This is a genomic window from Pseudomonas sp. 2024-210 (assembly GCF_045062345.1).
Lineage (GTDB): Bacteria > Pseudomonadota > Gammaproteobacteria > Pseudomonadales > Pseudomonadaceae > Aquipseudomonas.
Map to the genome: position 1 here is coordinate 57,672 of NZ_JBJGEJ010000017.1, position 48,651 is coordinate 106,322.

At 57.8% G+C, this 48,651-nt stretch carries 46 protein-coding genes and 1 pseudogene (1 of these 47 cut by a window edge); 19 read left to right on the forward strand and 28 right to left on the reverse strand.

Features of this window, described 5'->3' with window-relative positions; genetic code table 11:
* The 7 genes in view from ACI7MX_RS19500 to ACI7MX_RS19530 are tightly spaced (at most 17 nt apart) and all read left to right on the forward strand, a layout consistent with a single transcriptional unit that may run on beyond the window.
* Positions 1 to 357 carry the end of a type II and III secretion system protein family protein gene (locus ACI7MX_RS19500; RefSeq protein ID WP_314490119.1) on the forward strand. 870 nt of this gene lie to the left of the window's left edge, so the window shows 357 of its 1,227 coding nt (coding positions 871–1,227); the start codon falls outside the window, past its left edge; it ends in the stop codon at positions 355 to 357.
* Positions 354 to 1,553, forward strand: coding sequence for a pilus assembly protein (locus tag ACI7MX_RS19505; RefSeq protein WP_314490118.1), 1,200 nt, complete (start codon positions 354 to 356; stop codon positions 1,551 to 1,553). The genes ACI7MX_RS19500 and ACI7MX_RS19505 overlap by 4 nt, the downstream gene beginning before the upstream one ends.
* The gene (locus ACI7MX_RS19510) at positions 1,550 to 2,824 is read left to right on the forward strand and encodes a CpaF family protein (protein WP_405590780.1); all 1,275 of its coding nucleotides are present in this window, start codon (positions 1,550 to 1,552) and stop codon (positions 2,822 to 2,824) included. Before ACI7MX_RS19505 ends, ACI7MX_RS19510 begins: the two co-directional genes overlap by 4 nt.
* Before the next feature lie 11 nt (positions 2,825 to 2,835).
* The gene (locus tag ACI7MX_RS19515) at positions 2,836 to 3,720 is read left to right on the forward strand and encodes a type II secretion system F family protein (protein ID WP_405590783.1); all 885 of its coding nucleotides are present in this window, start codon (positions 2,836 to 2,838) and stop codon (positions 3,718 to 3,720) included.
* A gap of 1 nt (position 3,721) precedes the next feature.
* The gene (locus tag ACI7MX_RS19520; RefSeq protein ID WP_405590786.1) at positions 3,722 to 4,606 is read left to right on the forward strand and encodes a type II secretion system F family protein; all 885 of its coding nucleotides are present in this window, start codon (positions 3,722 to 3,724) and stop codon (positions 4,604 to 4,606) included.
* Positions 4,607 to 4,620: 14 nt separating this feature from the next.
* Entirely contained in the window at positions 4,621 to 5,313 is a 693-nt protein-coding gene (locus ACI7MX_RS19525) for a tetratricopeptide repeat protein (RefSeq protein WP_314490114.1), read from the forward strand.
* Positions 5,314 to 5,330: 17 nt separating this feature from the next.
* A complete protein-coding gene (locus tag ACI7MX_RS19530; protein ID WP_314490113.1) occupies positions 5,331 to 5,597 on the forward strand; it encodes a DUF3613 domain-containing protein in 267 nt (88 codons plus the stop codon).
* Between the two features lie 105 nt (positions 5,598 to 5,702).
* On the opposite strand, the gene ACI7MX_RS19535 is transcribed toward ACI7MX_RS19530, so the two are convergent.
* Together ACI7MX_RS19535 and ACI7MX_RS19540 are read right to left on the reverse strand one after the other, a co-directional pair.
* Positions 5,703 to 6,500, reverse strand: coding sequence for a response regulator transcription factor (locus tag ACI7MX_RS19535; protein ID WP_314490112.1), 798 nt, complete (start codon positions 6,498 to 6,500; stop codon positions 5,703 to 5,705).
* Positions 6,501 to 6,605: 105 nt separating this feature from the next.
* Positions 6,606 to 7,058 (reverse strand): prepilin peptidase, encoded by a 453-nt coding sequence (locus tag ACI7MX_RS19540; protein WP_405590862.1) that lies wholly within the window; start codon positions 7,056 to 7,058, stop codon positions 6,606 to 6,608.
* A gap of 92 nt (positions 7,059 to 7,150) precedes the next feature.
* Between ACI7MX_RS19540 and ACI7MX_RS19545 the strand changes: the two genes are divergently transcribed.
* A complete protein-coding gene (locus ACI7MX_RS19545) occupies positions 7,151 to 7,591 on the forward strand; it encodes a TadE/TadG family type IV pilus assembly protein (protein WP_314490110.1) in 441 nt (146 codons plus the stop codon).
* Complete coding sequence (locus tag ACI7MX_RS19550) at positions 7,588 to 10,359, forward strand: ATP-binding protein (RefSeq protein WP_405590791.1); 2,772 nt, start codon at positions 7,588 to 7,590, stop codon at positions 10,357 to 10,359. The genes ACI7MX_RS19545 and ACI7MX_RS19550 overlap by 4 nt, the downstream gene beginning before the upstream one ends.
* A 177-nt stretch (positions 10,360 to 10,536) precedes the next feature.
* Here the strand turns inward: ACI7MX_RS19550 and ACI7MX_RS19555 are convergent, their stop codons facing one another.
* From ACI7MX_RS19555 to ACI7MX_RS19585, 7 genes are all read right to left on the reverse strand, one after another.
* Positions 10,537 to 12,510: a pilus assembly protein TadG-related protein gene (locus ACI7MX_RS19555; protein WP_405590794.1), complete on the reverse strand. Its 1,974-nt coding sequence runs from the start codon at positions 12,508 to 12,510 to the stop codon at positions 10,537 to 10,539.
* 220 nt (positions 12,511 to 12,730) lie between these two features.
* Complete coding sequence (locus tag ACI7MX_RS19560; RefSeq protein WP_314490107.1) at positions 12,731 to 13,330, reverse strand: DUF4136 domain-containing protein; 600 nt, start codon at positions 13,328 to 13,330, stop codon at positions 12,731 to 12,733.
* Between the two features lie 27 nt (positions 13,331 to 13,357).
* Entirely contained in the window at positions 13,358 to 13,975 is a 618-nt protein-coding gene (locus ACI7MX_RS19565) for a DUF4136 domain-containing protein (protein ID WP_405590797.1), read from the reverse strand.
* A 24-nt stretch (positions 13,976 to 13,999) separates the two neighbouring features.
* Positions 14,000 to 14,749 (reverse strand): methyltransferase domain-containing protein, encoded by a 750-nt coding sequence (locus tag ACI7MX_RS19570; RefSeq protein ID WP_405590800.1) that lies wholly within the window; start codon positions 14,747 to 14,749, stop codon positions 14,000 to 14,002.
* A complete protein-coding gene (locus ACI7MX_RS19575; protein ID WP_122784964.1) occupies positions 14,746 to 15,051 on the reverse strand; it encodes a nucleotide pyrophosphohydrolase in 306 nt (101 codons plus the stop codon). The genes ACI7MX_RS19570 and ACI7MX_RS19575 overlap by 4 nt, the downstream gene beginning before the upstream one ends.
* A 183-nt stretch (positions 15,052 to 15,234) precedes the next feature.
* Positions 15,235 to 16,113, reverse strand: coding sequence for a MaoC/PaaZ C-terminal domain-containing protein (locus ACI7MX_RS19580; protein WP_314489566.1), 879 nt, complete (start codon positions 16,111 to 16,113; stop codon positions 15,235 to 15,237).
* 3 nt (positions 16,114 to 16,116) lie between these two features.
* Positions 16,117 to 17,469: a 3-oxoacyl-ACP reductase gene (locus tag ACI7MX_RS19585; RefSeq protein ID WP_314489562.1), complete on the reverse strand. Its 1,353-nt coding sequence runs from the start codon at positions 17,467 to 17,469 to the stop codon at positions 16,117 to 16,119.
* A gap of 122 nt (positions 17,470 to 17,591) precedes the next feature.
* Here ACI7MX_RS19585 and ACI7MX_RS19590 point away from each other — a divergent pair, with 122 nt between their 5' ends.
* Positions 17,592 to 18,866, forward strand: coding sequence for an acetyl-CoA C-acetyltransferase (locus ACI7MX_RS19590; protein ID WP_405590805.1), 1,275 nt, complete (start codon positions 17,592 to 17,594; stop codon positions 18,864 to 18,866).
* A gap of 4 nt (positions 18,867 to 18,870) precedes the next feature.
* Here ACI7MX_RS19590 and ACI7MX_RS19595 read toward each other — a convergent pair whose 3' ends face one another.
* Complete coding sequence (locus ACI7MX_RS19595) at positions 18,871 to 19,896, reverse strand: bile acid:sodium symporter family protein (RefSeq protein ID WP_405590808.1); 1,026 nt, start codon at positions 19,894 to 19,896, stop codon at positions 18,871 to 18,873.
* Between the two features lie 81 nt (positions 19,897 to 19,977).
* Here ACI7MX_RS19595 and ACI7MX_RS19600 point away from each other — a divergent pair, with 81 nt between their 5' ends.
* The gene (locus tag ACI7MX_RS19600) at positions 19,978 to 20,769 is read left to right on the forward strand and encodes an AraC family transcriptional regulator (RefSeq protein WP_405590811.1); all 792 of its coding nucleotides are present in this window, start codon (positions 19,978 to 19,980) and stop codon (positions 20,767 to 20,769) included.
* A gap of 173 nt (positions 20,770 to 20,942) precedes the next feature.
* A complete protein-coding gene (locus tag ACI7MX_RS19605) occupies positions 20,943 to 21,836 on the forward strand; it encodes a PA4780 family RIO1-like protein kinase (RefSeq protein ID WP_122784958.1) in 894 nt (297 codons plus the stop codon).
* Positions 21,837 to 22,182: 346 nt separating this feature from the next.
* On the opposite strand, the gene ACI7MX_RS19610 is transcribed toward ACI7MX_RS19605, so the two are convergent.
* Positions 22,183 to 23,046, reverse strand: a complete 864-nt coding sequence (locus ACI7MX_RS19610) for an MBL fold metallo-hydrolase (protein ID WP_405590815.1) — start codon at positions 23,044 to 23,046, stop codon at positions 22,183 to 22,185.
* Between the two features lie 92 nt (positions 23,047 to 23,138).
* Between ACI7MX_RS19610 and ACI7MX_RS19615 the strand changes: the two genes are divergently transcribed.
* From ACI7MX_RS19615 to ACI7MX_RS19625, 3 genes are read left to right on the forward strand one after another with little or no spacing between them, the layout of a single operon-like run.
* Positions 23,139 to 23,468 (forward strand): metalloregulator ArsR/SmtB family transcription factor, encoded by a 330-nt coding sequence (locus ACI7MX_RS19615; RefSeq protein WP_122784956.1) that lies wholly within the window; start codon positions 23,139 to 23,141, stop codon positions 23,466 to 23,468.
* A 57-nt stretch (positions 23,469 to 23,525) separates the two neighbouring features.
* The gene (locus tag ACI7MX_RS19620) at positions 23,526 to 25,091 is read left to right on the forward strand and encodes a TIGR01244 family sulfur transferase (RefSeq protein ID WP_405590819.1); all 1,566 of its coding nucleotides are present in this window, start codon (positions 23,526 to 23,528) and stop codon (positions 25,089 to 25,091) included.
* A 2-nt stretch (positions 25,092 to 25,093) separates the two neighbouring features.
* Positions 25,094 to 25,891 (forward strand): TSUP family transporter, encoded by a 798-nt coding sequence (locus tag ACI7MX_RS19625; protein ID WP_405590822.1) that lies wholly within the window; start codon positions 25,094 to 25,096, stop codon positions 25,889 to 25,891.
* A gap of 120 nt (positions 25,892 to 26,011) precedes the next feature.
* Here the strand turns inward: ACI7MX_RS19625 and cueR are convergent, their stop codons facing one another.
* The 3 genes from cueR to ACI7MX_RS19640 all read right to left on the reverse strand — a co-directional run bounded on the left by cueR (position 26,012) and on the right by ACI7MX_RS19640 (position 29,280).
* On the reverse strand, positions 26,012 to 26,401 hold the full coding sequence (gene cueR, locus ACI7MX_RS19630) for a Cu(I)-responsive transcriptional regulator (RefSeq protein WP_314489538.1): 390 nt from the start codon (positions 26,399 to 26,401) through the stop codon (positions 26,012 to 26,014).
* 13 nt (positions 26,402 to 26,414) lie between these two features.
* Positions 26,415 to 28,796, reverse strand: a complete 2,382-nt coding sequence (locus ACI7MX_RS19635) for a heavy metal translocating P-type ATPase (protein ID WP_405590827.1) — start codon at positions 28,794 to 28,796, stop codon at positions 26,415 to 26,417.
* Positions 28,797 to 28,899: 103 nt separating this feature from the next.
* Positions 28,900 to 29,280, reverse strand: a complete 381-nt coding sequence (locus ACI7MX_RS19640) for a hypothetical protein (RefSeq protein WP_314489533.1) — start codon at positions 29,278 to 29,280, stop codon at positions 28,900 to 28,902.
* Positions 29,281 to 29,425: 145 nt separating this feature from the next.
* Between ACI7MX_RS19640 and ACI7MX_RS19645 the strand changes: the two genes are divergently transcribed.
* Together ACI7MX_RS19645 and ACI7MX_RS19650 are read left to right on the forward strand one after the other, a co-directional pair.
* Positions 29,426 to 29,626 (forward strand): heavy-metal-associated domain-containing protein, encoded by a 201-nt coding sequence (locus ACI7MX_RS19645; RefSeq protein WP_314489532.1) that lies wholly within the window; start codon positions 29,426 to 29,428, stop codon positions 29,624 to 29,626.
* 328 nt (positions 29,627 to 29,954) lie between these two features.
* Positions 29,955 to 31,151 (forward strand): multidrug effflux MFS transporter, encoded by a 1,197-nt coding sequence (locus ACI7MX_RS19650; RefSeq protein WP_314489531.1) that lies wholly within the window; start codon positions 29,955 to 29,957, stop codon positions 31,149 to 31,151.
* A 1-nt stretch (position 31,152) separates the two neighbouring features.
* Here ACI7MX_RS19650 and ACI7MX_RS19655 read toward each other — a convergent pair whose 3' ends face one another.
* The 13 genes from ACI7MX_RS19655 to ACI7MX_RS19715 all read right to left on the reverse strand — a co-directional run bounded on the left by ACI7MX_RS19655 (position 31,153) and on the right by ACI7MX_RS19715 (position 45,107).
* A complete protein-coding gene (locus ACI7MX_RS19655; RefSeq protein WP_314489530.1) occupies positions 31,153 to 31,323 on the reverse strand; it encodes a hypothetical protein in 171 nt (56 codons plus the stop codon).
* A gap of 119 nt (positions 31,324 to 31,442) precedes the next feature.
* Positions 31,443 to 32,396: an adenosine deaminase gene (locus ACI7MX_RS19660; protein WP_405590832.1), complete on the reverse strand. Its 954-nt coding sequence runs from the start codon at positions 32,394 to 32,396 to the stop codon at positions 31,443 to 31,445.
* A 127-nt stretch (positions 32,397 to 32,523) separates the two neighbouring features.
* The gene (locus ACI7MX_RS19665) at positions 32,524 to 33,489 is read right to left on the reverse strand and encodes a 2-oxoglutarate and iron-dependent oxygenase domain-containing protein (protein WP_314489526.1); all 966 of its coding nucleotides are present in this window, start codon (positions 33,487 to 33,489) and stop codon (positions 32,524 to 32,526) included.
* A gap of 54 nt (positions 33,490 to 33,543) precedes the next feature.
* The gene (locus ACI7MX_RS19670; protein ID WP_314489524.1) at positions 33,544 to 34,626 is read right to left on the reverse strand and encodes a BMP family ABC transporter substrate-binding protein; all 1,083 of its coding nucleotides are present in this window, start codon (positions 34,624 to 34,626) and stop codon (positions 33,544 to 33,546) included.
* Positions 34,627 to 34,906: 280 nt separating this feature from the next.
* Positions 34,907 to 36,265, reverse strand: coding sequence for an 8-oxoguanine deaminase (locus ACI7MX_RS19675; RefSeq protein ID WP_405590836.1), 1,359 nt, complete (start codon positions 36,263 to 36,265; stop codon positions 34,907 to 34,909).
* Positions 36,266 to 36,365: 100 nt separating this feature from the next.
* Positions 36,366 to 37,052, reverse strand: a complete 687-nt coding sequence (locus tag ACI7MX_RS19680) for an SDR family oxidoreductase (RefSeq protein ID WP_314489518.1) — start codon at positions 37,050 to 37,052, stop codon at positions 36,366 to 36,368.
* Positions 37,053 to 37,145: 93 nt separating this feature from the next.
* Complete coding sequence (locus tag ACI7MX_RS19685; RefSeq protein ID WP_314489516.1) at positions 37,146 to 38,072, reverse strand: ABC transporter permease; 927 nt, start codon at positions 38,070 to 38,072, stop codon at positions 37,146 to 37,148.
* Positions 38,072 to 39,175, reverse strand: a complete 1,104-nt coding sequence (locus ACI7MX_RS19690) for an ABC transporter permease (RefSeq protein WP_405590841.1) — start codon at positions 39,173 to 39,175, stop codon at positions 38,072 to 38,074. The genes ACI7MX_RS19685 and ACI7MX_RS19690 overlap by 1 nt, the downstream gene beginning before the upstream one ends.
* The gene (locus tag ACI7MX_RS19695) at positions 39,159 to 40,724 is read right to left on the reverse strand and encodes an ABC transporter ATP-binding protein (protein WP_405590844.1); all 1,566 of its coding nucleotides are present in this window, start codon (positions 40,722 to 40,724) and stop codon (positions 39,159 to 39,161) included. Before ACI7MX_RS19695 ends, ACI7MX_RS19690 begins: the two co-directional genes overlap by 17 nt.
* A 549-nt stretch (positions 40,725 to 41,273) precedes the next feature.
* Positions 41,274 to 41,861, reverse strand: a complete 588-nt coding sequence (locus ACI7MX_RS19700) for an IMPACT family protein (protein ID WP_405590847.1) — start codon at positions 41,859 to 41,861, stop codon at positions 41,274 to 41,276.
* Positions 41,862 to 41,868: 7 nt separating this feature from the next.
* Positions 41,869 to 42,525, reverse strand: a complete 657-nt coding sequence (locus tag ACI7MX_RS19705; RefSeq protein WP_314489505.1) for a TetR/AcrR family transcriptional regulator — start codon at positions 42,523 to 42,525, stop codon at positions 41,869 to 41,871.
* 87 nt (positions 42,526 to 42,612) lie between these two features.
* The gene (locus tag ACI7MX_RS19710) at positions 42,613 to 44,010 is read right to left on the reverse strand and encodes a uracil-xanthine permease family protein (RefSeq protein WP_405590850.1); all 1,398 of its coding nucleotides are present in this window, start codon (positions 44,008 to 44,010) and stop codon (positions 42,613 to 42,615) included.
* A gap of 176 nt (positions 44,011 to 44,186) precedes the next feature.
* Complete coding sequence (locus tag ACI7MX_RS19715) at positions 44,187 to 45,107, reverse strand: LysR family transcriptional regulator (RefSeq protein ID WP_405590853.1); 921 nt, start codon at positions 45,105 to 45,107, stop codon at positions 44,187 to 44,189.
* A 123-nt stretch (positions 45,108 to 45,230) separates the two neighbouring features.
* On the opposite strand from ACI7MX_RS19715, the gene ACI7MX_RS19720 reads away from it, so the two are divergent.
* Both ACI7MX_RS19720 and ACI7MX_RS19725 read left to right on the forward strand, forming a co-directional pair.
* Entirely contained in the window at positions 45,231 to 46,580 is a 1,350-nt protein-coding gene (locus ACI7MX_RS19720; protein ID WP_314489497.1) for an aspartate aminotransferase family protein, read from the forward strand.
* 81 nt (positions 46,581 to 46,661) lie between these two features.
* Positions 46,662 to 48,155 (forward strand): CoA-acylating methylmalonate-semialdehyde dehydrogenase, encoded by a 1,494-nt coding sequence (locus ACI7MX_RS19725; RefSeq protein ID WP_405590856.1) that lies wholly within the window; start codon positions 46,662 to 46,664, stop codon positions 48,153 to 48,155.
* Between the two features lie 293 nt (positions 48,156 to 48,448).
* Here ACI7MX_RS19725 and ACI7MX_RS19730 read toward each other — a convergent pair.
* A pseudogene (locus tag ACI7MX_RS19730) lies at positions 48,449 to 48,651 on the reverse strand (hypothetical protein); the annotation flags it as partial.

The window sequence follows — 48,651 nt, forward strand, 5'->3', positions numbered from 1 at the left end:
GGTACTTTGGTGCCGGGACTCAATGTTCGTCGCACTGACACCAGCATTTCCCTGGCCGATGGCGAAAGTTTCGTGATCAGCGGCCTGATCAGCACCCGTAACAGTTCGCAGGTCAATAAATTCCCGGGCCTTGGGGATATTCCGGTGTTAGGTGCCTTTTTTCGCGACTCCAATATCAGCCGAGAAGAGAAAGAATTGCTGATGGTTGTGACCCCGCATTTGGTCCAGCCCCTGGCGGCCAATGCCCAGTTGCCGTCATTGCCCGGCGAAAAGCTGCGTAATTACGACCCCAACTGGTACCGCCTGTATTTTCTTGAAAACGGTAAGTTCAATAACCGTAGCGGGCTATCCCAATGAGCCAAAGCCTGAGCCAGACGTTTCTCGCGCTTACGCGCAACAACACCGATCTTGAATGGCTGCAAGGTGCTCTGGCGCCGCTGGGCCAAGTCGTGGGTGCAGGCACTACCAGCCTGGATGAGTTGCTGGCCTTGGTCGATGTGACCTTTGCCGGGCTGATTTTTGTGGGTCTGGATCGGGAAAAAGTCGTCGCGCAATGTGCGTTGATCGAGGGCGCGCTGGAAGCCAAACCGATGTTGGCCATTGTGGCCCTGGGCGACGGCATGGATAACCAGCTGGTGCTCAATGCCATGCGTGCCGGTGCACGGGATTTTGTCGCCTATGGCTCACGCTCCAGCGAAGTGGCAGGTTTGGTGCGCCGCTTGAGCAAGCGCTTGCCGGCGGTTACGCCGAGCACCACGCTGGGCGGTATGACCGTGCTGTTCAGTACTCAGTGCAATGCCGATGGCGCCTTGCTCGCCAGCCACTTGGGTCTGGTGGTGCATAAACAGAATCACAAAACCCTCTACCTGGACTTGGGTTTACCTCGCGGCGATGGGCTGGCGTTACTGGGCCTTGAAAGCACCTTCTTTTTTGGCGACGCCATGCGTCATTTACGGCGTCTGGACAGCACCTTGATTGACAGCGCATTCGCCAAGACCCCGAGCGGCATGTGCGTGCTGGCCCATGGCTACAACGATGAGCCGCTGTCGCAAACCAGTGCGGCCGAGCTGTATATGCTGCTCAGTGCCCTGCGTAATCATTTCCAGCACATCGTGGTCAACTTGACCGGCCAGCCCGATGGCGAAGCCATACGCACCTTCGTGACCCATTGCGACAAGCTGCTGTGGTACACCGATCAAAGCGTGCTCGATTGTCGACGCAATCTGGACGTGCTGAGCCTGTGGCGCGCCAAGGGCATGAAGCTTGAGCACGCCGCCTTGCTGGTGGACCGTTATCTGCGCGGCGTGGCGCCGGATGCCGATGCACTGGTCAAAACCTTTGGTATACCGCTGTCAGTGACGTTACCGCTGAGCGCCGAGTTGCGCCTTAATGCCAAAAATCAGGCCACCACCCTCTATGACCTGGCCTCGCGGGATGGCTTGAGCCTGGGCCTGAAAAAAGTCGGCGAACAACTGGCCCGGCATGCGCCCGCCACTCAAGCGTCCTCGGCCAACCCTGGCAAGTGGTTTAACCGTCTGTTGGGGGCTAAATGAAAGGGGAGAACCTGTTCGGCTCGGGCCTCTATAAAGATGGGCGTGCTGACCACGACGGCCTGAAGTTGGTGCTGCACCGGTACATCATTGATGCCATCGAGGAGAGCGGCAAAAACCTGCTCGAAGATTCGCGTCAGGCGCTGTCGCAATTTGTCACTGACCGCGTGGCTGAATACGTATCGCGCCTGCATCTGGCCATTTCGCGGTATGAGATGGAGCGGCTGGCCGAAGAGATTGTTGACGAGTTAACCGGTTTTGGCCCCCTTGAAGTCTTGCTGCGCGACCCCGCCGTGACCGAGATTCTGGTCAACGGCCCGTACCGGGTGTTTGTGGAGCGCGAGGGTGTGCTCAGCCAGACCGACCTGCGCTTTATTGACGATCACCATGTCGAGCGGGTGATGCAGCGCATTCTGGCGCCCTTGGGGCGACGTCTGGATGAGTCCTCGCCGATGGTCGATGCGCGCATGCCGGACGGCAGCCGGGTCAACGCGATCATTCCGCCGATTGCTCTGGACGGCCCGTGCCTGTCCATCCGCAAATTTCGCAAGGACATGCTCAACAGCACTGATCTGGTGGCCATGCACACCATTGATCAGGACATCCTGGAGTTCTTTCAAGAGGCGGTCGGCAAGCGCTGCAACATCCTGATCAGTGGCGGTACGGGCACGGGTAAAACCACACTGCTGAATATTCTCAGCCAACTGATCAACCCCCATGAACGTCTGGTCACCATCGAGGACGTGGCCGAATTGCAGCTCGGCCATCCCCACGTGGTGCGCCTTGAAACCCGCCCGCCCAATGCTGAGGGGCATGGCGAAGTGAAATCCAGTGACCTGATTCGCAACGCGCTGCGGATGCGCCCTGATCGCATCATTCTGGGTGAGATCCGGGGTGTGGAGGTGCTCGACGTGCTGACTGCGATGAACACCGGTCACGATGGTTCGATGAGTACCGTGCACGCCAACACGGCCCAAGACGCCTTGTTGCGTCTGGAAACGCTGGTGGGCCTGACTGGCCGCACGGTGGCTGAAAAAACGTTGCGACAAATGATCTGTGCCGCGCTGGACGTGATTATTCAACTGACGCGCATGCCCGATGGCCGCCGCTGTGTCAGCGAGGTGCTGGAAGTCGTTGGCGTGCGCGACGATGTGTATGTGACCAACACCCTCTTCCGGTTGGACAGGCGCACCGGCTTTGGGTTTATGCGCGAAGCGTTAAACCCTGCAAGCGACAAGTTGCGTCGTGATCCGATTTTGAATCCGAACGGCTGAGGGGGCTGCTGATGATCCCGGCATTGGTGCTTTTTGCGTGCAGCCTGATGATGTTCATGTTGTCGCTGCATCTGGTGTATCGCACGTTACGTGATCCGACGACCAGTAAGGTGCTGGAACGGCTGGGTGAAGGCCGGGTCGTGGTGGTCGATCAGGCCTTCACTGTCGCGTGGCTGGATCGGGCTTTTTTGCAGGCGGGTCTGGGACGACCTTCCGAACGGCTGGGGCTTTGGCTGTCATTGTGGGGCGTTGCTGTCGTTCTGGGCGCGGTGCTGGGCGGCCCCATGGTTGCCCTCGCGTGTGTGTTGCTGCCGCCCTTGTGCGTGTGGCTGTTTGTCAGCTGGCGCTACCACCGCCGGGTGCGCCGTATGGTTGAGCAACTTCCGGGGCTGCTCGACTCCAGTGTGCGCAGCCTCAAGGCCGGTCGCACCTTGGCTGACGCCGTGTTGCTGGCGATTGAGACGTCCACAGATCCCCTCAAGACCAGTATCAGCCGGGTGAGCCGAAACGTGCAGATGGGCGTGAGTTTGCCCGAGGCCGTGCAGGACTTTGCCGAGCTGTATGACCGTGAAGAATTTCGCATGTTCGCCCTCGGCTTGAAGGTTAATCATCGTTACGGGGGCAATGCCAGTGAGCTGCTGGATAACTTGATCGTACTGATTCGCGAACGGGAGCAAGGCGCCCGAAAGTTGAAAGCCATGACCGGTGAAACCCGCATGACGGCCATTGTGCTGGGGTTGTTGCCGATACTGGTGTGCTCCTTTTTTATGATCAGCAACCCCAATTACCTGATCAACATGTGGCATGACCCTAAAGGTCAGAACCTGATGCTCACCGCCCTTGCCATGCAGGTGTTCGGCAGCGTGGCGCTGTGGCGCATGGTGCGGAGCGTATGACATGGCCTTTGTAATTTGCATACTGCTAGTGGTGGCTGCGGTGGCGTTGCTGATCAATATTGCAGTGCGCGACCGCCTGCGCCAGCAGCGTGTGATGCAGCGTCTGGAAGGGGAAAAGACCGGCCCTGGCAAGTTTGATACGTGGATGCGGGCGGTGGGTAACACCAAATTTGGCCAGCGTTCAGTCTCGATGGACAGCGAGACCGAAGTGCTGCTTAACCGGGTAGGTTGGCGCACCGCGAACCAGCGTGCGCTGTTTGCGGCGTTTCAGGTGGCAACCCCCGTGGCTTTGGCCGGGCTGGTGTTTCTAGGCCATGAGCTGTTCTTTCCTCGCTCCGGCAACCTGCTGGTGGTGCTGCTCTGTGCCTTGGTCTTGGGCTATCTGATCCCCAAACGAATGCTGGCCTATGTCGCCAAAAAACGTCAGCAAGAAATCGCGGTGGAGATCTCAACGTTTATTCCGCTGCTGCGCATACTTTTTGAGTCAGGCATGGCGGTGGAGCAAGCCCTGCGGGTACTGAGCCTTGAGGCACGGCAGTTGTTGCCGGTGCTCACCGGCGAACTGCGCGTGGTGCTGGCGCGGGTGGACTCCGGCCTGGAGTTGGGTCAGGAGCTGAGTAAAACCGCGAGCTTGCTGGACGTGGATGAGTTCAATGACACCTGCGTGATTTTGCTGCAATTGATTCAACAGGGCGGCGGTGCCATGAAGTCGTTGCAAGCGCTTAAACAGATGCTCGATGACCGTCGTGCGTCGCGACTTGAAGAATACATCTCCAAAATGTCCGCGAAGATGTCAGTGGTGATGATGGTCTTTCTGTTTCCGGCGTTGATGCTGGTGCTGGCCGGGCCAAGTTTTATTGCGATTTCTCGGGCCTTTGGCTCTTGATCAGGAGTAGGCATATGAAAGCAATCCTTGGCGTGTGTGCACTGCTGATGGTGGGAGGCTGTGCGACGGAAGGTCAGAGCAACCCGCCGTGGCTGGCCTTGACCGACAGCAGTTGCGCCAAGTTGAGCGGCGACCAGGAGTTGTCGATGAACCTGGCGGACGACATGGCCAAGGAGGGCAAGCTGCACGCCAGCCTGGCCAACTTGCAGAGTCTGCCGGAGCGTTATGCTCAAGTGCAGCTGCGCAAAGCGCGGATCTACCGCCAGTTGGGCCGCCCTGAAGCCGGGCCTTTATACCGTGGGCTGTTAGGCACCTGCCTGAGCGCTGAAGGCAACCACGGCCTCGGCCAACTGGCCGCAGGCTATGGCGATAACGCACTGGCGGTCAGCTACCTTGAACGTGCAGCCAAAATGGCGCCGACCGATGACAAGATCAGAAACGACCTCGGCGTGGTTTACCTCAATCAACTGCAGATGGACAAAGCCCGTTTCGAGTTTTTGACCGCATTGGAACTCAAGCAATCGGACTCGCTGGCGGCCTTGAATCTGGTGACCTTGCTGATTTATCAGGACCAATGGAGTCAGGCTGCCGAGCTGGTCACGCGTGCCCAATTGTCGCCAGAGCAAGTGAGTGATGCTCAGGCCAGGGCGCAGGCCTTGAAAGGCAACGCGCGGCCAGCCAGCGACCAAGTGGCTGCGATCAAATAATGCTCAGGAGTAGTGCCATGAGAGAGTCTATTCGCGTGGGTGTACTGTTGGCGGTGCTGCCTTTGAGTGCGCTTGCCATTGAGCCGGGCCCGGCGTCCCAGTATCAGCAGGAAACGGAAAATTGGCTGCAACTGCAAGTGAGCGGCAAGGTGAAATCGCCGGTGCCTCAGACGGCCACAGCGGCTGAGAGAGAACGTAGCCTGCAACGCTGGCTGGACAGTTACACCCATCCAATCCCTGAGTACTACAAGCAAAAGGAAGGCGGGAGTGCCAAGCAGGAGTGAAGCGAGGAGGGCTTGTCGTCGCTAACGAGGAACGATGGCGGCTTCGCCGCCGATCGCTGCCTGTGTTCCTTGTCAGCGACTACGGCATTTTCATGCGCTCATGGGTTAATGCGTAGTCTGGCGCTGCTGTTGAACGGATGCATTAGGCGACAAGGCCAGCGCCAATTGAGTGCGGTTGTTCATGTGGGTCAAACGCAATACCTGTGAGACATAGAGTTTCACCGTGTTTTCGGTGATGCCCAGATCGCAGGCAATTTGATAGTTGGTTTGACCTTTGCTCACCAGTTTTGCGACGTCCAGTTGGCGTGGGGACAGTTGTTTGAAAATAGTAGGAATTTGAGGAGTGGGCGATGCGTCCTGATCCAACCCCTGAGTGGCCTGTGCCAAAGGGTGTGGCGGGCGACGAACCGATTCCATATCTTGATAAAGATCGTCGATGGATTCAGCCAGGTACTGCAATTTCTGGTTCAGATGCCCGAGCCGTTCTGTTTTTTGCCGCTCCTGCAGTACCGTGATCTGGCGCTGGATACCTTCCAGCAACTCGTTCAAATCGACCGGTTTTTGATAGTAGTCAGCAATGCCTACACGTAACGCTTTGATCACATCCTGTTTGTCGGCGCGGCCGGTCAGCAAAATGCTTTCAAAGATCCGTTGTTTGCCAGCGATGGCTTGCAACTGTTGGGTCAGCTCGATGCCGTTCATCTCCGGCATGTGGAGGTCGCACAGCACAAGGCTGATGTCCGTGTCAGCCTCAAAGGCTTTAATGGCTGCATGACTGGAATCGCACGGCACGCAACGGTAGCCGCTGCTTTCCAGAAACTCGCACAATTCCTCGACGATTAACGCTTGATCGTCGACAACCAATATTTTTATTTGGGGTAAGTTTTTCACACGGTTCTCCATCCTGGTAAACCAATCCGGGACATCTCGGTAGTATCAGTTAAGGGGGCTTAATTTAACTTAGACTAACTTTAGTACTAGGCACAAGGTATTAAACCCTTCATTGACTTAAATATAGAACATGAGCGTTAGTATAAAACCACCCAGCAGGAAGGGAGCAAAAGGCAATTTTTTTGACGTTGCACTTTTCAATGACGTATCAGAGAGCTTAAGTGATTGATTCAAACGCGGGAGGATTTTTGACGCGACCATCCACGCGATGGCCACCCATAGCCCGGCACCTATAAGCGTTCCCAACACCATCAGACGATCGGTTGCGAGTGCGAGTGCACTTAACAGTTTGACATCACCCGCACCGAATTTATTGAGTGCGTACCCCGGCAGTGTCAGCACCATAACAATCAACAGTGCCCAGCCACCTTCAGCGGCACTGGCCCCGAGCAACGTGTGGCCGGTCCAGATTAAATAGACGAGTGCCAAACTTACGGCGCCCAATGTTAGAAGGTTGGAAATTTGACGCTGATATAAATCCTGAACGGTACAGGCCATAAACCAGATCATGATAAGAACTATATTGAACACTTAATTAACATCCTTTTTTTACGAATGATTCTATGCTCAAACCACGTTGAATTGTCAGGGTAGACGCTGTCATGAAAATAGGACTCCCCCGAAAACAGCAAGGCGCAGCGGCCATTGAGTTTGCACTTGTCTTTGTCATTTTTTTTGCAGTGTTATATGGCGTCGTGAGCTACAGCCTGCCGCTATTGTTGTTGCAGTCATTCAATAACTCCACGGCCGAAGCGGTGCGTCGCAGTGTGGCAGTGGACCCGACGTTGGCAGCCGGGGCTTACAAGACGACCGTTGAGAACACGGCCAAAGCGGTGCTCAAAGATAAATTGTCGTGGGTGCCTGGTGGGCTAACAGTCACTCAGACAGCCATTTATGACCCGACGGCGGGCGTATTGACTGTCACGGCCAGCCTGCCAGCCACTGCGTTGCGCACGATTTTGCCGGTGATCGTTTTACCGGGAAATATCAGGGTGCCCAACCTGCCCGATAAACTGGAATCAGTCTCGAGCATGAAGTTTTGACCCAGGGGCAAAGGCTGTTCGCGCGTTGGTTGAGCCGTAACGGCGAGTCTGAGCCTTCAACGGTTAGTGATCAGTGCCATAGCGATACGGCCCTGCAACTGCTGCTCGATGATCGGGGGCGGGTGGTTGAAATCCACGGCGCACTGAATCATGGCCTGACGCCGGTGAAAGAGGGCGCCGAGCTAAAGCGGCTGCTGGATTATGTGATGCCGGGCAGCACGCAAGCGCTCGAAGGCACTCCGGCGCAGTGGGCCGGGCAGACGATTGATCTCGACTTTCGGGGTGTTGGCCAGCAGGTGTTGCATACCCGAGGTTGGGTACAACCCCGGGCCGAGGGTTGGTTATTGCAGCTGATAGACATCAGCGATTTACAACGTGATAACCAGCAAGCGCGCGTGCACGCCTACAATAGCCAAGTCATTCACGGCATTGGCCAACAACTGCGCCAATGCGACATGGCACAACTGCCGGCGGTGATGCTTGAGGCCTTGCAGCAAGTGGCTGAGCATTGGCGTGTGCCCGGCGTGGCCCTGGCCTTGCGCGCGGACCCGCCCCTGGGGTGGCGTCTGTACAGTGCTTATCATGCTTTTGACACCCCACAGTTATGGACCTCGGGACAAACATTGGGAGCGGTACTCGATGGTTTAAACGAGCGCGGCCCGATTCATGTGAGCCCAGACAGCGAATCCGCTGAGAACCACTGGCTCGTCAGCCTGTTTGGCAATGCTGAGGGTTTACTGGTGCCTTTTCGTGACCAGAGCGGGGCGTCGGCGTGGTTGCTGCTGGGGTTTTATTCGGCATCGGCATCGGCATCGGCTGACGGCTCGGTGACGAGCGACCGTGATTGGCTGCAGGTGTGCGCGACGATTGCCGGGCCGTTGCAGGACCGGTTGCGCGCGCAACATTACGAGCAACAGCGCGACCGCATGGAAGCATTGCAAGGGCTGCTCGGTACGGGCTGGTGGGAATGGCTGCACCCGACTCGGCAAATGCAGTTGGCGCCTCAACTGAGTGCCAGTCTCTTGCCCGCACTGGAGTCGGTGTCGCTGTCACGTGAGGCATGGCTGGGGCTGTTTCATCCGGCGGATCGCGATGAAATCAGTAGCGGCTTGACCGCGCTGCTGGAGCAGGACACGCCGCTGTTACTGTGCGCCCGCGTGCATCAACCGCGCCGCACTGAAGCGGCGCAGTGGTACCGCATTCAGGGGCAGGTGCTGGGCAAGGGTGCAGGGCGGCGAATTGTCGGTTTTATGCTGGATGTCAGCGACATCAAAAACCAGCAACTGCAAGCGGCCGCTGCTCAGGCCCGTTTGGGTAACGTCATCGCCCGCTCACCCGCCGTGATTTATGTACAACGGTATGTTGAAGGCGCCTTGGTGCCCGAATTCTTCAGTGAAAGCCTGCAACCCTTGCTGGGCTTGGGTCTTGAAGACTGCGCGGGGTCTGCATTGATCGAGCGTCTCCATCCCGACGACCGTGAACACTACCTGGAGCGCACTCGCCAGTTGTTGCGTGAAGGCAGCGCCCGTGGCCGTTATCGCGTGCGAGATCAGCAGGGCGATTACCACTGGTTGCTCGATGAGGCCAAATTACTGCGTGACGATCTGGGGCTGCCTGTTGAAGCGGTCGGGCTGTGGCTGGACGTTACCGAAGCGACCGAGGTGGCAGAACGAGTGCGGCACAGTGAGGAGCGTTACCGGATCCTGGTCGAAGATTCGCCCGCGATGATTTGCCGATACTTGCCGGACTTGACCCTGACGTTTGGCAATCGGCCGTTGGCCAACTACCTGGAGTGCGCGCCCGAACAACTGCCGGGGATCAACTTGGCTAGCTGGCTGTCGCAGGAACAGCATGAGGCGTTCTTGCAGCGCATGAACAGTTTGACCCCCGAATTCCCAGTCAGTACAGCTGAAATCAGCCTGCAATTGCCGGGGCGGGAACATGCGTGGTGGGTGTGGTCTGACCGAGGCGTTTTTGATGCGCAGGGCCAGTTGTTAGAGGTTCAGGCGGTCGCGCGCGACAACACTGAAGTCAGACGCTCGCAACAACAACTGACCCATGGCGCAAAAATGGCCACCCTTGGCGAAATGGCCACGGGGTTGGCCCACGAAATCAACCAGCCTTTGAATGTGATGCGCATGGCGATCGTTAACGTGCTCAAACGGCTGAGCAATGGCGATGTGCAAATTGACTACCTGCAAGAGAAGCTCACCCGAATTGATGCGCAAATCCAGCGGGCGGCAAGGGTTGTTGATCACATGCGGGTATTTGGGCGTCGCTCCGAGATAGAACAGCAGTTGTTCAACCCTGCACAGTCGCTGGAAGGCACGTTGGCCCTGTTGGGTGAAGGGTTGCGCGGTAAAGGGGTAGAAATCCGCAGTGATGGTCTGAACTGTAGCGTTCATGTGCGCGGTCATACCGATCAGTTGGAGCAAGTGCTGATCAACCTGCTGGTCAACGCCCGCGATGCCTTGTTAAGCAAGTGTGAGACCGACCGCGAGTTCAAGCCCTGGATTGCCTTGAGCTCGGAGCGGGCAGGCAACTGTGTGCGTCTTTGGGTGCAAGACAATGGCGGCGGGATTGACCCGCGTTTACTGGAGCGCATCTTCGAACCGTTCTTCACCACCAAGCCTGTGGGTGTGGGCACAGGCCTGGGCTTGTCGGTGAGCTACGGCATCATCGACAACATGGGTGGGCGCTTGAGCGTCAGCAACACCGAGCATGGCGCTCGGTTCTGCGTGGAATTACCGGTGGTGGATGAGGGATAGAGGCACAGATAAAGACGCGTAAAAATACCGTAGCAGCTGCCGAAGGCGGCGTTCGGCGGCAAAGCCGTCGTAAATTCAGAGATCGCGGTGCATTTGTTAGACCGCGCGCTCAGGTTTTACGATCGCTTCGCAATCGGACGCAGCCTTCGGCAGCTGCTACGCGAGTGGTGGTGCGGGTCAAAGCACCAGTTGGGCGCGGCCTCCGGCATTGCAGGAGAGATTGGCGCCGATTTCGGCGTTGCCCAGACTGATGCCGAGGGCTTTTAACAAAGTATTGACGAGCGGTTCGAGCAACGGGGAAAGCACACTGCTCAATGCCGTTGTTAATGCTCCGGTGAGTTGATTGACCAGATTCGAGACGGAATTGAGAAGATCGCCCGTGACAGTTTTGCCTGCGGGTGGTGTATACGAGGTTTCGATGTTCCCGGTGACGCCGCTCAAACTTTTGATAATGTCCACGTTGTTAAGTTTTTGCGGGTAGGGTGGCAAGTTTAGGTTGGGCAGCGTAGAGGGGTTAGCGGCGGTTGCTGAGTAATAAATATTCCCGGGTGGGTTGCTCACGCTAGACCGCACGCGAACGTTGAAACTGCCCGCTTTACCTTCTTCTGTTTTGCACGCAATCCCCAGGATGTAACAAGTTTTGACGTTCATATTGATCAGTTTTACAGGCGTAACGATAAATTTTTTGTCGGCATCCAGTTCAGGAAAAACGTCTTTAACGGGGGCGCTGCCAATGGTCAAGGTTGCCAAGGATGACGTCGCGCTGGCGGTGAGTTTTTTCGAGCCGTCAGAGGCGCAGCTATAGTCGGTTACGTAGGCGCTCGCACTGCCAGCCTCAACATAAATATCCAATGCCGAGGCAATGCTCAGTGTGGCGGTCTCGCAGGAAAGGACGCATTTAACGACCTCGATCAAGTTAAGCCCCAGCAGTTTTTTTACCACTTCAAGAACGGTGGATAACACGCTGGTCAAGGCATCTGTCAGCGGCTGCAAGGCTTTGACGACGGCTAGCTCAAGATGAATTCGGGCCTGGACCTGAGCTGTTTTTACAAAAATCTGATTGGCCCCGGTGGGGTTGGCTTTAGCCAGTGCCGGATTGCCCGTAGTCGACACTTGGGGCGGATCGATAATTTTCAGATAAATAGTCGCCGCACCAATCAAAGGAATCGTGGTGTTGATGGTCGCCGTGGCGGCACTTTTGCCGCCGGCTACTTGAACGATGCCATCCAGAAGATTGAACGCCTTGATATCGGTATTCAACCCGGCACTGGGCGTCCCGTTTTTAATATTAAGTACATCCCCCAGCTTGATGACTTGAGTATTGGAGGTAATCAGTTTTATATCGGTCAGTGCTTTTGACGCAACGGTGACACCGCCGCCATTCTTTTCAAGTACTTTGATCGCCGCATCCAAAAGTTGAGTGACTTGAATATTGCTGTTTAAAAGTTGATTGTAATCCCCTGCCGTTGCACCGACGTTAATGGCCAGTTGATCAAGATAACTGAGCAGGTTGATATTGGCCGCTGCCAAGCCTTGCCAGGAAACTGCGCTCAACGACACGTTACCGCCCAATAACCCGCCCATCAGACTATTAAGCAGCGGTGAATTGGCCGTATTGATGTCCACCAATGAACTGTTGATTGTCAGCCTGGCTAAGGGCGCTCCGCCAATCGCCCCCACCGCACTCGCCGTCAGCGGGGTATTGATCAAGAACTTGCCATTTGAATAAAACGACCATAACCCGCCGGCCACGCTGGTGGGCACGGTGGTGGTGGCGATCACGCGTATGGCGTCGGATTTGGTGCTGTCCAGTTTAAAGGCGCGCAAGTTGTCGCTGCCCGTCACCAGTGTGCCGCACGTGGTGTTGATTTTCTGCGTGGTGCCCGGGGTGAAGCCATTGCGGGTGGCGCTTTGGTTGGCATAGGTGGGGGCCGTGCCCGCCGTGCAACTGCCGCCACGGCTCACGGCTTCAAGCACCGCCAAATCCGCGACCCGCTGCAATTTGCGCTGCTCCAGATACAACCGTCCGCTGTCGACCACCAACAGCATGAATAAAAGAACCAGACCCAGCGTGATGGCGGCCATTAAGCCAATGGCCCCGCGCTGTTGTTCTGGACCTTTGAATTGAATAGGACGAAAAGGGGGAGACATCGAGCACTCCTGTTGCTGGCACACACCCAGCGCTAACGCTCCAAAGTTTCAGCGAGTGTAGCCAAGAAGTGTGTGCTGCGCTGGCAAGTTGCCAGTTTTAGAGGCGTGTTGTGCGGGGGTTAGCAAAACAATTCGTTATAGGAAGCTGAACAACTAACGTACTCGCGAAAGTATTAATACATTGGTAGATCTTAGTTTCGCGAGTACGTTAACAAACTACTTAGCGTGAACCTGGTTTTGGTGGGTAGTCGCTGAAGATTTTAGCCACGGCGTTATGAATAGCTGCGCTGCGTTCCTCAGGCGTCGGGGTATCGTCGACGACTTTTTCTGCACTGCCACGCCACACCAGTTGACCGGTTTTGGCATCCATCAGGTCAATTTGAAGCGTGCCCACCTGATAGACGACATTGCGGGTTTCGTTATACATCGGTGGGCCCCAGTAACCTTCCCACGGGCCGCCCCAATAACCTCCCCAAGGACCGCCCCACGGGCCACCGTAACCATAGTTGGTGACGATCTGTTCCTGACGGTTGGCGACGATCAGCCAGGTGTGCACCAGCAGGTCCGGCTTGGCGCCGGGCGCCACGGGGCGCAAACCCTTTTGATCCATTTGGGTGGTCACCGCCTGCATGATCCGCTGCTCGGTCAACTCGCTTCTGAGCATCGGGTTATTGGGCTGGTACTGAACAGGAGGATCTTGCCAGGCCCACGTGTGAAAGGCGGCGAAATCCGTAGCGGGGTTGTAATCGTAATTAACCTGCATGGATTCGCAGGCACTGAGCAGCAGGGCCATGCCCAATAATGCAATGCGACGAAGCATAATAGTTCTCCGCTAAAACAATCAGTCTTAATGAGGAGGGTAAGCCTGCACTGCCTTGTTCAGTGATTCGCGCAGGGCGTCACCGCGTTCGCTCAGGCTGCCGGTACTGCTGGTTTCTGCACTCGAACTCCACACCGGTTGCCCGGTTTTACCGTCATACAGATTGATCCGCACCACCATGACGTCGACCTGATAAGTGCGGATCACAGGCACGGAGCCGTACATGCCGCCATAACGTCCCCAGCGGTCGCCATAGCCAGCCCCGTAACCAGCCCCATAACCATAGTCGTCCTGAACCTGACGCAAGCGTTTTTCTGTACGTAAATCTGCACTCACCAGCAGGTCGGCCGGACGATTGGGTTGCACCGGCCGTAAACCGCGCTGATCGAGGGCATTACTCACCGCCTCGGCAATTTGCGTCGAGTCCGCCCACGCACTGCCCATCGGCAAACGGCCATTGAGCCAAGCCCAGCTTTGGTAGCGGCCGTAATCCCGTGGCGGCGCGGGGTAGGCGCTCAAGTCCAGGGTGTTGGCCGCTTGCGCCGGGGCGGGCGGCATGGGCATGGCGCTGGGCGTGTACGGGTTAGGGCTTTGGCAGGCGCCCAGTGCAAGGCTCAAAACGAGTAAGGCAGCACGGCGATACATGATGTTTTCCCTCAAACGAACGGTTTAAACCGGACGACACACCCAATGCAGATAGCGCCCCAACCCCGCAAAGGCCGGGTGACGACGATGGGCCAGTTCCATTTCTATCAACGCCGCCAATTCAGCACGGGCCTGAAACTCAACGGGCATGTAGTCATGAAACACCCGCACGCCACTTTGCGTCTCTGTTTTCCACAAGCCTTGCATCGCTGTGGCCAGGTCTCGTGGATCGAGTGGTTGCTGAGGCGTCAGGCTTTGCTTCTCGCCCGCCATGTCGTTCTTGCGCATTTTGCGGAAGTGGCCTTTGAGCAGGTTGCGATAGATCAGCGCGTCGCGGTTATAAAACGCCAGCGACAACCAACCGTTCTCAGCGGTCAATTGGTGCAATACCGGCAAAATGGTGTGGGGCTCGGCCAGCCATTCCAGTACGGCGTGGCACAGCACCAGATCGTAAGGTTCGGTCAGTTGGCCCAGCAGTTCCTGCCACGGGGCCTGAATGAAGGTGGCCGTCTGGCCGGCTTCGGCAAACCGCTGGCGAGCGCCTTCGAGCATCGGTGCAGCAGGCTCGGCCAATGTCACGTCGTGGCCTTGCTGGGCCAGCCACAGCGACATATGGCCCAGCCCGGCGCCGATATCCAGCACGCGCAACGGGCGCTTGGGTAAGGACTCTTCGAGATCGGCTTGAAGCACGGCGAGACGAATGGCCCCTTTGGCGCCGCCATAGATTTTTTCGGCGAAGCGGGTCGCCAGTTGATCGAAGTGACGGTCACTCATTTGCTGAAACGCCTTTCGTTGTCGGCCAGTTTGTTGCGCACCACTTCATTCATGTCCAGCCCAAGCTCGGCGCACAGCAACACCAGGTACAACACGATATCGCCCACTTCCTGACCGGCGTGGGCCAGTTTGTCCGCGGGGAGCTGGCGTGACTGGTCTTCTGTCAGCCACTGAAAGATTTCCACCAGTTCAGCCATTTCAACACTGGCGGCCATGGCCAGGTTTTTCGGACTGTGAAATTGTTTCCAGTCGTTGTTATCGCGGATGCGGTGCATGCGCTGAGTCAGTTCGTCGAGGTTCATCGGGGTGTGCTCTCCAGAAGGCGCAAAGCTTGCGGCTCAACGAATCTTGGCGCAAGTGAAAAGCAAAACCCGGTGTAGCCGCTGCCGAAGGCTGCGTCCGGCTGCGCAGCAGTCGTCAATGCGCCACCCGCGGTATTCAGGTTGTACGAGCCTTACGCGTCCGGACGCAGCCTGCGGCAGCTGCTACGGGATTTGATCAAGCGAGCATTCGCCGATGGGGCGCCACTGCCCGATCATGTGCACCAGATCGCCGTGCCCATTGAGCTGGAAAGCGCCACTGGAACTCGCCTCACTGCTCAGCAAGATCACTTCGCCGGGTAAGCGCACCGGTTTTTTGAAATCCACGCTGATCTCCACATTGGCGGTTGGCACATGGGCGTTGAGCGCTGCCAGCGCCCGGGCTTTGAGCCAAAGACCATGCGCAATGGCGCTGGGCAGGCCAAACAATTTGGCGCTGGCTGCGCTGAGGTGGATAGGGTTGTAGTCGCCCGAGACCTTGGCGTAATGACGGCCAATGTCCGCCGGTGCGTACCAGCGCGTCAATTCGTTCAACGCCAACTGTGAAGTGACAGGGTGTTCAGGTGCTTCGCCGGGTAATTGGACGCCTTTGCACAGCAACGTACTGCGCGCTTCCCATAAGCGACCGAGTAAATCATCCACCTGAGTGATGACATCAAAGGTGGCACCTTTGGCGTGCGGTTGCAGGTTGTCCGCGTACACGCCGATGCGCAGTTGACTCACGCCGCCCATGGGCCGCATGACCCGGATCCGGTTACTCAGGTGAATCAGCCCCAGCAGCGGGAAAGGGAAGTCCTTATCGGTCAGCAACTGCATTTGCAGGCCGAACGCCAATACATGGGGATACGTGGGCGGCAACAGTGGGCTGGGCGCCAGCCCGCAGACATCGCGAAAGGCTTGCAGCGACGAGGTGTCAACCGGCACCCAACTGCGCAGGCCCTGTTCAGGCAGGGTGCTGCCGGTGATCTTGCGTTTAGCGGCCGCGTGGGCGTACGAGGCCGGTAAATGCGGTGCGCTGGCGAGGTCTGTCCACGTGATGCTCATGGTTCATGCTCCCAATACGCTTTGGCCGCACACCCGCAAGGCTTGCCCGGTCACAGCGCCCGAACCCGGCTGGCCAAGCCAGGCGACAGCTTCGGCAACGTCTTGCGGTTGTCCGCCCTGGCCTAACGAACTCATGCGCCGACCCGCTTCGCGCAGGGCGAAGGGGATATGTGCAGTCATTTGAGTTTCGATAAAACCGGGTGCAACAGCATTGATGCTGATGCCCCGTTCGCTCAACACAGGTGCCCACGCCTGTGCCAAACCGATCAGCCCGGCTTTGCTGGCGGCGTAGTTGGTCTGCCCCCGATTGCCGGCAATGCCACTGATGGACGCGAGCAGAATGACCCGGCCGTTATCACGCAGGGTCCCGCTGTCGAGCAGGGCTTTGGTCAGCACTTGAGGCGCGTTGAGGTTGACGGCAATCACCGCATCCCAAAACTCGGGGGTCATGTTGGCCAAGGTTTTGTCGCGGGTGATGCCCGCGTTGTGCACCACGATATCGACCCCTTCAGGCAACTGTTCGATCAGGTGGGCAGGGGCGTCAGGGGCGCAAATATCCAGCGCGATGCTGTTGGCGCCCAAGCGGGCGGCCAGTGCGTCAAGGTCACTTTTGGCGGCGGGGACATCCAGCAGGATGACTTCGGCACCGTCTCGCACCAGTGTTTCGGCAATGGCTGCGCCAATACCGCGAGCAGCACCGGTCACCAGCGCCTTGCGCCCGGCCAAAGGCCGTGTCCAGTCCGCGACCTGCGACTCGCAGGCACTCAAACGAATGACTTGGCCACTGATATAGGCGCTTTTAGGTGACAGGAAAAACCGCAATGCCCCTTCTAGCTGCGCTTCGGCACCTTCGTCGACATACAGTAATTGCAGGGTGGCGCCATTGCGCAGTTCCTTGGCCAGCGAACGGCTAAAGCCTTCAAGGGCTCGTTGAGCGCTGGCGGCAAAAGGATCACTCAACGTGTGCGGCGCGCGGCCCAGAATCACCACGTGCGCGCTGCTTGCAAGGCTGCGCATCAAGGGTTGGAAGAATTCGCGCAGTTGCTTGAGCTGGTCGGTATGCAGCAGTTCGCTGGCGTCAAATACCACGGCTTTGACTTTGGGCCCGGTGCCGGGAATCCAGGGCGAGGCGACCAACGGCTCAGGGCCATAACTGAATACCGTGTCGGTGAGCTTGGCGGCGAAGCGATTTACCTGCTCGGCCAAAGCGCCACCGCCAATCAGCAGAGGCCCTTCGATTGGGCGCAGGCGCCCAGCTTGCCAGCGTTCCAGTCGCACCGGTGACGGCAGCCCCAACGCGCCGACCAGTCGTTGGCCGAGGGATGAGTTGACGAAGTCAATATAACGGTCTGACATGGAACACTCTCCGACTGATGGGGTTCAAAAGGTTGACCACACACAAGCGATAGTCGTTCGTTCTTAGCGATAAGACCTACGCTTGTACCGATCAAAGTTCATAAGAGAATAGGGTGAATCGTATGAGTCTGCGTCGTGTCGCCATTATTGGCGGTAACCGAATCCCGTTTGCGCGCTCCAACGGGCCGTATGCGACCGCCAGTAATCAGGACATGCTGACGGCAGCGCTGGAGGGGTTGATTGAGCGTTACAACCTGCACGGGCAGCGTCTGGGCGAGGTGGTGGCCGGGGCGGTACTCAAGGATTCGCGTGATTTCAGCCTGACCCGCGAGTGTGTGTTGGGTTCGCGTCTGTCGCCGCAAACACCGGCTTATGACATTCAGCAAGCCTGCGGCACAGGGCTGGAGGCGGTGTTGCTGGTGGCCAATAAAATCGCCCTGGGGCAAATCGACTGTGCGGTGGCCGGAGGTGTCGACACCACCTCTGATGCGCCGATTGGCCTCAATGACGGGCTGCGCAAATGGCTGTTGCAGTTCAATCGCACTAAATCCCCTGTGGATAAATTCAAGCGTTTGCTGCAATTGCACCCCGGCTTTTTAAAGCCGGAGTTCCCGCGCAAGGGCGAGCCGCGCACCGGGCTGTCTATGGGCCAGCACTGCGAGTTGATGGCTCAAACATGGAGTATCCCCAGGCTTGAACAGGATGAACTGGCCTTGCACAGCCATCAGGCCTTGACCCGTGCCTATCACGCGGGCTGGGAAGATGATCTGCTCACGCCATTCAGGGGCCTGAGCCGCGATAACAACTTGCGTGCGGATCTGACGCTGGAGAAGTTGGCCGCGCTCAAACCCGTGTTTGAGCGCAGTGCCAAAGGTACGTTGACGGCGGGCAACTCAACGCCGCTGACGGACGGAGCTGCCGTCGTGTTATTGGGTACTGAAGAGTGGGCCAAGGAACGCGGTCTACCCATTTTGGCTTACCTGCGCGATGGCGAAACGGCGGCAGTGGATTTCGTGCATGGCGCCGAAGGTTTGCTGATGGCCCCGGTGTATGCCGTCCCACGATTGCTGGCGCGCAATGGCCTGACCTTGCAGGACTTTGACTACTACGAGATTCATGAGGCCTTTGCCGCACAAGTGCTCTGCACCTTGAAAGCCTGGGAGGACGCAGCCTACTGCAAGAGCCGTCTTGGCCTTGAGGCACCGCTGGGGTCGATTGACCGTAGCAAACTCAACGTCAAAGGCAGTTCACTGGCCGTTGGGCATCCGTTTGCGGCCACGGGCGGGCGGATCGTGACCAACTTGTCCAAGTTGCTCGCCACTGCCGGGCAAGGCCGGGGGTTGATCTCTATCTGCGCTGCGGGCGGTCAGGGCGTGACCGCCATTCTTGAACGATGATGCTTTATTGCACAGGCAGTGCGTTCAGGGCCAACAGCGCTTCTTCGCGTGTGCGACTGGCGTAGCTTTCAGCCATCACCGAACAGACGATCAGCTGCAAAGGATGGTAAATCATGATCGGCAGCAGTATCAGGCCCAGGCCGGGGTTGGCGCCGAAGATCAGCGCGGCCATCGGCGCTCCGGCGGCCAATGATTTCTTGCTGGCGCAAAACACGGCGGCAATTTCATCGGGGGTGCTGAATTTCAGCGCGCGAGCGGTGCGGGTGGTCAACCACAAGATGATCGCGAGCAGGATCGCACTGCCCCCCAGCGCGCTTAAAATCACTGAGGTGCCTTGTTGCTGCCACATGCCCGAGACCATCGAGTTGCAGAACGCGGCGTACACCAACAGCAGAATCACCAGTTTGTCGACGATGTTGGTGTAGCGCTTATGGCGGGCGAAGAAGCGACCCAACCACGGGCGCACTAATTGGCCCAGCACCAAGGGCAGCAACAGCATGGCGCACAGGTCGAGCAAAGTTGAGCCCAGATCTATCCCACCGGCACCGCTGCCCACGACGAAGCTGACCAGCAACGGGGTCAGGAATATCCCCAGTACGCTGGACAGGCTGGCGTTGAGAATGGCCGCCGGCACGTTTCCGCCTGCGCTGCCGGTGAGGGCCACCGAGGACGAAATGGTGGAAGGCAGGGCGCACAAGTAGAAGAACCCCAGCATCAGCAAGGGCGGAATATGGCTGCCCAGTAGTTTGTCGGCGACTAGCCAGATCAGCGGGAAGACAATAAACGTAAAGCCTTGCACCATCATGTGCAGGCGGATGTTCTTAAGGCCGTGGCTGATCTGCTCGCTGGACAGGTTGACCCCGTGCAGGAAAAAAACCAGAAATACCCCGATGTTGATCACCCATTCAGCGTGCATGGCGCCGCCGCTGCTGCCGAACTTTGGAAACACATACGCGAGAAAGGTCGCGAGCAGCATCCCGCACAGAAACCAGTCGGTGAACAGACGTTTGAGGTGTTTGAGCACAGGCATTGGGGGACTCGAATATTGTAAGAATTGATGACTTAGCCTAACGTCGGGCTTCACTGACGTCTTGCGACATAAGGCCAACCAATGCCGACTAACGGACAGCGTGGCGCGCCAAGGGCGATTCCACAGCTCGATGCTTTACCGCGACCGCTCTATGCCCGTTCCGAGAGTTTGGGAGCGGGGTCGTGGACGCCGCGTCATCGACATGACTGGGTGCAGTTTTCATACGCCATCAGCGGTGTATTGGGCGTCCATACCGACCAAGGCAGTTTCTTCGCGCCGCCGCAGTGGGGTATCTGGATTCCAGCCGGGCTGGAGCATGAGGTGTTGACCTCGACTCGCGCAGAAATGCGCAGCCTGTATGTGCGCCCTGAGGTTTGCCTATGGGCGCCCACCCATTGCCGGGTGCTGGAAGTTACGCCGTTGGCCCGTGAGTTAATCAAGCGCTTCTGCGCTTTACCGGTGCAATACCCCGAGGGAGGCAGCCCTGAAGAGCGGTTGGTGCAAGTGCTGCTCGACCAGTTGGCCGACTTGACCGAGGTGGGATTCTCGCTGCCATTGCCGCGTCATGCCCGGTTATTGGCCTTGTGCAATGAGCTGATCGAATGCCCGGATGCAGAAGTGAGTCTGAGCCAATGGGCGCAGCGGCTGGGTACTTCAGAAAAAACCCTGATGCGTTTATTCGACCGGGAAACCGGTTTGAGCTTTCGCAGTTGGCGTCAGCGCATGCGCTTGCTGTCGTCGCTGCGGGTGCTGGAGGAGGGTGTCAGCGTGACCGGTGCTGCGTTATCGTGCGGGTACGACTCGACCTCGGCTTTTATTGCCGCTTTTAAAAAAATGTTCGGGTTTACGCCGGGCGAATTATTCAGGCAGTGATTCGTCTATCATCCAGAACGTATGGCGCAGGATGCGAGCCTCTGGATTTTTTGGGCACAGGGAGTGTAAACAAGCGACGCATAACGCGGTCCCCCTCTCCCCGTAACGAGTGGATTGCCGTATAACGAATGACTTTCGCGTGTTTGGTAACAAAGGACCCACAATAAAAGCTGATGAAGACTCCAAAACGCTTAGAAGCCCTGATCGAAGACGGTCTGATCGACGAGGTGCTGCGCCCACTCATGAGTGGCAAAGAAGCAGCTGTGTACGTAGTCCGCTGTGGCAATGAGCTGCGGTGCGCCAAGGTTTATAAGGAGGCTAACAAACGTAGTTTCCGACAGGCCGCCGAGTATCAGGAGGGTCGCAAGGTTCGCAACAGCCGTCAGGCCCGAGCGATGGCCAAGGGCTCGAAGTTCGGCCGCAAAGAAACCGAAGACGCCTGGCAAAATGCCGAAGTGGCTGCACTGTTCCGTCTGGCGGGCGCCGGTGTTCGCGTTCCCAAGCCGTTCGACTTCCTTGAAGGCGTGCTGTTGATGGAACTGGTAGCGGATGAGTACGGCGATGCCGCACCGCGTCTGAACGACGTGGTGCTGGAACCGGATCAAGCCCGCGAGTACCACGCCTTCCTGATTCAACAGATCGTGCTGATGTTGTGCACGGGGTTGGTTCACGGCGACTTGTCCGAGTTCAATGTGCTGCTCACGCCGACCGGGCCGGTGATCATTGACTTGCCGCAAGCGGTCGATGCCGCAGGCAATAACCATGCGTTCACCATGCTGGAGCGTGACGTGGGCAACATGGCGTCCTATTTCGGACGATTTGCCCCCGAGTTGAAGACCACCAAGTACGCCAAAGAGATGTGGGCGCTTTACGAAGCGGCTACGTTGCACCCGGGCAGTGTGTTGACTGGCGAGTTTGACGAGCCGGACGAACTGGCCGATGTGGGCGGTGTGATGCGCGAGATCGAAGCAGCCCGTCTGGACGAAGCGTTTCGTCAGGCCGTGCGGGCGGCAGACGATGCCCCGCCGAGTAAAACCGAAGAGCCGCCTCCGCCCTGGATGCAGTGATTCGATGACTAAAAAATCCGGCTTCGGCCGGATTTTTTGTGCCTTTCAATTGCCTTTGCAGATACCGTCTTGACCCGCATGGCACAACCCGCCGCGATCGGGCCATCCATGGCCCAACACGGCTCTCCCGGCATCCATGCCGGTCGACCCACTACGCGAAACCTCCACTCGGCCTCCCGAAGGGGCGGCAGATCAAGATCAAAAACCAGATCACAAGCAGATCAAAAGCTCGCTTACGCTCTTGTAGCCGCTGCCGAGGCACGATGCTGCGATGGGTTGCGTAGCGACCCCAAGGCGGCGGTCCTGCGGCCCGCATCGCAGCCTCGTGCCTGGTCAGCGGCAGATGTCAAAACCGGTTAAGCGGAATCTTCAGGCTGTGCAAGCCGCTTTCATCGGCAGGCGGCAGGTTGCCAGCGCGAATGTTCACCTGAATGGCCGGGATCAGCAGCGCCGGAACACCCAAGGTCGCATCGCGGGTCGTGCGCATGTCGACAAAGCCCGCCAGATCAATGCGGTCGTTAACGTGGATATTGCTGGCGCGCTGTTCATTCACCGTGGTTTCCCACGAGGCGTCTCGCCCTGCGGGTGGATAGTCATGGCACATAAACAGTCGCGTTGAGCCGGGAAAGGCCAGTAGACGCTTGATCGAAAGGTACAACTGGCGCGCATCGCCCCCCGGGAAGTCACAGCGTGCGGTGCCCACATCGGGCATGAACAGCGTGTCACCGACGAACAGGTGGTCGCGCTCAATCTGATACGCCATGTCAGCCGGGGTGTGCCCGGGTACATGCAGCGCCCGCACGCTCAGTCGTCCAATCTGGAACTCGGCGTCTGCTTCGAACAGGCGGTCGAACTGGGAACCGTCCTGCTTGAACTCAGGTTCCAGGTTGTAAATATCGCGAAATACACCCTGAACTTGAGTGATTGCCGCGCCAATACCGATCTGACCGCCCAGGGTGCGTTTCAGGTAAGCGCTGGCAGACAAATGGTCGGCATGGGCATGGGTCTCCAATAACCACTGCACTTTCAAGCCTGTGGCCTGCACAAAGGCGGCGATCTTGTCGGCGCTGACAGTGCTGATTCGCCCGGCAGCGGCATCGTAGTCGAGCACCGGGTCGATGATCGCGCATTCCTCTTGGCCTGCGGCATAGACCACGTAGCTGACGGTCGAGGTCGCAGGGTCGAAAAATCCTTGAATGTCGGGGTGCATGAATGGCCTCGCGCAGATCAATGAATGTTCAATATATTGAAACATATATTATCGGGTCGTAGACTGTCGACTATCACGTCACGGAGCGTTCCATGTCTGCTCAACTCACCCACGAAGAAATCGGCCTGCTGCGCGATTCTGCTTCCAAAGCCTGCACCCTGCTCAAAGCCTTGGCCAATGAAGACCGGCTATTGTTGCTCTGCCAGCTCACCCAAGGTGAACGTAATGTGGGCGAGCTTGAAGCCTTGACGGGCATTCGCCAGCCCACGCTGTCGCAACAGTTGGGTGTGCTGCGCGATGAAGGCATGGTCAATACGCGACGGATGGGCAAGTACATTTTTTATTCACTCGCCAGTTTTGAAGTGGTTTCTGTGATGCAGACCTTGTCGGGGCTGTATTGCGGGCAAGCCCTGAAAAAGTGACGCGGGCGGGTTCCCTCCCGGCTTATTCCATTTATTTTGTTGTGACTGGAGCGCTCAATGGAGCAAAGCATCAAGCGAATCGACGCGTCATTTTCGGTGGCGGGGCAGATTGATCCAACCGACCTTCCCGTGTTGGCGGCACAGGGTTTTCGCACAGTGATCTGCAATCGACCTGACCACGAAGGCGGCCCAGAGCAACCCGACCATACTGCGATAGAGCAGGCGGCCCAAGCGGTGGGCCTGAGCTTCGCTTACGTGCCGGTGCTGACCACGGGCGCGACGCCTGAGCAAGCTGCGCAGTTGCGCCAGCTGCTCAACGAATTGCCCAAGCCTGCACTGGGGTACTGTCGAACCGGCAATCGCTCATCAAAGCTTTACGAAGCCGCCACGCAACCTGCGCGTGAGCTCAAGCAATACGATGTGGTCGTGGTGGGTGGAGGTTCGGCCGGGATCTCTGTCACGGCCAGCCTGCTTAAACGTAACGCCTCATTGCGCATCGCCGTAATCGAACCCAATAGCGAGCACTACTATCAGCCCGCGTGGACGCTGGTTGGCGGTGGCGCCTACGATGTCAAAGACACCGTTCGCCCTACCGCGCAGGTGATGCCCAATGCTGCGGTATGGATCAAAGCGTCACTGTCGGCCTTTGCCCCGCAACGCAAGGTCGTATTGCTGTGCGATGGCACGGAGCTGGGCTATCAGCAATTGATCGTCTGCCCTGGTTTGCAACTGGCCTGGGAGAACATCGAAGGCCTCGAAGAGACCTTGGGTAAAAACGGAGTGACGTCCAACTATCGCCACGATCTGGCCCCGTACACCTGGGAGCTGGTGCGCAACCTGCGGGGCGGCAAAGCCTTGTTCACCCAACCGGGCATGCCGATTAAATGTGCAGGCGCGCCGCAAAAAGCCATGTACCTGTCCTGCGATTATTGGCGCAAGCAAGGGGTACTGGATTCGATTGCGGTTGAATTCAATCTGGCAGGCGCGGTGTTATTCGGCGTTCCCACCTTTGTGCCGCCATTGATGAAATATGTTCAGGCCTACAACGCCCACTTGGCCTTCCAGTCCAATCTGGTCAAGGTGGATGGTCCCAACAAAAAGGCTTGGTTTGAGGTAACAGACGCTGCCGGTCAAGTGACCCGTATTGAGAAATCCTTCGACCTGCTGCATGTCGTGCCGCCTCAACAGGCGCCCGATGTCATTCGGCGCAGCGAGTTGGCCGATAAAGCGGGCTGGTTCGAGACCGATCCGGCGACGCTGCAACACCCGCGTTATCCAGAAATATTTGCTCTGGGCGATGTGTGCAACACCACCAATGCCAAAACAGCGGCAGCAGCCCGCAAGCAAGTGGTGGTGGTCGCTGACAACTTGCTGGCGTTGCGCAGCAATGCGCCGTTGCCCAAACGTTATGACGGGTATGGTTCATGCCCGCTGACAGTGGAAAAAGGCAAAGTGATTCTGGCCGAGTTTGGTTATGGCGGGAAATTGCTGCCCACCTTCCCGCTGGACCCGACCGTGGCGCGCAAGTCAGCCTGGATACTCAAAGCAACCTTGCTGCCGTGGTTCTACTGGCAGGGCATGCTCAAGGGCCGTGAGTGGTTCACTGACTGCAAACCGGACTGAGTATGTTGATTATCCTGTTGGGCGTGCTGGTGGGCTTGCTGCTCGGATTGACGGGCGCAGGCGGTGGCATATTGGCCATCCCCGCGTTGACCTTGGGGTTGGGCTGGACGTTGCTTGAAGCCACACCGGTGGCTTTGCTGGCCGTCGGCATGGCGGCAGCAGTCGGTGCGCTCGACGGGTTGCGCAAAGGGCTGGTGCGTTACAAAGCGGCCGGGTTGATGGCAGGGGCGGGCTGGCTGGCCTCACCGGTCGGGCTTTACCTGGCCAAGTTGTTGCCCGCAGCGGCACTGATGACCTTATTTGCCGTGATCATGATGTTCGTATCAAGGCGGATGTTCCGCCAGGCCGTTGATGGTTGTTCAGAAATCGACGCGGCGCACGGCAAAAACTGCCGGATTAACCCCGACACAGGCCGGTTGGTGTGGGACACCAAATGCTCCACCACGCTGGCCTGTATCGGTGCGGTATCGGGTTTGCTGACGGGCTTGCTGGGTGTGGGGGGCGGGTTTTTGATCGTGCCTGCGTTCCGCCGCTTCAGTGATGTACCGATGCACGGCATCGTTGCCACCTCGCTGATGGTGGTGGCGCTGGTGTCGTTGGGCACCTTGGCTCACTTGTTGTATCAGGGCGTGAGCCTGTCGGGTGAAGCCTCGGTGTTCATCGGCGCGACATTGGCCGGGATGATCGCGGGTCGGCTGATAGCCCCCAAAGTCTCAGGCAAACGAATGCAGCAGGGCTTTGCCGTAGTGTGTGCCATCGTCAGCGTGCTGATGTTGGTCAAGGTAGCTCTGATCTCGTAGCCGCTGCCGAAGGCTGCGATCGGCGGCGTAGCCGTCGTAAATAAGGGTTATTCGATAAACCGGTTTTACGATTGCTTCGCAACCGAACGCAGCCTGCGACAGCGGCTACAGGTTTGTTCATCAGCCTGCCGCCAGATCCTTGAGGATCGGGCAGTCAGGGCGGTGATCGCCCTGGCAGCTTTGCACCAGTTCCTCCAGGGTGTCACGCAAGCTGCTGAGTTCGGTGATTTTCTGGTTCAGCGCTTCAATGTGCTGTCGTGCCAGTGCTTTGACATCGCCACTGGCCCGTTGGCGATCCTGCCATAGCGTCAGCAGTTTGCCGACTTCCTCCAGTGAGAAGCCCAGGTCGCGCGAGCGTTTGATGAACGCCAGCGTATGCAGATCATCGCTGCTATACAGGCGGTAGCCGCTGTCGCTGCGATTCGCCGGTTTGAGCAAACCAATGGATTCGTAGTAGCGAATCATTTTGGCGCTCAAGCCGCTGTGTTTAGCGGCTTGGCCGATGTTCATGAAAGATGCCTCCTCACTCAAGGTCCTTGGGTTTCCAGAATTTCAACAGCAACGCATTGCTGACCACGCTCACACTGGAAAAGGCCATCGCTGCGCCCGCCAACACCGGGTTCAGAAAGCCGAAGGCGGCCAAGGGTATGCCTACCACGTTGTAGATAAACGCCCAGAACAGATTTTGCCGGATTTTGGCGTAGGTTTTGCGGCTGATTTCCAGTGCGGCGGGCACCAATCGTGGGTCGCCGCGCATCAGCGTGATCCCGGCGGCATGCATGGCTACGTCGGTGCCGCCACCCATCGCAATGCCAATGTCCGCCGCTGCCAGCGCGGGTGCGTCGTTGATGCCATCGCCGACCATGGCCACCACGCCGGTTTTTTTCAGCTCGCTTACAGTGGCCGCTTTATCGGCGGGCAGCACTTCGGCGTGTACATCGGTGATGCCCAGTGCTTCGGCCACCACCTTGGCGCTGCCACGGTTATCGCCGGTCAACAAGTGGCTGCTGATATGCAACGCATTGAGTTGTTGAATCGCGGACAGCGCTCCGTCCTTGAGGGTGTCGCCAAAGGCAAACAGCCCCAGTACCTGCGGCTGTGGGCTTTGCTCGATCAGCCACGACAGCGTGCGACCTTCGGCCTCCCAGGCGGCGGCCGAGTCGGCCAGCGCACCCGGTGTCAGACCGGACTCTTCCAGCAGGCGACGATTGCCCAAGGCTAAACGACGACCCGCCAGCGTACCCGCAATGCCGCGTCCGGTCAGGGATTGGCTCTGCGTGACATTGGGCACTTCGAGATCACGTGCGGTGCAGGCGTCCAGAACGGCTTTTGCCAGCGGGTGTTCGCTGCCGCGTTGCAAAGCCCCCGCGGCTTGTAAAACCTGACTGTCCTCACCGTCAACCGCCCGCAAATGAGCGATCTGCGGTGTGCCGGAGGTCAAGGTGCCAGTTTTGTCGAACACTACAGCGCTGACTCCGTGAGCCCGCTCCAGGGCTTCGGCATCTTTGATCAGAATCCCGTGACGGGCGGCCACACCGGTGCCGGCCATGATGGCGGTAGGTGTTGCCAACCCCAGGGCGCAGGGGCAAGCAATCACCAGCACGGCGACGGCGTTGATGAGTGCTGTTTCAATTGGCGCGCCATACAGCCACCAGCCGAGCAGGGTGGCGAGGGCGATCAACAGCACCACCGGAACAAAAATCTGGCTGACTTTATCCACCAGTTTCTGGATCGGTGCCTTGGCTGCCTGGGCATCTTCGACCAGACGAATAATGCGCGCCAGTACTGTCTCGGTGCCCAGAGCCAGGGTTCTGATGACCAATCGGCCTTCGCCGTTGATGGCGCCGCCGGTGACTTTATCGCCGGGTTGTTTGGGCACGGGTAAGCTCTCGCCGCTGATCAAGGCTTCATCGGCGTGGCTTTGACCTTCGACCACTTCTCCGTCCACCGGGAAACGCTCGCCGGGTTTGACCAGCACTAGATCATTGAGGCGCAGTTCGCTGATGGCAACATCCTGCTCCTGGCCGTCGACCACTCGCAAGGCACGCTCAGGCCGCAACGCTTCTAGGGCGCGGATGGCACTGGCGGTCTGTCGCTTGGCGCGGCTTTCGAGGTATTTGCCCAGCAGCACCAGTGCTATCACCACGGCCGACGCTTCGAAATACAAGTGCGGCATCTCGCCGGGTTTGGCAATGGCCCACTCGTACAGGCTCAAGCCATAACCGGCGCTGGTGCCAAGGGCGACCAAGAGGTCCATATTGCCCGCACCGGCTTTGACAGCTTTCCAGGCAGCCACATAAAAGCGGGCGCCAAGAATAAATTGTACGGGTGTCGCGAGCATAAATTGTGCCCAGGCGGGGAGCATCCAGTGCACGCCAAATGGTGCCAGCAGCATGGGCAGTACGAGCGGCAGTGCCAATACGATTGCCAGGATCAACGCCCAACGTTCACGGTGCAGACGTTGTTGTTGATCGTCCTGAGTGGCTTGCTGGTTTTCGTGCAGGCTGGCGCTATAGCCCGCCTGGCTGACCGCATTGATCAGACGTGTCGGGTCTACGTGGCCGAGCAGTTCAACGTGAGCCCGCTCGCTGGCAAGGTTGACGCTGACGGTTTTGACCCCGGGAACTTTGGCCAGTGCTTTTTCGACGCGTCCCGCGCACGAGGCGCACGTCATGCCGCTGATGTCCAGCTCCAGGCTGCTGGACGGAACGCTATAGCCGGCTTGCTGAACGGCGTCGATCAATGCTGGCAAGCTGTCGGCCGGGGCTTCTACACGCGCCTGTTCAGTGGCCAGATTGACACTGACCAAGGTGACACCCGGCACTTTGGCCAGCGCTTTCTCGACGCGCCCCGCGCAACTGGCACAGGTCATGCCGGCAATCGGCAGATCGAATAGGGTGGGCACAGGTAGTCCTCCTCAAGAAATTATCTCTCCATAGAATCAACCTTGACCCGATGGCAAGGTCAAGGCTTCTTGTTGACCCATACTGTAGTCACTTGCGTGGGTTTCAATAGCCCAAGGCGGCAGGTTTCAAGTAGACACCTTCTTTGCCCAGGGCCATGCGGTATTTAAGGACGTCACCGGCTTTTAAGGTGAATTGCTGAGCGGGAGGTACCAGCATGCCTGGCAAACACCCGGGCGCCTGGCCGGGCAGTAACTTGAGACGAATACCGACATTGCCTGCCGGTAAATTGAAGGAGAGCGATTGTTCCTGAAACAAACGTCCGGCCAACTGGTCATCTATATAGATGCCAATTTCACAACTCGTGGGCACCTCAAGACGCTCGCGGGAAATAATCAACACCCCGTAGTCCTGAGCCGCCTTTGCCCACAGTGGCAAACTGGCAAGACCCAAAAGGCTGACTAGGCTCAACGTGGACCAGCGCATGACTACGTATCCTGTTGTCGATAGCAAGGCGTTCAGCTTGGCCGAGCAGGGGTTAGATTGCCAGTACGTAATCGCAGAAGGGGGCTTGACCTTGCCATGAGGGTAAGGTCAAAGCTGTCGCTATCTCAAACAAGGAGCAAGTCTTATGTACGTATACGAAGTCAAGAACATGACGTGCGGTGGCTGTGTGAATGGCGTCAAGAAGGCGGTATTGACGGTTGATCCCCAAGCTCAGGTCGAAGTGGACTTGGCAAGCAAAAAGGTCACGGTTGAAAGCTCGCACCCTTCGACCGAGTTTGTTGATGCACTGACAACAGCCCAATACGACGCACGCACTGCGCATTAAGTCAGAAGGTCGTAGCCGCTGGATTTTGCGACCGCTGCGCGCTCGATCGCAGCCTGCGGCAGCGGCTACAGGTTACGCGAGCGACTCGGTGCAGCACTTTGTATCCGCTGCCGCAGGCTGCGTCCGGCGGCATAGCCGTCGTAAATCCTGACATTGCGAGTGGCCTGATTTTGCGACCGCTGCGCGCTCGATCCCAGCCTGCGGCAGCGGCTACTGATTGCGTGACGCTTTAACGGATTGTTAGGTAGCTCGCTATCGTCATGTTCAAGTTCTGTATCCACAGCTAGACTGTCGAGCTGCGCTAACCGCAGCTCGATCTGGATACCTGATGAACCTTAAAACCATTTTGATCCTGGGCGCCTTGAGTGCCTTTGGTCCGTTGGCGATCGATTTCTATTTGCCGGGCTTTCCGGCGATGGCGACCGCTTTTGCGACGGACGAAACCCAAATTCAACTGACCCTTGCCGTGTATTTTTTGGGCCTGTCCATTGGCCAACTGATCTATGGCCCCATTGCTGACCGCTTTGGGCGGCGAATCCCGTTATTGGTAGGCGTAGGCCTCTTTACAGTGGCGTCTCTGGCCTGTGCGTTGGCACCGTCGCTGGAATGGCTGATCGCTGCGCGCTTTGTTCAGGCACTGGGTGGCTGCGCAGGGATGGTGCTGTCGCGGGCGATTGTCAGCGATAAGTGCGACGCCGTAGGCGCGGCCAAAGTGTTTTCGCAGTTGATGCTGGTGATGGGGCTGGCCCCGATTCTGGCGCCCATGCTGGGCGGCCTGTTGGTCAACCTGTATGGCTGGCAGTCGATTTTTATCGTCTTGACGGCCTTCAGTGCGTTGGCGGCGCTGGCTGTTGCGCTGGGGTTGCCGGAAAGCCTGCCTGATAATGTGCCGCGTCAGCCGCTGTCGGGAGCGCTTCGCCAATACGGCCGTCTGCTCAAGGATCGCGAGTTTCTGGGCCATGCCCTGACCGGGGGGATCGCAATGGCCGGTATGTTTGCCTACATTGCCGGCTCACCCTTTGTCTTTATCAAACTCTACGACGTGCCCGCCGAGCATTACGGGTGGCTGTTCGGCAGCAATGCGGCCGGTTTTATTCTGGTGGCGCAGATTAACGCTCGCTTGTTGGCTAACCGAGGGCCTGCTTTTTTGCTGGCGCGTACGATCTGGATTTATCTGGCAGCGGGGGTTGTGTTACTGGGTGTCAGTGCCTTGCACACCCAGCAACTGTGGCCGTTGCTCATCCCGTTGTTTGTCTGCATCGCCAGTCTGGGCTGCATCATTCCCAATGCCTCGGCCTGTGCCATGAGCGGGCAGGGCGCACGCGCTGGCAGTGCTTCGGCCATGCTGGGTTGCTTGCAGTTCAGTGTGGCGGCTGGGGCCGCGTCGTTGGTAGGCGTGTTACACAATGGCACGGCCATGCCGATGGCGATGGTTATCACTTTATGCGGGGTGTTGGCGGTGGTGCTCGCCATGGCGACCCGGCGCGTCTACACCGCGCGGATCGCCGCTCAAGAGTTGCGTTGAGCTAACTGACCAGGAGATCGGGCAAACGGTGCGGGGCTTGCAAGCGTGCTTGCAGCTTATCGACAAAGGCCCGGGCTTCGGCCTCGCTACGAAAGGTGACGGCCTGCTGGTCGAGTTGAACCTGCCAGCGGGCGTCTCGGGATTTTGCTAACGCTTTCATCAGGATTTTCATTTCTGGCCTCCTTGAATTCGCAAAGGAGGCCAGTGTATGCCTGAAATTCCGGAGGAAAATATCCGGGATCAACTGTCTGACTGACGGTCGAAAAATGGCCGCATCTATCCCGGCAGACCTTAGGATTTGATCAGTCGCGCATCCAGACCGTTTTGCGCCAGGCGTGTCGCCTGCTCTTTGGTCATGCCCAGGTCGGTGTGCAGCGCGTGGAAGTTCTCGGTCATGTAACCGCCAAAGTAAGCCGGATCATCCGAGTTAACGGTCACTTTCACGCCGCGTTCCAGCATCTCAAGGATGTTGTGCTGGGACATGTGATCGAACACGCACAGTTTGGTGTTTGACAACGGGCACACGGTCAACGGAATTTGTTCGTCGATGATGCGCTGCATCAACCGCTCGTCTTCAATGGCGCGTACGCCATGGTCAATCCGCTGGATTTTCAGCAAATCAAGCGCTTCCCAGATGTACTCCGGCGGCCCTTCTTCGCCAGCGTGGGCCACGGTCAGGAAGCCTTCATGGCGGGCGCGGTCAAACACGCGCTGGAACTTGCTCGGCGGGTGGCCCATTTCTGAACTGTCGAGACCCACGGCCACAAACGCATCGCGGAATGGCAGTGCCTGGTCGAGGGTTTGTTCTGCCTGTTCTTCGCTCAAGTGGCGCAGGAAGCTGAGGATCAGGCCGCTGGTAATGCCCAGTTGATGCTCGCCATCTTTGAGTGCGCTGGCGATGCCGTTGAGCACTACTTCAAACGGAACGCCACGGTCAGTGTGGGTTTGCGGATCGAAGAAGGGCTCGGTGTGGATAACGTTCTGTGCCTTGCAGCGCAGCAGGTACGCCCAGGTCAGGTCATAGAAGTCTTGCGAGGTGCGCAGTACGTCCGCACCTTTGTAATACAGGTCGAGGAATTCTTGCAGGTTGTTGAAGGCATACGCTTTGCGCAAGGTTTCAACGTCGTTCCAGGGCAAAGCGATTTTATTGCGCTCAGCCAGCGCGAACAGCAACTCAGGTTCCAGAGAACCTTCCAGGTGCATGTGCAGTTCTGCTTTTGGCAGGGCGTTCAGCCAGTCATACATATCGGTTCATATCTCATCAGGTGCAAACAGGGCGTTCGCAGGGCTCGCAAGCGACCGCGGTGCGCGCTTAAAACCCGCCATTCTACAGCCGCGTAACCGCGAGTTACATAAAACCTGACCAACTGGATCATGGTATGTGCTGTTCACGCCGGTATGCATAAGTGTCGGCGAAGCGTGACAGCAGAAATTCGGCGCAGGTAGTGGGCGGGTATTTGGCCGGGTGCTGGGCGTCCTGACAGCCGGGCAGGCATTCAATCGCAGTGTCGGGGTGCGGCTCGGCAAAGAACGGCATGGAGTAGCGGTGCACCCCTAGCGGGCTGATGACCCGATGTGGCGTCGAGACATACCGGTCATTGCTCCAGCGCGCCATCATGTCGCCGAGGTTGACCACGAAGGTGCCGTCAATGGGCGGTGCGTCGATCCATTCGCCCTGAACATTGCGCACTTGCAGACCACCCGCGGCATCTTGATACAACAGGGTGACGCAGCCGTAGTCGGTATGGGCGCCCGCACCTTGTTGCTCATGGCTACTGGCCGTTTCGCGGGGCGGGTAATGGATGATGCGCAGCACGCTGACGGGTTCTTCAAAGCGCTGGTCAAAGAAATCGCGATTTATGTCCAGCGCCAGCGTCATGGCCCGCAGCAGAGTCTGCGCCAGCGCCTGCATGTCGGCGTAATGGGTTTCCATCAGGTGTTGCCAACCGGGCAGGTCGGGGTGGCGGTTGGGCCCGCGCAAGGGTTTTTCGGCCAGGACGTGCGGGTGTTCGTCGGGCAGGTGCAGGCCCATGTCGAAAGTTTCTTTCAGGTCGCTGGGACGGTCGGGGTCGAGCTGTTCGGTGGCGACAGCGCCGTAACCGCGGTGATGGCGAGTCTGCGTAATATCGATGCGCAGTTTTTCCTCGTCCGGCAGGGCGAAGAACGTTTTGGCGATGCTGAGTAGGTGCTCAATTCGTTCGGGGCCGATCGGGTGGCCCTTGATATAGAAAAAGCCCCATTCACGGCAGGCTTGGTCAATCTGTCGGGCCACGCTGTGCCAGCCAGCGGCAGCATCCTGATACAGCGGGCTGATGTCGATAATGGGAAGCCGATTCATGCGGGTGCTCCGGTAAGGTGCGGGCACACAGCTCAGTCTGTGCCCGCAGAGGGTTTACTTCGGCAGGTCGGCTTTCATGCCTTCGACGTAGTAATTCATCGACGCCAGTTCGGCGTTGCTGGCGGTGACACCGGCAGCGATTTTTTCAACGCCCGCCTGGTCCTTGATAGGGCCGGTAAACGGGTGGAATTCGCCGTTTTCAATGCTGGCGATTATTTTTTCGGCTTCGGCCTTGGTGTCCGCCGGGACTAAATCGCTGATCGGCAATTGCACCGTGCCTTCCTTCAGGCCGCCCCAGTAGTCCTGAGATTTCCAGGTGCCGTCGATCACGCCTTGTGTGGCCTGAATGTAATGCGGCCCCCAGTTGTTGACGATCGAGGTGAGTACGGCTTTGGGCCCAAAGTGCCCCATGTCCGAGGCATAACCCACGGCGTATACGCCACGACGTTCGGCTGCCTGAATGGGGGCAGGGCTGTCGGTATGCTGGAATACCACATCGACGCCCTGGTCGATCAGGGCGTTGGCGGCATCCGCTTCTTTGCCCGGATCAAACCAGGAGTTGACCCACACCACTTTGATCTCGGTGCCGGGGTTGTATTTATTCAAGGCCAGTTGAATGGCGTTGATGTCGCGGATCACTTCCGGGATGGGGAATGACGCCACATAGCCGACTTTCTTGCTCTTGGTCATCTTGGCTGCGAGATAGCCTGCCACGTAGCGACCTTCATAGGTGCGCGCCAGGTAGGTGCCCATGTTCTTGTCTTGCTTGTAGCCGGTGGCGTGTTCAAAGGTGGTCTTGGGGAATTGCTTGGCCACTTTCAGCGTCGGGTTCATGTAGCCGAAGGAGGTGGTGAAAATCAGGTCGTACTTATCTTTGGCCATATTGCGAATGACACGCTCGGCGTCGGCGCCTTCAGGGACGTTTTCGACATAGCTCGTGGTGATCTTGTCGCCCAATTGGTGGGTCAGCGCCTGACGGCCCTGCTCATGCTGATAAGTCCAGCCGTGGTCGCCGATCGGGCCGATATACACGAAGCCGACTTTCAGCGGGTCGGCGGCGCTGGCCGAAAGGCTAACGCTCAGGCCAATGGCTGTGGCAAGCACACAGAGCAGCGTTTTCAATGGACGTTTATGCATGGGGAGCGAGTTCCGTCTTGTTGGTTGTGTAGCCGCGGACGAGGCAAGAGGCTGCGATGGGTTGCGAAGCGACCCCCGGCGGTGGTCCCTGGGTCCGCATCGCAGCCTTGTGCCTCGTCAGAGATTACACAGCCCAATGCAAAAAATTGACCAACAAGACAACAAACGCGAGGTAGCGCGTTTGAGTGCTACTGTCGGATCAATACGTGGGCTTGACCCATGCTGGCAAAGAGCCAAGCCGGTGCGTGACTCATGACCTGTGCTTGCCGCTGGTGCGCGGTCAGAGGCCATTGATCAAGGTATGGGCGGCTTGTCGGTGGTCAGCAATCAGGCCTTGTACGTCCAGCCCTTCCACTTGGCCGTCGATGACGTGCCACTTGCCGCCGATCATGACCCGGTCTGCGCGATCCGCACCGCACAGCAACAGGGCGGCGACAGGGTCATGGCTGCCGGAAAAGCGCAATTCGTCGAGTTTGAACAGCGCCAGATCAGCTTGTTTGCCGACCGCCAGTTCGCCGATGTCGGTGCGCCCCAGCAGGCTCGCCGAGCCGCGAGTGGCCCAGCCCAGCACGAGCTCGGGGGTTATTTTTTCGGCCCCGTAGCGCAAGCGCTGCAAATACAACGCCTGCCGCGTTTCGAGGATCATGTTCGATGCGTCATTGGAGGCTGAGCCGTCAACGCCCAGTCCGATCGGGGCACCACTGGCGAGCAGTTCCAGTGTCGGACAAATGCCCGAAGCCAGCCGCATGTTGGAGCTGGGGCAATGGCTGATACCGGTCTGGGCGGCACCCAGACGGGCGATTTCTTCAGGGTTAAAGTGAATGCCGTGGGCCAGCCAGGTACTTGGGCCAAGCCAGCCAACGCTGTCCAGATAATCCACCGTGCGCAGGCCAAAGCGTTGCAGGCAGAACGCTTCTTCATCGAGGGTTTCGGCCAAGTGGGTGTGCAGGCGTACATCCAGCCGCTCGGCCAAATCAGCGCTGGCGCTCATGATCTGCGGGGTGACTGAAAAGGGCGAGCAGGGCGCCAAGGCAATCTGGATGTGCGCGCCGTCACCACGCTCATGGTAGGTCTCTATCAAGCGCTGACTGTCGGCCAGAATCACTTCGCCCTGCTGCACTGTTTGTTGAGGTGGCAGGCCACCGTCGGCCTCGCCCAAACTCATCGAACCACGGGTCAGCATGGCGCGCATGCCCAGCTCGCGCACGCACGCGACCTGAATATCAATGGCGTTTTCCAGACCGTCCGGGAATAAATAATGATGATCAGCTGCCGTGGTGCAGCCGGATAGAAGCAGTTCGGTCAGCGCAACTTTACTGGCCAATGCCAGTTTTTCGGGTGTGAGGCGTGCCCACACGGGATAGAGCGTTTGCAGCCAGGGGAACAGGGGCTGGTTAACGACCGGGCCCCAAGCGCGGGTGAGGGTTTGATAAAAGTGATGATGAGTGTTGATCAGCCCGGGTAGCAGCACATGTTCGCGGGCATCGAAAACGTGATCGCACGGCTGGGCAGGGTGTTGCCCGACACCGAGCAACTCAACGATACGTTCGCCTTCGAGCACGAGGCCGCCACGGGCATCAAGGGTGTTGGCGGTGAATACGGCCAAGGGGTTTTTTAACCAGATACGGGTCGCAGGCACGGGCCGGCTCCTCTGAAAGTTGAGTTCAGGTTTGCCAGCTCAGTGTTGTCCTGTCTGCTGATCCAGGAGTGATGCGGTGTGTGTTATGGCATCGCGGCTATCACCATGCGATCGTATCGCCTTGGTAATCGAGGAAGTAATGGCCTCCTTTGCCGGTGTAGGCATTGATGACATCAACCAGGCCACGGGTGCTGGTGGCGACATCAATCTGCGCATCCTCGCCGCCCATATCGGTTTTGACCCAACCCGGATGCAGAGATAAAACGGTCAGTTTTCGCTCGCCTAATTGGCTGACGTAGGTGTTGGTCAGCGAGTTGAGTGCCGCTTTGCTGGCCTTGTACAGCGTCAATTCAGGCGCGTCCGGGCTGCTGATGCTGCCAAGGCCGGAGCTCATGAACGCCAGCACGCCAGTGTCGGGGCGCAGGTTGTGGGTGAAGCGTTGTGCCAGGCTGATGGGCGCTACGCTGTTGGTCAGAAACAGTTGGGCAACTTCTTGCGCGGGGGCGGCACCGGGAATCTGGTTGTCCGGTCCTTTGACGCCTGCGTTGACGAACAGCAAGTCGAAGACCTGATCGTGCAGACGTGTGTGCAGCGCCTCTACGGACTGGGCGTCATCCATGTCCAGTTGTTCGACCTGTACGCCTGTCACAGCACGCAGCGCGTCTGCCTTGCCGGTGTCGCGCACGGTTGCGATGACCGCCCAGCCATCTTCTTTCAGGCGCTGCACAAGCCCGAGGCCCAAGCCTCGGGAAGCGCCGATAATCAGTGCTCGTTTTACTGCGGACATGCATAAGCTCCTTTGAATAGAGAAGATCCCTGTAAGAAACTGTGCCCCAGAGGCTGGCGTAACGCCAGCCCTGATACAGGCTCGGTCTATCAATCAGTGCCCTGCTTGCCAGGGTTGGCCCAGTGAAACCGGGGCATATAACCGTGTCCGCAGCGCATCGCGTGACAGCAGCACCAGCACCACAATCGTGGCGACATAGGGCAGCATTGCCAGCAGGTTAGAAGGAATCGCCAGCCCCAGCCCCTGTGCAACCAGATGCAGGATGCTGGCGAGGCCAAACAAGTAAGCGCCCAGCAACAGACGCCCTATCCGCCAACTGGCAAATACCACCAGTGCCAGCGCAATCCAGCCGCGCCCGGCGGTCATGTTTTCGGCCCACATCGGTGTGTAGGCTAATGACAGATAGGCACCAGCCAGCCCGGCCATTGCTCCGCCAAATAACACCGCGAGGGTGCGCACCCCTAACACGGGCAGGCCCATCGCATTGGCGGCGTTCGGATTTTCGCCGACGGCCTGAATAATCAGCCCGACGCGGCTTTTGAGGACGACCCACGCCACCAGTGCAAACAGCGCAAAGGACAGGTAAACCAGCGCGTCCTGCGCAAACAGCATGCGACCGATCAGAGGGATATCGCTCAACAGCGGAATAGCCAGCGGGTCAAAACCGGCCAGCGGTTTGCCCACCCATGCAGCCCCGACAAAACTCGACAGGCCGACACCGAAGATGGTCAGAGCCAACCCGGTGGCCACCTGATTGGCGTTAAACACCAGGGCCACTAGCGCAAACAGCGCGCTGAGCAGCATGCCCGCCAGCATCGCCAGTAAGACACCGAGCCACAGATTGCCGGTGCTCAACGCGACAATAAAACCGATCACGGCGCCGAACAGCATCATGCCTTCCTGCCCAAGATTGAGAACGCCGCTTTTTTCGCAGATCAGTTCGCCCATCGCCACCAGCAACAGCGGTGTACCGCAGCGCACCATGGCGTAGAAAATATTGCTCAGCAGATCCATGTCCATCAAAGCGCTCCCATCGTTGCAATGACTGGACTACGACGGCTCCAGCGCAGCGTGAGACGCGGGCGATAAAGAATCAGCACGTCACAGGCCAGCAGGAAGAACAGCATCATGCCCTGAAAGAGTTGTGTGATTGCCAGGGGCAGGTTGAGGGTCATCTGCGCTTGTTCTCCGCCCAGATACAGCAAGGCCATCAACACGCTGGCAAACAGAATGCCGAGCGGGTTCAAGCGCCCCAGAAAGGCCACGGTAATCGCCGCGTAGCCGTACCCCGGTGAAACCTGCGGCACCAGTTGCCCCAGTGGGCCGGTGACTTCGCATACCCCCGCCAAACCGGCCAGGCCTCCGCTGATTAACAGCGCTAGCCAGATCAGGCGTTTCTCGCGAAAGCCGACAAACCCTGCAGCGCGTTTGTCCAACCCCAGCACTTTGATCTGAAACCCGACAAAGCTTTTTTGCAGCAGCACCCATACTGCGACCAACGCCAGCAAGGCGAAATACACCCCGGCGTGCACGCGGCCGTCTTCGGTAAGCAGAGGCAATCGGCTGGCATCACCAAACATCGCCGATTCAGGGAAGTTGTAGCCCGCCGGGTCTTTGAGGGGGCCGTGGACGCAATACAGCAGCAGGTTCAGGGCGATGTAATTGAGCATGATGCTGGTGAGAATTTCATTGGCATTGAAGTGCGTACGCAGCCACGCCGTCAGCCCACCCCACGCGGCACCGGCCAGCGTGCCGCAGAGCAGGATCAGCACCAGCGCCCAGCGACTGTCCAGATCGATCACATTGACGGCCAGCGCACTGCCGGCCAGTGCGCCGAGCAGCAATTGCCCCTCGGCCCCGATGTTCCAGATGCGCGCTTGATACGCCACCGCCAATCCGAGGGCACAAAGCAAGATGGGCAACGTCTTGATCATCAGTTCGCTCACGCCATAGAGATCGCTGACCGGGGCGATCAACAGCGTGTGCAGGGTCAGTAACGGGTCGTGTCCCAAGGCGATAAACAGCAGTGAGCCGCACCCCAGTGTCAGCAGGGCCGCGAGCAGGGGCGAGCACCACAACATGGCGCGCGATTGTTGGCCGCGGGGTTCAAGGGATAGCAACATCGCACGCTCCGTGAGCAAAAGAGGGGGTGGCAGGCGTGTCGAACTGGCCGGCCATCCAACCGCCGACTTCCACCAGTTGGGTGTGGGCCGTGTCCTTGAGCGGGGATAACCGGCCGCTGCACAGTGCCCCGAGGCGATCACTGATCTGAAATAGCTCATCCAGGTCTTCAGAAATCACCAGAATCGCCGCGCCGGCATCACGCAGGGCAATCAGGGCACGGTGAATGGTCGCGGCCGCGCCGACATCGACGCCCCACGTGGGGTGGGCGGCAATCAGCAATTTAGGATGCTGAAGGATTTCCCGGCCCAGGATAAATTTCTGCAAGTTACCGCCAGACAGACTTCGGGCCTGAGCGTCGCTGTTGGGCGTCTTTACACCAAATCGCTGAATGATCGACTCGGCCAATGCCTTGACTCGCTCATGGCGAATTAACCCGCGGCTCACCAGACCTTGTTGAAAGGCGGTTAGCAACGCGTTGTCAGCCAGACTCATTTCGGGCACCGCGCCATGGCCCAGGCGCTCGGCGGGCACAAACGCCATGCCTTTTTTCCGTCGGGCATCGGGCCGTAAATGGGCGACAGGCTGCTGGTCGATGCGAATGCGCCGGCCTTGGCTGGCGGGCAGGCGCACTTCGCCACAGAGCAGGGCCAGCAACTCATCCTGTCCGTTGCCCGCCACACCTGCGATGCCAACGATTTCGCCGCTGCGCACCTTCAGGTTGATAGTGTGCAGCGCGCAGCCAAAAGGGTCCGGGTTGTGCCAGGACAGTGCGTCTACCTGCAAAAAATCTGAGGTGCCTTGGGCCTTCGGGTACGGGTCGATCAGGTTGGCAGCCTCACCGACCATCATCTGTGCCAATTGCCTGTCCGAGCAGTTGCCCGGAATGCAGTGCCCTGCCACCTTGCCACCGCGCAGTACGGTGGCACTGTGGCAGAGCGCCCGTACTTCATTGAGTTTGTGGCTGATAAACAGAATGCTGCACCCCTCGCGAGCCAATCGGCGCAACGTTACAAAGAGCTCATCGGCTTCCTGTGGCGTGAGCACTGAGGTCGGTTCATCGAGAATCAGCAGACGAATGTCTTGCATCAGACAGCGAATAATTTCAACTCGCTGGCGTTCGCCAATCGACAGGCTGTGCACCAGGCGCTCAGGCTCCAGCGTCATACCGTAACGTTCGCTGACTTCACGAATACGCGATGCCAGCTGTTTCGGCGCGCCTGCGCTGGCACCCAAGGCCAGCGCAATGTTTTGCGCCACGCTCAGGGTTTCAAACAGCGAAAAGTGTTGGAAGACCATGCCAATACCCAAGCTGCGTGCTTGAGCCGGGTTGCGAATCGTCAGGGGTTGGCCCTGCCAGATGACGTCGCCAGAATCGGCTTGGGTCACGCCATAAATGATCTTCATCAGAGTGCTTTTGCCTGCACCATTCTCCCCTAGCAGGGCGTGGATTTCGCCGGGCTGAATGCTCAGGTCAATGGCGTCATTGGCCAGACAGCCGGGGTAGCGTTTGCTGATACGGCGTAGTTGCAAGCGGGCAGGATTGGACATGACAGGCTCGATTGATCAGAGGTGTGCTGTCAGGGCTAAAGCAATTTCTTGGCCAATAGGTCAGGAAATGAGGTGGGTGGGGTGTTCTGCAGGACTGAATAACCCGCTAGGTCATTTATGCACAGGCGCGTGGCACTGTTTCAGGGCGTTGATCAGCCTTTGGGCGCTTATTTGGTACCTGCTGTCTGATCAAAAAACGTACAACCTCGTACAAGTCCTGCCGCATATGCATTTCGGGGGCTCTTGCACGGGTTATCCACAGGTTGTTCCACAGGAACTGTGAGCAAGCGTAAAAACCCTGCATAACGGCCGTATGGCTTTGTTCCAACTGGCGATATACGCAGGCAAGCCGCTGTTTTACATCGAAAAGGAGTATCGATTGAGTAAATTGATCGTTTTTTGATCGTTGATAGCCAAGCCACGGTCTGTATGGCCTGTAGCCGTGTGTGCTCAGGTTATCCACAGTCCGGTGCACAGTGGTTGGGGGTAAAGATTCTAGAGCGGATTCAATTCTGCCGGGCTATGGCATTCAACAGTGGGTCACTGAATTCAAGGGCGGCGGTGCAAAGTGATGCGCCCGCGACTCAAGTCTGCAAGCTGCTGTTGCAAGACGCCTATTTGCGGTTCGGCGACTGCCATGACCAGCGTGACACCATTGGCGTTGAAGGTTTCATTGAGTATCAGGCCACCCATGTCATGCAGGCGTACTTTCAACAAGGCCAGCTCACTGAACATGCATTCACAGCTCAACTCAGTGCGCTTGATCAAGGGCACGTGTTCGGCATTTTGCAGGCACTTGTTGGCGCCTCCCCCATAGGCTCGCGCCAGGCCGCCCGTGCCTAACTGAATGCCGCCGTACCAGCGAATTACCAACACTGCGACTTGATCAAAGGCCTGGGCCTCGATGGCGGCCAGAATGGGCCGTCCTGCGGTGCCGCCGGGCTCGCCATCGTCATGACTGCGGTATTGGTCCGCCAACTTCCAGGCCCAGCAGTTGTGCGAGGCATTCGGGTCACGATGTTGCTCGATAAAGGCCTGCGCCTCGGCGGCAGAGTTAATCGGGCCGGCGAAGGTGATAAAGCGGCTTTTGCGAATTTCTTCTCGGTATTCACAGAGACCGGCCAACGTAAAAGACATGCGTTACTCAGTGTGATGACGGGGGTGTCAGGCCGCAGCCCTTGAGAATGATGCGGGTCAGATTGTAGCTGGCATCCGCCATGTCTTGCTTGGTCAGACGTGAGCGGCCTGTGACTCGGCAGATTTGCGTCGCGAAGTCAGCATAGTGCTGCGTGCTGCCCCAAAGCAGGAAAATCAGGTGGGTGGGGTCAACCTCATCCATTTTTCCCGCATCGATCCAGGCCTGGAAAACCGCCGCCCGACCGAGGAACCAAGTGCGATAGTCCTGGTTGAAATACTCGGTTAGGCATTCGCCGCCACTGATGATTTCCATCGCGAAGATACGCGATGCCTTGGGCTGGCTGCGCGAAAACTCCATTTTCGCCTGGATATAACGGGTCAGTGCCTGGGCGGGATCGTCCTGTGCTTTAAGGGTGTTGAAGGTGCTGTCCCAGAGCTCAATGATATTGCTCAACACTGCAATATAAAGCCCGAGTTTGTTGGTGAAGTAGTAGTGCAGGTTGGCTTTGGGCAGGCCGGCATTTTGCGCGATGGTGTTCATGCTGGTGCCTTTGAAGCCATGGCGGGCGAACTCGTCTTCGGCGGCCTTGAGAATGGTTTCTTCGTTTTTTTGACGAATGCGGCTGGCAGGTTTACCTGCGTGTGCAGGGACTTCAAGGGTCATAAGCAATTCCGGACAGGTCGGTGGGCTCAATCTGTGCACTGATAGCGCACCCACCGTAATGAAACAAGCATTGTGCCCATAAACAACTCAGCTTTTTGGCTCAAGTGCGGGGGTTGTAGCAGGCTCAAGCGTGATGTCAGTTTCGGGTTTTTTCTCCGGTAGGAGCAAGCACATGACCAGCGCAGTAAGGCCGCCGCTGGTAATCGCTGAGTCGAACAGGTTTTGCACCAGCTTAGGCATTAAATGCAGCAGTCCGGGCTGTGCGGCGATCCCCAGGCCGACGCCAAAGGAGGTGGCAATAATCAACATATTGCGACGATCCAGTGGGGCTTGCGCGAGGATGCGTACGCCCGCGGCGGCGACGCTGCCAAACATGACCAGCGTAGCGCCACCCAGCACCGGCTTGGGAATTTGCTGCAACACCGCGCCAATCACCGGAAATAGCCCAAGGCAGATCAAAATAGCGCCGATGTACAGGCCCACATAGCGGCTGGCCACGCCGGTCAACTGAATGACACCGTTATTCTGGGCGAACGTGGTGTTGGGAAAAGCACTGAAGGTGACGGCGATCATGCAACTGACACCATCGCCCAGCACACCGCCTTTGAGCCTGGCGATATAACTTGGTCCGCTGATGGGTTGACGGGCCAGCATGCAGTTGGCCGTAAGGTCGCCGACGGTTTCGATAGTGCTGATTACGTAGATCAGGGCGACGGGCAAAAAGGCTGTCCAGTCGAAACTGAAACCAAATTTGAACGGTACTGGCGCGCTGATCAGTGGCAGACCGGTAATGGCCTTGGGCGCGAGTTGACCGCTGTACCAGGCGACCACGCTGCCCACGGCGAGACCGATGATGATGGCCGACAGGCGAATCCAAGGGGTCGAGGAGCGGTTGAGCAAGATGATGGTCAACAGTACAAAGCCACCCAATGCCAGATTGGCGGGGGCGCCAAAGTCCGGTGCATTGAAACCGCCCCCCAGATCCGTGATGCCGACCTTGATCAGGCTGACGCCAATCAGCGTGATCACGATGCCCGTCACCAACGGTGTGATAACACGGCGCAACTGGCCAATAAAACGGCTGAGGATGATTTGCACCAGTGCGCCGAAAAAGCACACGCCAAAAATCATCGCCAGAATATCTTCCGGGCTGCCGCCCCGTTGTTTGACCAGGAAACCGGCTGACAGGACGGCGCCAAGAAAGGCAAAGCTGGTGCCTTGCAGGCAAATCATGCCGGCGCCAATGCCAAAAGGTCGGCGTGCCTGAATGAAGGTGCCAACACCAGACACCAGCAATGCCATGCTGATCAGATAAGGCAAGTGTTCCATTAGCCCCAGTGCAGAGCCGATCACCAGAGGCGGGGTAATGATGCCGACGAATGCGGCCAGTACGTGCTGTAGTGCTGCCAAGGTCGCGGCGAGTGGTTTTGGACGGTCGTTCAGGCCGTAAATCAGTTCACTGGGCGTAGATGATTCTGGCTGCATGGGACGCTCTCTGCATTCAGCTGTGCATGGTGGATAAACATGCCGTTGCAAAAAGCTGTCCAAGTGCTCAAGTAATTATTGGGTCCTTCTCTCAAATTTTTTATAAATCAGAACGTTAAAAGATTTTTGTAGGCGCGGGATGATGCCTTTGTCAGGTCTTTAATCCGGTAGGCGCCCTAGCGTGTAGCGGCCAGACTCTCCAGAAAGCTTTCCAGCACCAAATGGGGGCGGCGGCCTTTGCGCGTGACGGAGGCCAGGCTCAAATCGTAATAGCGCCGTGTAGGTTTGAGCGCCCGTAACCGGCCTTGCTGCACCCAGAATTGGGCATAGTGGTCTGGCAGGTAGCCAATGAATCGGCCGGTGAGAATCAAAAAAGCCATGCCTTCGCGATCAGAAGCACTGGCCGTGCAATTGAGTGCTTGATAGTGCGCCTGAATCTCGGCTTGCAGGCGAAAGGTCGGGGCAATGGCATCCTGAGCATTGAGCCGCTCATCCTCCAGCAGGTGGTCGTCGACATAGAACAGCGGATGGCCCACGGCGCAATACAGCAGTGAGCGCTCGCTGTACAACGGTTGGTATTCAAGGCCGGACAGTGCACTGGCCTGAGGCACAACGCCTACATGCAAACGTCCGTCGAGTACGCCTTGCTCCACTTCGTTGGGAGCAATCATGCGGATATGAATTTGCACGTCTGGGCCCCGCTCCTTGAGTTGCGCCAAGGCATGGGTAATGTGCATATGGGGGAGGGTGACGAGGTTGTCGGTCAGCCCGATGGTTAATTCACCACGCAAATGGTGGTGCAGCCCGTTGACCTCGGTACGAAAGCTTTCCAGTGCGCCCAATAACTGGAGCGCTGACTGGTAGACCTCGCGACCTTCTTCGGTCAGGGAAAATCCGGCTCGCCCACGCTGGCATAGACGCAAACCCAAGCGCTGTTCAAGGTCACTCATTTGCTGGCTAATCGCCGAGCGTCCTATTGCCAGTACCGTCTCCGCAGCCGAAAACCCGCCGCACTCCACAACACTGCGGAAGATGCGCAGCAATCGGATATCAAAGTCGCTGACTTGCGCCAGTGCATCGGGACGACGACTGCTCATAGTTTAGTAACCACCTAACTAAAGGTTAGAAAAGTTGAATTTCACTGACTTTATAGCCGTGTCAATTTAGCTGCAACAGCGCTTTCAATCCCACGCCGCTTTCTGCTTTGCGAGGTTTTGCTCATGAACATGCTTGAAAATGCCGAAATCTCAGTGACCAGCCAATTGAAGCTGGATGCTCACTGGATGCCTTACACCGCCAACCGTAACTTCCATCGTGACCCGCGGTTCATCGTTGGCGCAAAAGGCAGTTACCTGACGGACGATAAAGGTCGGCAAATTTACGATTCATTGTCAGGGCTCTGGACATGCGGCGCAGGGCATACCCGCACGGAAATTCAGGAAGCAGTGGCCAAGCAGCTGGGCACACTGGACTACTCTCCAGCGTTCCAATACGGACACCCGCTGTCCTTTCAATTAGCCGAGAAGATTACCGCGCTGACACCGGGCAATCTGAATCACGTGTTCTTCACTGATTCGGGGTCTGAATGTGCGGACACGGCTGTGAAGATGGTCCGTGGTTACTGGCGTTTGAAAGGCCAGGCGACCAAAACCAAAATGATTGGTCGAGCTCGCGGCTATCACGGAGTGAACATTGCCGGTACCAGCCTTGGTGGTGTGAATGGCAACCGTAAGTTGTTTGGTCAGGCAATGATGGACGTTGATCATCTGCCTCACACGCTGTTGGCCAGCAACGCGTTTTCTCGCGGCATGCCTGAACTGGGCGGTATTGCATTAGCCGACGAGCTACTCAAGTTGATCGAGCTGCACGATGCCTCGAACATTGCTGCAGTGTTTGTCGAGCCAATGGCCGGTTCTGCCGGTGTACTGGTGCCGCCACAGGGTTACCTGAAGCGCCTGCGTGAAATCTGTGACCAGCACAACATCCTGTTAGTGTTTGACGAGGTGATTACCGGGTTTGGTCGCACGGGCTCGATGTTCGGAGCTGACAGCTTCGGTGTGACGCCAGACCTGATGTGTATTGCCAAACAAGTCACCAACGGTGCCATTCCTATGGGGGCCGTGATTGCCTCCAGCGAAATTTACCAGACCTTCATGAATCAGCCGACGCCTGAGTACGCGGTTGAGTTCCCGCACGGCTACACCTACTCGGCTCACCCGGTGGCGTGTGCTGCAGGCATTGCTGCACTGGATCTGCTGCAAAAAGAAAACCTGGTGCAGAGCGTGGCTGATGTAGCGCCGCATTTCGAGAATGCGCTGCATGGCCTCAAGGGCGTGAAAAACGTCATCGACATTCGTAACTATGGTCTGGCGGGTGCCATTCAAATTGCACCGCGTGATGGCGATGCGATTGTGCGGCCGTTCGATGCGGCGATGAAGCTGTGGAAAGCCGGCTTTTATGTGCGCTTTGGCGGTGACACCCTCCAGTTCGGACCAACATTCAACAGCAAGGCGCAAGACCTGGATCGTTTGTTCGATGCCGTCGGTGAGGCGCTGAACCAGATCGACTGATCCTTCTATATAGAAGCGATACTTTTGCCTTTACACAGGCGCGCAGCGTTCGCGCCTGTGGACAACTTTTCTGGAGCATCCATGAGCACCATTCAACATTTGATCAATGGCGAGTTGCTGAACGATACCGGTCGTACTGCAGATGTGTATAACCCGTCGACCGGTAAAGTGATTCATCAGGTTCCCTTGGCCAGTCGCGAGACGATTCAACAAGCGATTGACGCTGCCAAGGCGGCGTTCCCGGCCTGGCGCAATACGCCTCCAGCCAAGCGTGCTCAGGTGATGTTCCGGTTCAAACAATTGCTGGAGCAAAACGAAGCCCGTATCTCCCAGTTGATCAGCGAAGAACATGGGAAGACGCTCGAAGATGCGGCGGGCGAGCTCAAGCGTGGGATTGAGAATGTCGAGTACGCCTGTTCGGCGCCGGAAATTCTGAAGGGTGAATACAGCCGTAACGTAGGCCCGAACATTGATGCATGGTCGGATTTTCAGCCGTTGGGTGTAGTGGCCGGTATCACGCCATTTAACTTCCCGGCGATGGTTCCGTTGTGGATGTACCCGTTGGCGATTGTGTGCGGCAACTGTTTCATCCTTAAACCGTCGGAGCGCGATCCGAGTTCGACATTGTTTATCGCTCAGTTGCTGCAAGAGGCAGGGCTGCCCAAGGGTGTGATGAGCGTCGTGCATGGCGACAAGTCCGCTGTGGATGCGCTGATTGAAGCGCCGGAAGTCAAAGCATTGAGTTTTGTCGGCTCTACGCCGATCGCTGAGTACATCTATGCCGAGGCGACCAAGCGCGGCAAGCGTGTTCAGGCGTTGGGCGGAGCGAAGAACCATGCGGTGCTGATGCCGGATGCAGATTTGGATAACGCGGTTAATGCATTGATGGGCGCCGCGTATGGTTCGTGTGGCGAGCGCTGCATGGCGATTTCGGTTGTCGTCTGTGTAGGCGATCAAGTGGCAGATGCACTGGTGGCCAAGTTGGTTCCACAGATCAAAGCGCTGAAAATTGGGGCTGGCACTTCGTGCGGTTTGGACATGGGGCCTTTGGTGTCGGGGCAGGCGCGTGACAAGGTCAGTGGTTATGTGGAGGACGGTGTGGCCGCTGGCGCCAAACTCGTGGTTGATGGCCGTGGTTTAAGTGTCAAGGATCACGAGGATGGCTTCTTCCTGGGTGGCTGCCTGTTTGATCGTGTGACGCCTGAAATGCGTATATATAAAGAAGAGATCTTTGGGCCGGTGCTGTGCATTGTGCGGGTGGATAGCCTTGAAGCGGCGATGCAGTTGATCAATGACCATGAATACGGCAATGGCACCTGTATTTTTACCCGTGACGGTGAGGCGGCGCGTTTGTTCTGCGATGAAATTGAAGTGGGCATGGTGGGTGTAAACGTTCCATTGCCCGTACCTGTGGCTTATCACAGCTTTGGTGGCTGGAAGCGCTCGCTGTTTGGTGACTTGCATGCCTATGGGCCAGACGGCGTGCGTTTTTATACGCGCCGCAAAGCAATTACTCAGCGTTGGCCGCAGCGTGCCACTCATGAGGCATCTCAATTCGCGTTTCCAAGCTTGTAAGGACTTCGTTTCATCTGTCTGAAGCAAAGGCCAGCCGATAGGCTGGCCTTTGCTTTTGGGCTATATGACGGAAATGTGAAATGAGTGCTTGACCCAGAATTCTAACGGCCTATAATTCGCCCCACTTCCGGCGCAGTCGAAACGGAAAACTCCTTGATATTCAATGAGTTGTACGGTTTTCGGCGGTGTCAGCTTCAAGTCATCGAAGCAGGAAATGAGGTGTTGACAGCAGCGTGTAACGCTGTAGAATTCGCCTCCCGCTGACGAGAGATCGAAAGCGCAAGTGGTTGATGTTACAGAGGAAACTTTGAAAACATCTTAAAATAACCGCTTGACAGCAACAGAGGCTGCTGTAGAATGCGCGCCTCGGTTGAGCGAAAGCTTAACCAACCGCTCTTTAACAATTGAATCAAGCAATTCGTGTGGGTGCTTGTGGGGTCAGACTGATAGTCAAAAAGATTATCAGCATCACAAGTTACTCCGCGAGAAATCAAAG

Coding starts and splice junctions, on each gene's coding strand:
- ACI7MX_RS19705 (WP_314489505.1), bottom strand. CDS start 42,525: ATGACCCTTGAAGTCCCTGCACACGCAGGTAAACCTGCCAGCCGCATT.
- ACI7MX_RS19665 (WP_314489526.1), bottom strand. CDS start 33,489: ATGAATCGGCTTCCCATTATCGACATCAGCCCGCTGTATCAGGATGCT.
- ACI7MX_RS19505 (WP_314490118.1), top strand. CDS start 354: ATGAGCCAAAGCCTGAGCCAGACGTTTCTCGCGCTTACGCGCAACAAC.
- ACI7MX_RS19535 (WP_314490112.1), bottom strand. CDS start 6,500: ATGGAGAACCGTGTGAAAAACTTACCCCAAATAAAAATATTGGTTGTC.
- ACI7MX_RS19615 (WP_122784956.1), top strand. CDS start 23,139: ATGTCTGCTCAACTCACCCACGAAGAAATCGGCCTGCTGCGCGATTCT.
- ACI7MX_RS19645 (WP_314489532.1), top strand. CDS start 29,426: ATGTACGTATACGAAGTCAAGAACATGACGTGCGGTGGCTGTGTGAAT.
- ACI7MX_RS19685 (WP_314489516.1), bottom strand. CDS start 38,072: ATGGACATGGATCTGCTGAGCAATATTTTCTACGCCATGGTGCGCTGC.
- ACI7MX_RS19660 (WP_405590832.1), bottom strand. CDS start 32,396: ATGTATGACTGGCTGAACGCCCTGCCAAAAGCAGAACTGCACATGCAC.
- ACI7MX_RS19700 (WP_405590847.1), bottom strand. CDS start 41,861: ATGTCTTTTACGTTGGCCGGTCTCTGTGAATACCGAGAAGAAATTCGC.
- ACI7MX_RS19690 (WP_405590841.1), bottom strand. CDS start 39,175: ATGTTGCTATCCCTTGAACCCCGCGGCCAACAATCGCGCGCCATGTTG.
- ACI7MX_RS19515 (WP_405590783.1), top strand. CDS start 2,836: ATGATCCCGGCATTGGTGCTTTTTGCGTGCAGCCTGATGATGTTCATG.
- ACI7MX_RS19575 (WP_122784964.1), bottom strand. CDS start 15,051: ATGAACCTCGACGAACTGACTCAGCGCATGCACCGCATCCGCGATAAC.
- ACI7MX_RS19565 (WP_405590797.1), bottom strand. CDS start 13,975: ATGTATCGCCGTGCTGCCTTACTCGTTTTGAGCCTTGCACTGGGCGCC.
- ACI7MX_RS19570 (WP_405590800.1), bottom strand. CDS start 14,749: ATGAGTGACCGTCACTTCGATCAACTGGCGACCCGCTTCGCCGAAAAA.
- cueR (WP_314489538.1), bottom strand. CDS start 26,401: ATGAACATCGGCCAAGCCGCTAAACACAGCGGCTTGAGCGCCAAAATG.
- ACI7MX_RS19605 (WP_122784958.1), top strand. CDS start 20,943: ATGAAGACTCCAAAACGCTTAGAAGCCCTGATCGAAGACGGTCTGATC.
- ACI7MX_RS19525 (WP_314490114.1), top strand. CDS start 4,621: ATGAAAGCAATCCTTGGCGTGTGTGCACTGCTGATGGTGGGAGGCTGT.
- ACI7MX_RS19545 (WP_314490110.1), top strand. CDS start 7,151: ATGAAAATAGGACTCCCCCGAAAACAGCAAGGCGCAGCGGCCATTGAG.
- ACI7MX_RS19540 (WP_405590862.1), bottom strand. CDS start 7,058: ATGATCTGGTTTATGGCCTGTACCGTTCAGGATTTATATCAGCGTCAA.
- ACI7MX_RS19585 (WP_314489562.1), bottom strand. CDS start 17,469: ATGTCAGACCGTTATATTGACTTCGTCAACTCATCCCTCGGCCAACGA.
- ACI7MX_RS19555 (WP_405590794.1), bottom strand. CDS start 12,510: ATGTCTCCCCCTTTTCGTCCTATTCAATTCAAAGGTCCAGAACAACAG.
- ACI7MX_RS19650 (WP_314489531.1), top strand. CDS start 29,955: ATGAACCTTAAAACCATTTTGATCCTGGGCGCCTTGAGTGCCTTTGGT.
- ACI7MX_RS19680 (WP_314489518.1), bottom strand. CDS start 37,052: ATGTCCGCAGTAAAACGAGCACTGATTATCGGCGCTTCCCGAGGCTTG.
- ACI7MX_RS19710 (WP_405590850.1), bottom strand. CDS start 44,010: ATGCAGCCAGAATCATCTACGCCCAGTGAACTGATTTACGGCCTGAAC.
- ACI7MX_RS19720 (WP_314489497.1), top strand. CDS start 45,231: ATGAACATGCTTGAAAATGCCGAAATCTCAGTGACCAGCCAATTGAAG.
- ACI7MX_RS19725 (WP_405590856.1), top strand. CDS start 46,662: ATGAGCACCATTCAACATTTGATCAATGGCGAGTTGCTGAACGATACC.
- ACI7MX_RS19560 (WP_314490107.1), bottom strand. CDS start 13,330: ATGCTTCGTCGCATTGCATTATTGGGCATGGCCCTGCTGCTCAGTGCC.
- ACI7MX_RS19610 (WP_405590815.1), bottom strand. CDS start 23,046: ATGCACCCCGACATTCAAGGATTTTTCGACCCTGCGACCTCGACCGTC.
- ACI7MX_RS19640 (WP_314489533.1), bottom strand. CDS start 29,280: ATGCGCTGGTCCACGTTGAGCCTAGTCAGCCTTTTGGGTCTTGCCAGT.
- ACI7MX_RS19590 (WP_405590805.1), top strand. CDS start 17,592: ATGAGTCTGCGTCGTGTCGCCATTATTGGCGGTAACCGAATCCCGTTT.
- ACI7MX_RS19580 (WP_314489566.1), bottom strand. CDS start 16,113: ATGAGCATCACGTGGACAGACCTCGCCAGCGCACCGCATTTACCGGCC.
- ACI7MX_RS19600 (WP_405590811.1), top strand. CDS start 19,978: ATGCCGACTAACGGACAGCGTGGCGCGCCAAGGGCGATTCCACAGCTC.
- ACI7MX_RS19530 (WP_314490113.1), top strand. CDS start 5,331: ATGAGAGAGTCTATTCGCGTGGGTGTACTGTTGGCGGTGCTGCCTTTG.
- ACI7MX_RS19510 (WP_405590780.1), top strand. CDS start 1,550: ATGAAAGGGGAGAACCTGTTCGGCTCGGGCCTCTATAAAGATGGGCGT.
- ACI7MX_RS19670 (WP_314489524.1), bottom strand. CDS start 34,626: ATGCATAAACGTCCATTGAAAACGCTGCTCTGTGTGCTTGCCACAGCC.
- ACI7MX_RS19715 (WP_405590853.1), bottom strand. CDS start 45,107: ATGAGCAGTCGTCGTCCCGATGCACTGGCGCAAGTCAGCGACTTTGAT.
- ACI7MX_RS19595 (WP_405590808.1), bottom strand. CDS start 19,896: ATGCCTGTGCTCAAACACCTCAAACGTCTGTTCACCGACTGGTTTCTG.
- ACI7MX_RS19625 (WP_405590822.1), top strand. CDS start 25,094: ATGTTGATTATCCTGTTGGGCGTGCTGGTGGGCTTGCTGCTCGGATTG.
- ACI7MX_RS19620 (WP_405590819.1), top strand. CDS start 23,526: ATGGAGCAAAGCATCAAGCGAATCGACGCGTCATTTTCGGTGGCGGGG.
- ACI7MX_RS19655 (WP_314489530.1), bottom strand. CDS start 31,323: ATGAAAATCCTGATGAAAGCGTTAGCAAAATCCCGAGACGCCCGCTGG.
- ACI7MX_RS19520 (WP_405590786.1), top strand. CDS start 3,722: ATGGCCTTTGTAATTTGCATACTGCTAGTGGTGGCTGCGGTGGCGTTG.
- ACI7MX_RS19695 (WP_405590844.1), bottom strand. CDS start 40,724: ATGTCCAATCCTGCCCGCTTGCAACTACGCCGTATCAGCAAACGCTAC.